The sequence below is a fragment of the Streptomyces vastus genome, assembly GCF_039532825.1.
Taxonomy (GTDB): Bacteria; Actinomycetota; Actinomycetes; order Streptomycetales; family Streptomycetaceae; genus Streptomyces; species Streptomyces vastus.
On record NZ_BAAASJ010000045.1, the window covers coordinates 1 to 57,671 of the forward strand.

Here is a 57,671-nt window from a genome sequence, read left to right on the forward strand (position 1 = left end):
GCACCCTCACGGAACTCGGCGTCAAACGTCCGCTTCTCAGTTCCCATGAACCTCAACTTCCCCTGCAATCACGGACTCCACGCTACGAGGGGAGGGACACTCGCAGGAATCCCCGAACGAACCTGCTGGCAGCGACTGGCCCGCCACAGGAAATCCCTCGTCAGGCCCGCGTCACGGCGAACGCCGCAGCATGCCCCGGTGTCGGGTGCCCTCGTCGGTGGGCAGGGCCAGGATCTTTTCCGCCGCGGCGATGAATTGTCTGCGCGCATCAGCGAAGGCACTGTCCGCCTGGGCGTTCTGCACGAGGCGGTCGTCCAGATCCAGCCGCATGCGCCAGACGCCCGCCTGCCGGGCCGCCGCCGCATGGACGGCGTCGGCCAGTTCGCCCATAGGAGCGGGGCCGGTGATGGCGACGTTCGTCGCCGCCCGGCGCAGCGCGCCCAGTGCAGCGTCGGTCGACTGCCACAGCTCCCAGTGGGCGTCCTCGCTGCGCCATTCGAGAGCCATGCGGGCCTCGATGGCGGCGTTGATGCTGTGCCGGAACGCCTCACACTGGTCGAGCACGGTCGCGAAGGCGGCGCGTCGCTCGTCGCGCAGGCGGTGCCGGACCTGGAAGGCCTCCTGGTCCCGGGCCTGCCGACGTGAGGCCCTGGCCTGGAGAAGCGGTCCGGTCAGCCCGGCAGCCAAGGTCCCTCCGATACCCAGGGCGGTCGCCCAGATGATCGCGTCGGCTTGGTCCATGCCGCACATCATGCCGCCGCCGCACCCGTCAATGGCCGAACTCGACCGATTGCTATCGGACTTGGATCGCCAATGCCTCGGCGACGCACGCCATGCCGTGGGAACTGGCGAGCCGACCGTCACGGGAAGAACCTGGTGACCCCCCTGTGGACGTCAAACAACGGAGCGCCACGGCACCGGGTGTGGCGCTTGACACAAGCAAGACCGGGTGTGGCTCCCCGTACAAGGAAGGCGGCCGAGTGTGACCGTCACGAACATCCTGCTGTCATCGCACGGCTCCACAGCGCGGTCCGACACCTCTGCAGCGGAGAGGGGCCTCCTGAACGGCAACGGACGGTGGTGAATGCCAGGTGAGGATCTCGATGTCGGTGCCGGCCCTGTCGGCGAGGCGGTCGTGGGTGAAGTCGGCCTGCCAGGTCTCGTTGGGCAATTCGGCCTGGAAGCGGATGTAGGAGGAGCGGGGCCGTTTCCTGGGCGCGGGGAGCACCAGGCCGTGGGCGGTGAGATGGCGGCTGATCGTCGCCCGTGACACGCGCAGGTGATGCTGCTGCAGATGCCAGGCGATGGTCTCCGGCCCGGCGTCCAGGCCTTGTTCGGTCAGCTCCTTGCTGATGCGGACGCCACGAAGAGCTTGCACGCGTTGCCGTCGTAGCGCTCGGTGAGGCGTGTGATGAGGAGCTTGAGCAGGTTGGACTTGCCGGACTCGCTCTCGCCGAAGACGAGGAAGAACGGGTCCTGGTCGAAGTCGACGAACACCGGCCCCAGGTTGTCCTCGTCGAAGGCGAAGGAGATACCGCGGTTCGGGAAACGGTCGCCGGGAGGAAGCTGCGCCGCCGCGAACTCCCTGGGCAGCAGGCGTACTTCGGGCGCGCCCGGCTGCTGCCAGTGGCGGGCGACCTCGGCCGCCAGGGCCGTCGTAGCCTCCGCGAGGTCCGTGTCGGAGGACAGGCCGTCGATGCGCGAGACCGCCGCCATGACGTGCTGCTTCTGCGGGGTCTGGCCGCGGCCGGGTACGCCCGTGGGCACGTTGGCGGCGACGTTGCGGTCGAACTCGGAGTCCATCGGGTCGCCGAGCCGCAGCTCCAGGCGGTTCAACAGGTGGCCCTTCATGTTCGCGCGGACTTCCATGGAGCGCGAAGCGGTGAGGATCACGTGGATGCCGTAACTGAGGCCGCGTGCCGCGATGTCCAGCACGATCGGTTCCAACGCCTCATAGTCCTTACGGAAGTTGGCCCAGCCGTCGATGACGAGGAAGACGTCGCCCCAGGGCTCGTCGGTCACCGAGTTGTCGCCGCGCGCGGCGAGTGCGGAACTCCGCGATCGAGGAGATTCCCGCCGTGCGGAAGTACTCCTCGCGGCGGGTCATCACGCCGTAGACCTATGCCGCCGTACGACGGACCTTCTCGGGGCCGAGACGGGAGGCCACCCCGCCCACGTGCGGCAGGCCGGCCACGGCCGACAGGCCGCCGCCACCGAAGTCCAGTCCGTAGAACTGGACTTCGTGCGGGGTGTGGGTGAGGGCGAAGAAGGAGATGAGGGAGCGCAGCAGGGTCGACTTGCCGGACTGGGGGCCGCCGAGGATCTGCATGTGGTCGGCCGCGCCGCACCGGGCTGCTGGGCCGTAAGTCGGGGCGCGGCTTCCACGAGTACGCGCCCGTCCTCGCCGCTCCCTGAGGACAGAGCTCCTCCGGCAAGGCTCCGAAAAGGCGACCGGACCCGGGATATTTGACTCTGTTGGCGGCGCTCCCAGCCCATGAGGCTGCTCCCAGAAAGCACACCTCGGGTCCAACGGCCCCATACGAGGGGGCATTTCGGATAGCCACAGCCAGATCCCGCCCCTGAATGCCAAGGACCTCTGTAGGTGACACGTGCCAACGCGGCTGTCCGCATCGCGGAGCCGGGAGGCGGATCCGTCCGCCCCCCTCATGCCTGGGGCAGCCGCACCCTCATCGTCACATTCCGCCCCAGCCAGACATATACGAGCCATCAACGTCCTTCCCCCCAACTCCACGGCACCACACGGTGCCCCGAAAGGAAGCCGAATGAGCGCACTTGCAGCCTCCCCTGCCCAGCCGGCCCCATCGCACCGCCGACGGCGCAACCGAACCCTCCTGCTGGTCACCATCGGCATCACCGCGTTATCGGTCCTCGCCTACGTGCTGATCAGGCCCGGCTCCGCGGACGCCGCCGGAGAGGACCTGGAGTACGTCGTGAACGCAGACGGCACGAGCGTCGCCTTCTTCGACCAACTCAACGACTTCGAGGTCCAGATGGACCTCACCGCCCTCAAGCAGGAGACCGGCACAGCGGAAAGGGCCGACGTCGAAGCGGCGTTCGCCGAAGCCAACAAGGTGTCCCAGGAGGTCACCGGCTGGAACCTGGAGAAGGACATCCCGAAGATGAAGACGGAGGCCAAGCGGTTCCGCGACGAGATCGCCGGCGCGGACTTCGGGAGCGTTGACGAGAACAACAGGGTCAAGGACATGACCGTCGCGCTGTTCGAGAACAGCAAGAGCAACCTCGGGGCGGAGTGCCGCGACCGCTGCCTTGCCTCCCCGATCGGCACCGTGGTGGCCCGAACCGTGTTCCTGGGCGCCATCGCGACAATCGGCGCCCTCACCCTGTCGGCTACCGGCGTCGTCGGACTCCCCGCCGCCGGGATCATGGTGGGCATCGTGATGGGCGTCAACCTGCTGATCCTGGGCACGGAGCTCTTCGACCGCCAGCGGGCCAACGCCGATGCCGCCCAGCAGGCCGCGGTGCGGCAGCAGGCCAACCACGCCCTGGTCCAGATGATGACCCTCGGCCGGACCGCCGTGGAGCAGGCCGTCGAGCAGGCCGGCGGCGACCGCAACCGAGTCAACGTCCAGGCAGAGCGCACCGCGAGGGCCGCGGCCGCCCGCCAGAACGGCGGTGACCCCCAGCCCGAGCCCGACCAGGCGTTCATCGACGAGATGGACATGATCCTCGACCAAGTCTGACAGGCCCGCGGATCAGTCCCGCCTCTGTGCCGGCGACCGGCACAGAGGCGGGGCCCTGGCCATTCATGAGTAAACGGGCACACACCCGTCGTCGAGCGGGCAACAGCCTCCCGCCCCGCGGAACCGTCCACCGCATCATCCAGAGGGCTCCGCACTCCGAAATACGGGCACATTCGGTCATGAACTGCATGACGACGAACCTGGCCAGTAGGGGCAATCCCTTTGTCTGGATCTCCTCCGCCCGTCCTGGCCGGGCCAGCGAGGTCACCGCCGCCCGCCACGACCACATCACCAGGCATCTGCGCGAGGCCGACCTCGGCGCCCTGGCCGACCTTGGCTTCGTCGGCCTCGACGACGACCCAGACGATACTCCGGTCATCATCACCGGCAGCCGCAGACGCAGTGACCGTGCTGCCCGAGGACGCGCTGACAGCCGAGGTGGACACGCCGCTGGACGCCGTGGTGCTGTTCAACATGATCATGCACTTCTCGCCGGAGCAGCGGGCTCGGCTCTGGGACAAGTGGGCCCGGCGCACTCCGCCCTGGAGGAGCGCTGATCATGGAGTCGCAACACCCCCAGACGGCGACCGCCATCCCGCCCTCGGTGGTCCCTGGCGGCACGCTGGGACGGTACCGCTACGACACCCTCGCGCGGGCAGACGCCGTGGATGAGGACTTGATCCGCTGGGTGATGACCTACCGGACCTGGCGCGGCGACGAACTGATCCGGGAAGAGGCCGCAGGGTTCGACTGCCATGTCGTCTCCGACGAGACGCTGGCCGCCGAGTTGTCGGCGGTGGGGCTCGAACGACACCCGGCCGCGCCCGAAGGTATCCAGGCATGGCGGCGTCCGCAGGCCCTGTGAGCCTCTTCCCCAGGGTCTCATGCGTCAGCTCTCCACCTGCCCCCGCACGCGGCGGGAGGGAGTGAAGCCGTACAGGTCGAGGATGCCGGGCGGGGTGGCGAGCCCGGGCCCGCCCTGCTCGACCCAGGCGGTGATGTCGACGGCGGCATCGGCGTCGTTGACCAAGCCGAGCCACACGGGCCGGCCGCCCGCCGCGCGGCCGGCGGACGAGGGCTGCACGACGACGACGTTGGCGTGCTCGCAGGCGTCCAGGCAGTCGGTGACGCGGACGGCCGCGGTGCCGTCGAGGGCCCGGCGCAGGCCGCGCAGCTGAGCCGCGTGGTCGAAGCCGGGGATCTTCGGCGTGCCGCAGCAGCACCCCCGGCACACGGTGACCGTGCACCGCGCCGCCCCCGCGGACGGGGCGGAGGCGGCAGCGGCAGTACGGCGGGAACGCTTGCTCACGCTGTGTCCTTTCCGGGACTGGTCCAGGTGGCCTCGCGCAGCACGCGCAGACCGTTGAGGCCGACGATGACGGTGGAGCCCTCGTGTCCGGCGACGCCGAGCTGCGCACACGGCTTCGGGGCTCACAGCAGGCCGAGGTCCCGGGCGCGGAGTGCCGCCTGGGTGCGGTCGCGCAGGGCGAGGCGGGTGAGGATGCGGGAGACGTGGTTTTTGACCGTTCCCTCGCTGAGGTACAGCCGCGTGGCGATCTCGCGGTTGGTGTGGCCCTGCGCCACGAGCCGCAGGATGTCCGTCTCGCGTGGGCTCAGGACGACACTGGGCGCCTCGGTGGGGCGTGGGGTCGGCAGAGCGGCGGTCAGGTGGCGGGCGACGGACGAGTCGAGCTGGGTGACGCCCGCGCGCGCCAGGCGGACCGCGTGTGCGAGTTCCTCGGCCGGCAGGTCCTTCAGCAGGTAGCCGTGGGCACCGGCCCGCAGCGCCTGCACGACGTACTCCTCGTCGTCGAACGTCGTCAGCATCACCACCCTGCACTCCGGCGCCCGCCCGCGCAGGACGGCCACCGCTTCGACCCCGTCCATCTCCGGCATCCGGACATCCATGAGCACGACGTCCGGGCCCAGTTCCAGCGTCTTCGCCACGGCGTCCCGGCCGTCCACGGCCGTGCCGACGACGGCGATGCCCGGCCGGATGGAGAGCAGGGAGGCGATGCCGTCCCGGATCAGCCTCTGGTCGTCCACCACCAGCACCCGTACCGGCGGCGCCGGTTCCTGCTCGTCCACGCTCATCTCTGCCCGCCCTTCCCGCGCGGAACGGTCACCATCAGCCGGGTGCCGGCATCCGGGCCGCTGTCGATGTCCACGCTCCCCGCCACCAGTTGCACCCGTTCCCTCATCCCCAGTAGCCCGAACCCGGTGACGGCCGTGTCCGGTGCGAAGCCCCGGCCGTCATCGGTCACCATCAGCCGCGCACTGTCCTCGGCCAGGCGGACCGCCACCGTCACACGCGTGGCCCGCGCATGGCGGCGCGCGTTGGTCACACCCTCCTGCGCGGCCCGGTACAGGGCGGTCAGTTCGGCCGCGCCATAGCCGTCCTCGTCGCCCGTCACCTCGACGGTGACCACGGGCCGTGCCCCGCCGCTGTGTGCCAGGCCGGCGAGCGCCGCCGAGAGCGTGGGGTGCACCGCCTCGCCGCGCAGTGCGCGGACCGACTGCCGTACGTCGCCGAGCGCGAGCTTCACCGAGTGCCTCGCCTCGTTCAGCGCCTGCTGGGCCGCGCCGGGGTCCAGGGCCCGGAAGTCCGAGGCCATCTCCAACTGCACGGACATCGCGGTGAGATGGTGGCCGAGGCTGTCGTGGATGTCCCGCGCCAGCCGGTTGCGTTCGGTGGTGGCCGACAGTTCGGCCACGCGCGCGGCGTGCTCTTCCAGTTCGCGCCGGGCGCGTTGTTCGCCGACGGCCACGGCGGCCATCGAGAGCGCCAGCACCAGGCCGACGGCGAGCATCAGCAGGTCGGAGACGTGCTCCAGGTCGCGGTACCAGCCGGGAGCGGTCAGCACGTACGAGGTGAGTAGCCCCGCCAGGCAGAGCGCGCCCAGCGCGAGCGCGCATCGGCGGCCGAAGGCGAAGTAGGCGGTGAACGGCAGCAGCACGACCAGCACTTGGGACAGGCCCGAGGCGTCGAGGAGCACCGCCGCGCCGGTCAGAGCGCAGCGAGCCAGCAGCAGCGGCACCCGGGCCGCGGGCCTGCGGCCTCCCGCCGCTTCCAGGGCGAACAGCGCCCCGATCGTGGCGACGAAGCCGACCGTTTGCCGGACAGACGGCCCGGGGCCGTCCCCCAGGCCGGCCGCCGCGTAGTACAGACCGCCCGCGAGCACCGCGCCGTACAGCAGTGGCGCCACCCACCGCACGGGCCCATACGCCGCCATGCGCACCCCCTCACCCGCTGTCGCCAGGCTAAGCCGAACACGACGGCTGTGGGACATCGGCGCGGAAACTCCGGGCGGCTCGAGCCGAACGACACGTGCCGAACGGCCGGAGCCGCACGGGAGATGGTGACTTCCGGCCTCGGATGTACCCGTACTTCACCTCCTGCCGCTGAGCGGCCGCTCTCTACGGTTACGGCCTTGACCCACTGTCAGATCAATCCCGGAGCAATCGGAGTGGCCTCATGTCCTCGCCCATCACCTCATCGACATCGACGTTTCGGGCCGGCGCCCTGTACGGAGCCCTGTGCGGCGCACTGTCCGGCCTGCTGATCGCTCTGCCCGCGATGGTCGAGGCGTTCACCGGGGAGACCGCTGCGACCAGCATCCCGCTCGCCCTCTCCCCGGCGTTCGCTCTGCCGCTGCTCACCGCGCTGCAGCGGTGGCAGAGCCCGGCCACCGGCCGCTTCGGAGAGATCGCGCACACCGTGAACCTCATCGGTCTCGGCCTGTTCGGCTGTGCCGCGTTCGCCTCGAACCTGGTGCTGTTCTACTTCGACGACGACGTCATCGACGACGCGCTGACCGGCCCGACGATCCCTGCCCTCATCGGTTCCGCGGCCGTCTTCGCCGTGGGCTGCGCTCTGTTCGGCACGGCGATGATCCGCGCGCGGGTGTTCCCGAGGATTCCGGTATGGGGCTACGCCGTTGTCGTGCCTCTGTTCGCCTTCCTCACGGCGCTGCCCGACTCCCTGTTCACGAGCGGGCTGCACGTCCTGGTCGGCGGCATCCTGATCTGGCTCTCGGCCGCGCTGTGGCGCATGGCTCAGGACGTAGAACACGCCACGGACCCCACCCGCGTATCCGTCTGAGGCGTCCATATCACTGCCCGGGGCTCCGGGGTGAGGCGGTCCGGGACGGTCACGAGCGCGTCGGGCCGGTAGTGATGGTTGAAGCCTTGCGCTCAGCAAGGCACTACAGGGGTGGCGGGTCGAGGTCCGGGTATGGTCCCGGATCTTGGCCCGATTGCTGCTGCAACTCTCCCCGTGGGTCGTAGTCGTCGTCACCGGCGAAGTGCCGCAGGAACGCGGCCGGGGCGGCCTCGGCCAGCTCGGCACCGCACGCGCTCCGGTCCGTCCGCCGCTTTGCCGAACCTGCGCGCGAGGCAGTCACACGACCTTGTCGATACGCGGACGGCCTCTACGGGTCAAGCCTTCTTTCCGAAGACAAGCACCTCAGTGGAGGCGACGCCCATGGGGGCCAGGAAGCTGGCCTCCAGGCTGCAGTCGAGGGTCGCGAAGAGGTCCACGCATGTCTGGCGAGGCATGGCGGCTGGGTAGGAGCCGTGCCCCGCGCCGCCCTGCGTTGCCCAGGTACGCACCGTGGCCGGATCCAGGCAGGTCTCTGTCATCACGTCAAAGACGATCCGGCCACCGGGTCGCGTCACACGTGCCATCTCGAAGAAGTAGCGGGAGGCGAAGAGGAAGGTCACGGTGTTGAAGACCTTATGGGCCTGAACGAGGTCGACGCTGCCGTCGGGTGTCGAGGCGAGACTGCTTCCTGCGGTCGGTCGGGCGACCACGCCGAAGGTGTCCACCAGGTAGTTGGACCAGGGCGCTGCCGTCTCGTAGATCTCGTAGCGGCCTGGTGAACACTCCTTCAGCGTCTTCTCCAGGTACCGTCCGGACCCGGGGCCGATCTCCAGCACCGTGTCCAGGTGGGCGGTGAAGACGCCGAGATCGCGTAGTTCATCGATGGTGAACTGGGTGGCGCCAGGCGTCCCGTTCATGACCTCGTCGATGTAGTCACCGACCGACAGATCGGCTGCCCGAGCAGCCCGCATCGTTGCCTCGAACGGGATGAAGTCGTCCACTCCACCCCGGTTGTTGTTGGTGCGCACGATGTCGAATCCCGCACGTCCCAAGAACCGCTTGACCCCCGACTTCAATACTGACGTTCCCTGCCTTGCTGGGCTCACCAGACATGCCCCCCCCGGCTCGTCTCCACCCTCAATACCCAAGAGCATATGACCGCGGATGCGGACGCGCAGTGGGACGGCGAACTTGGCACGCGGCAGTGGAGGCCGGTACACGGCGCCGGGGTCTCGCGCCCGATATGCGCCTTCCCAGTAAGGCTGCTTGTCGATCCTTGGTGGCCGGCACGGGAGTCTCGGCCGGCAAGCACCTCGGACTCCGTCGCCCGCGCCCCGGCCCACTGCGCCGGCGCGCTCTCCGCTGTGGCCGGCGCCGCCTGCACTGAGTGGTGACAGGCGGACTTTCCGACGGCGGCGTGCCGCGACCGCATGGTTGGTTAGGGTGGCAAGGAGCGACTGATTGGCTCCCGCGTGGGGCAAGTCAGACACGAAGGGGGGCTCGTTGGTGGGGAGTTGGCGTCGGCAGAAGCCGAAGGCCACGGCGACCGGCGTCAGTGGCGTTGGACCGCTTGGCCGGAGCGGGCCTGGAAGTCGGCCCAGCCCAGTTCGCGCTTGACGTGTTCGCCATCTGGCTCGGCCCAGCCGTACGCAGCCCAGCCCGTACATCTGACGGTCATGAGAGGGGTGTTCGGCTCGACCGCCACCAAGTAGAGGGTCGCGGCGCGGTCGAGTTCGGTGATGAAGTGCGGGCTTCCGCCGGGACCGCATGTCGACCGGACGCGGTGGGCGTGTGACCGGCCGGTCGGCGCCCGCGGTGCTGCCCCCATTGCTGCGCGTGTGGCTCTGGCTGATTGCGGCCCTCGCCGCGCTGGTGGTCGTCGTGCTCGGGGTCCTGTACGCCGGCCACAGCGAGCCCGGCAGACTGGACAGGTGGATCATCCAGCCGACGGCGGACAGTGTGCGGCCGCCGTGGCGGAACGTCGCTCTGGCCACGGACTTCCTGGGGGAGCCCGCAGGAGCGGCGGTGCTGGTCGTGGCCACCGTGACGGGCTGCCTGCTGCTTCGGTGGCCTCGCGCGGCGGTGCTCATCGTCGCCGGTGCCGGCATGACCGTGGCGACGACGACGCTGCTCAAGCCCCTGGTGGGACGCACCATCCACGGCGAGGGCAATCTGTCCTACCCGAGCGGGCACACCGCTTTCCTCACCGCGTTCGCCCTCGTGGTGGCGCTGCTCGCGACCGGCCGGCTCGGCCTCGGCAGGACGGCCGGCACGTCACTCGTGCTCGCCGCGGCGCTGGTCGCCGGCGCCGCCATGGGCTGGGCGCAGGTCGCCCTGAGCGCGCACTACCCGACCGACGTCCTCGGCGGCTGGTGCACCGCGCTGGCGGTGATACCGGCGACCGCGTGGCTGGTCGACCGGATGGCTGACCGGCTGGTTGATCGGATGGCCGATCGGATGGCCGACGCCGGTCGGCGGGAGCATCGCTGACGTTACGTCACGTCAGGTCACGCCAAGCGGCGGAATACGGGCTTCACCGGTCGCCCGGCCAGCCAGGGGGTGGGGTCAGCGGCGTCCAGTGCCTTCCGGTACACCGCACATGCCTGGGCCACAACGTCGACGGTGTGATCGATGTCAGCGTCGCTGAGCGCGCTGCTCACCACGAACGACGGGGCCAGCACTCCGCCCGCGAGGAGCCGGCGCAGGAACAGGGTGCGGTACTGCTGCGACGGCTGCCAGTTCTCGTCGAGGGTGGCGAAAACCAGGTTGCTGGCCCGGCCCCGGACGACGACGTGGTCGCCGACGCCCATGGCGGCCGCGGCGTCGCGGACACCGGCGGCCAGCCGCTCGCCGAGGGCGTGCAGCCGCGCGGTGACGCCCTCCTCGACGTAGGTGGTCTGCACGGCCATCGCGGCGGCCAGCGAGTGCGTTTCCGCGCCGTGCGTGGTGGACAGCAGGAAGACCCGGTCGCCGGAGTGACGCAGCCCGCCCCGCTCCATCAGATCGCGGCGCCCGGCCAGCGCGGAGACCGCGAACCCGTTGCCCAGCGCCTTGCCGAACGTGGAGAGGTCGGGGACGACGCCGTACAGGCCCTGGGCGCCCGCCTCGGACCAGCGAAGGCCGGTGATCATCTCATCGAAGATCAGTATGCAGCCGTGCCGGTCGGCCAGCTCCCGCAGGCGGGCGAGATATCCGGGCGGCGGCTCGGTGTGGGTGGCGGGTTCGAGGATCAGGCAGGCGACCTCGTCCTGGTAGCGGGTCAGCAGCTCCTCCGTGGCGGCCAGGTCCCCGTACGGGAACGCCACGGTGAGCTCGTTGGTCGCCGCCGGAATGCCCGCGGACATCGGCGTGGTGCCGATGAACCAGTCGTCGACGGAAAAGAACGGATGGTCGGCGCAGATGGCCACCCGCGGGCGCCCGGTGGCGGCGCGGGCGAGGCGCACCGCGGCGGTGGTGGCGTCGGAGCCGTTCTTCGCGAACTTCACCATCTCGGCGGTCGGCACCGTGGCCAGGAAGCGTTCCGCGGCTTCGACCTCCACGATGGACGGCCGGACGAAGTTGCTGCCGCGGTCGAGTTCCCGCCGCACCGCCTCGATCACGCGTGGGTGGGCGTGGCCGAGGCTGACCGACCGCAGGCCGGAGCCGTACTCGACGTAGCGGTTGCCGTCGATGTCCCACACATGAGCACCGCGGCCGTGGCTGATGACCGGGGCCAGGTTCTCCGGGTACTGGTCGTCGCCCTTGGCGTAGGTGTGCGCGCCCCCGGGGATCATGGCGTGCAGCCGCTCGTTCGCTGCCCGCGACCGGGGCAGGGGGAACTCCTCGGTCTCCTCGGTCTCTTCCGTGCGTTCGGTGTGCTCGGTGGCTTCGGTGTGTTCGGTGTCCACGCCCACCCTCACTTCTCTCTGTGCTTCAGGACTTCGGCGAGGCTCGGCGCCTCCTGGTCCCGCTTGGACATGGATGTGGCCGGCAGCGGCCAGGGAATGGCGAGCTCCGGGTCGTCGAAGGCGATCGTCACGTCCTCGGCCGGATCGTGCGGGCGGTCGATCCGGTACGAGGTGTCGGCGGTTTTGGTCAGCGCCTGGAAGCCGTGCGCGCACCCCGCCGGGATGTACAGGGTCGTCTGCGTCTCGCCGGACAGCTCGAAGAAGGCCCGGCCCAGGTAGGTCGGCGAGTCCGGCCGCAGGTCCACGACGACGTCGAAGATGCTCCCGTACGAGCACCGCACCAGCTTGGCCTCGCCGGCGCCGGAGCGCAGGTGCAGGCCGCGCAGCACACCCTGGACCGAGCGGGACAGGCTGTCCTGGACGAAGGCGTTCGGGTCGATGCCCACCGAGCGGACCACGTCGGCGTCGAAGGTGCGGCAGAAGAAGCCGCGCTCGTCGGCGTACGGCGTCGGCTCGAACAGGTACGCGCCGGCGATCTCCGGGACTTCGGTCGCTTTCATGGGGCCTCCCGCATGGCGTGGGCGTGGGTGTGGTCGGTCGCCGGGAACAGGGCCGCGGTCAAGGCGGTGAACTGGTGCTTGAGTTGCTGGGCGGTGGCCAGGTTCCGCTCGGCGAGGGTCTGCCGCAGCTGAGCCGATCGCTGCTCCAGCGCCCGGAACTGCTCGAGCAGCCGGTCGGCGTCGACCTCGCGAGCCGGGTGACAGTACGCGGCAAGCCCCATCCGGTCCATGAGTGCGTCGCTCTTCGCCGCATAGCTGAGAGCGAGCGTCGGTGTGCCGGCCTTCAGGGCGCAGACCAGGTTGTGGTAGCGGGTCGCCACCACGGTGTCGGCAGCCGCCGTCTCCTGCATCAGGTCGGCCAGCGAGGCCGCCTCGGCAGCGGTGACCAGCGGCGAGTCCACCGCGTCGAGGATCGCGGCGACCACCGGCGCGTCGCACGCGTCGCCGGTGAGCAGCCGGACCGGCCTGCCGTCCTCGACCAGCGCGCGGACGAAGCGGGTCGTCCCGTCGAGGTAGCGCCGGTGGATCTCCTCGGCCCGGGCGCGGTCGTCGTTGCCGCCGTGGAAGTCCATGACGCCGACGCAGACTTGGCCCGGCGGGCACGGCGGACCCGAGGGCGCGCTCGCCGGCGGCGCCGGCAGGGCGAAGGCGAGGTCCGGGTAGACCTCGTCGCTCGCGGTGTCCACGCCCATCGCCCGCATCGCGTCGCGGGACAGGGCGTCCCGGTACGACCGGTACGTGGCCAGACGTGCCGACCAGCGCACCAGGGTGCGGGTCGGCCGGTTGCCGATCGGGGCGGCGCCGACGCCGACCAGCGCGACCCGGCTCCGTAGCAGTCGGCCGCTCGCGCAGAGCAGGAACAGCGAGTACGGGAATCCCCACGGCCGCAGCGGCAGCGTGGCCTCCAGGACACCCATGCCCGGCACGATCACCACGTCGTGCCGGCGCACCCAGGCGGCGGTGCGGACGGTGTCGACGAGTTTGCCCAGACCCTTCGCCGCGACCGCGCCCGCGCGCGACGCGGTCCGGTACTCCCCGCGGTACCAGTGCAGCCGCGTCGCGGGGATCCCGTACCGGGCCGTGACGACCTCGGGTCCGCCGCACAGCGCGTCCACGACCGCCTCCGGGTGCTCGGCGCGGAGGTAGCCGAGCACGGCCTCGAGCGACCCGTCGTTGCCGAGGTTGCCGGAGCCGAGCAGGCCGAACACCCCGACGCGCACCGGGGTTTCACCCGCGGAGGTCATGTCTGCCTCCCTGCACGATCTGCACGTCCTGCACGACCCTCACGTCCGGCGACGAGGGCGTCGACGGAGACGGTGAGCTTGGCCGGGTCGACCGGGGCGCGGTCCTCGACCCGCTCGCCGGCGCCCGGCCGGGCCCGGCTGGTCATCCAGGCGGCCAGGTGGCGGTAGCACGCGCGCCGGTCGGCCGCGGACAACGGCGCCCGCCGGATCGCCGAGACGAAGCCCCAGACGTACTCGGCGAGCAGCCGGGGCGTCGGGTGCAGCGGGCCCGCCCGGCGCGGGTCCAGGTTGACGCACCGGGAGCGCTTGCCGGGATTCGCCCGCTCGGCGCGGGTGGGGTGGTCGCGGCGGAAGTAGAGCAGCTCCGGCACCTGGTGGAAGGGCCCGTGCAGGCCGATCTCGGCGACGAACGTGCGGTCCGCGTGGTGGTAGCTGTCGTGCGGCTTCACCCGGCGCAGCACCTCGGCCCGCATCACCCCGTAGAAGTCGTCGCCGCCGGGCTCGAACAGCATGCTGCGGAAGCGCTCCGGTGCATGCGGCGAGGCGGTGGCGAGCGTGTACTCGTACGGGACCTTCACCTGGCCGTCCTCGTCGATGACCGCCTGGTCGGCGTGCGCGAGGATCACCTCGGGCCGCTCATCCAGCGCCTCCACGCAGCGCCGCAGCAGGTCGCGGGCGTAAAGGTCGTCGTGCGAGGCCCACTTGAACAGTTCGCCGCGGCACTCGGTGAACACGTAGTTGTGGTTCGGTGCGGCGCCGATGTTCCGGGGCAGCCGGATGTACCGGATGCGGGAGTCCTGCGCGGCGTACTTGCGGCAGATGTCCTGGGTTCCGTCGGCCGAGGCGTTGTCGGAGATGACCAGCTCGAAGTCCTCGTAGGTCTGGCCGAGCAGGGCGTCGAGCGCCTCGGCGAGGTACTCCTCGCCGTTGTACACGGGCAGGCCGATGCTCAGCCGGGGATGGGCGGTCATGACGTCCTCACTTCGGGGATGGGGTTCTTGGGGCGCTCGCGCAGGGCGGAGCGCAGCTGCAGCCACCACGCGGCCGAGCCGCAGACGGTGGCGGCGGCGACGCCCCAGGCCGAGCCGGCCGTGCCGGCCGCGGCCGCGCCGCCGAGCCCGCCGATGACGTAACAGGCGGAGGCGATCAGCTGGCTGCGCAGGCTGCGCCGAGCCGCGCCGAGCGCGCGCAGCCCGGCCGCCGCGCCGGTGCCGAGGCCGGCACCCGCGACGCCGAGCGTGACCGGCACGACGAGGTCCGAGGCAGCGCTCCACACGCCGCCGAGTACGAACTCGCCGCCCCGGTCCGGCACCAGCAGCAGCGCCCCGCCCCAGAGCAGCGCGGCGACGGCCTGTCCGCCGCCAAGGAGGAGGCAGAACTTCCCCAGCCGCTGCGGGGCCCGCCGCAGTACCCGTGCCGCCTCCGCGACGGTGACCAGAGACAGCCCCATCAGCACTGCCGTGAACGGGCCGAGCAGGAGTTCGGCGCCCCGGACCACCCCCACCGCGCTGATGCCGACGATCGCGCCGAGCCCATACGCTCGCAGCTGGCCCGCGCCGCTGTTGCTGACGTTCTCGACCAGGTACCGGTAGCCGAGGTCGCGGTGCGCGCGAAGCCACTCGCGGGCTCCGGTCAGACGGGGCCGGACGCCGGACTGGAAGCAGCCGCACACGGCGGCCACCGCGGCGGATCCGCCCCAGGCGAGCACGAAAGCGGCCACGCTGCCCACGTGGGCCGCCACCACCAGGGCGGGGACGAGCGCGACGCCCCAGACGAGGTCGTTGACGAACGCCTTCCGCCCGGCGCCGGCGGCGAAGAACGCGAACCGCCACGCGTCCTGCAGCAGCAGCCCCGGCAGGACGACGCCGAGGCAGGCGAACGCGGGCCCCGCACGGCCGCCGAGAGCAAGGCCGACCACCAGAGACCCCGCGCCGAGGGCGGCGCCGACGCCGAGCGCAGCACCCGACGACCGGGCCACCGCCCCGCGCCAGGCCGCGTCCGACACGCCGCTGAAGCGCACCATGAGCGGGTCGGTGGCCAGTCCGCGGGAGACGTTGAGCACCACGCCGTAGGTCACCCAGGCAAGGCTGAACACGCCGAACGCGGTCACGCCCAGCGAGCGGGCCACGTAGATGCCCACCACGAAGTTGCCCATGCTGGAGGCCGCTTGGTCGGCCAGTCCCCAGGACAGCCGCCCGACGACGGCCCGCCTGGCGTTCGCCGCCTTCGGACTCGTCCCCTCCCCCTCGGTCGTCACTGCCGTCATGCCTTGATCAGCCCGGCGCCGTGCAGGGCTCCGGCCGCGGCGGCGACGGTGTCGAACGGCAGCCCGGACCGCTCGGCGACGTCCAGCAGACTGTGCTCGCCGTCGGAGAGGTTGAGCACCCAGAGCATGGCCATCTGGGCCTGCTTGGTGTCGCTGCGGCCGCCGAGCGCGTCGTACAACCCGCGTCGGCCCAGCTGTGGTTCGCCGTAGGGGCTGAGGTTGAGGTACCGCCGGTTGCGGTCGAGGACGGCGAATGCCTCGCGGCAGACGGCGAGGGTGTCCGCCATCGCTTCCGGGGAGACGAAGTCCAGGTTGTCCGCCGAGGTGTGGTACTCGGGATAGCCGGCGTACGGGGTCCGGGTGAGCGAGCCCACGCCGAGATCGAACCCGGGTGAGCAGAACTGCCGCTCGTCGTAGCCGTACGGAGTGAACTCGGTGACGTGGTGCGGGCGTTCGGAGGCGGCCAGCACGTGCCGCATTACCCGGTCGATCTCCGCGTCGCCGCGTCTGCTCTGCTTGTACGTCAGTTGGCCCGGGTCGCCGGCGCAGGCCAGCACCAGGCCGTGCTTGACCCTTCCCCGAGCTCTCGGCTCCGCTCGAGCAGGGGATACCCCAATCACCCGCTCCTTGTTGCGGGCCAGCCAGGTGATCGCCCCGATGGTGCCGGGCGCGAAGATGAACCGGTAGGTGTAGTACGGCGTTTGCCGGGCCAGCGCCCGGGCCAGGAACGTCGCCACCGCGATGCCGGCCAGGTTGTCGTTGGCCAGCGACGGGTGGCAGACGTGGCAGGAGACGATCACCTCGTCGGGGACCTGCCCGGGGACCACGTGCTCGGCGTAGGTGAGGTGTCCGTCGGCGAGGGCGGAGTCGATGCGCACCTCGTACTCGCCGTCCGGCATCGCGTCCAGCGTCTCCTGGGCCAGGCAGAACCCCCATTCCGGTTTGTAGTAACTGGTGCGGTACGGCACCCAGTTCGGGTGTTCCGGAAGGGTGTGCAGGTGTTCACGCAGCTCGGCGAGCGGCATGGTCGCGGACACCGGCACGCTGTAGCCGAGCACGTGCAGGCTGGAGTCGGCGAAGTCGACGACCCGGTTGCCGGCAGTGTCGGCGATGTACGCGTCCCGGATGTTCCACTCCTGCGGCACCGTCCAGTCGAGCACCTGGGTCCCGGTCGGTACCTCGTGCACCTGCAGCGGGATGTACTCGCCGACGATCTGCAGGGTGGCGCGCACACCGTCGCCGGTGATGCTCCGGCACAGCGGGTACAGCCGTTCCACCAGCGCGTACATCTCTTCGCCGGGCGTGGTCACCGGCTGGTCGCCGGCCGCGGTCATCGGCGCCACCGCAGGGTCTCGTCGACGGTGCCTGCGTCGGACGCCGCGCGCAGCACGGCGAGGCGGGTGAAGCGTCGCTCGAAGTCCTCACGGGTCAGGCCGAACTTCCCGTAGAGGTCGGCGAGTTCGAGCGCGCCCTGCTTCACCGTCCACTCGCAGTCGAAGCCGGGTATCGCGGCGCGGAACCGGGAGAAGTCCACCCGGTACGACCGTGGATCGGCACCGTGCTCCCCGGTGATCACCACCTTCGCGCCGGACACCGCCTCGGCGACCTGCTCGGCGATCTCGGCGACCGTGACGTTGTTGATCTCGCTGCCGATGTTGAACGCCCGGTCGTGCACCGCTTCGCGCGGCGCCACCAGCGCGGCCGCGAAGGCCCGGGCGATGTCGGCGGCGTGCACCAGCGGGCGCCAGGGGGTGCCGTCGGAGAGCACCAGCACCTCGCCGGACAGGAGCGCGTGGCCCACCAGGTTGTTCAGCACGATGTCGGCGCGCAGCCGGGGCGAGTAGCCGAAGGCGGTGGCGTTGCGCATGAACACGGGCGTGAAGTCGCCGTCGGCCAGCGCGTGCAGGTCGTCCTCCACCCGCACCTTGGACTCGGCGTACGGCGTCACCGGGCGCAGCGGTGCGTCCTCGCCCACCAGGTCGTCGCCGCCCGCGGCGCCGTACACCGAGCAGGTCGACGCGTACAGGAAGCGCCGCACTCCTGCGTCGCGGGCCAGCCGGGCAAGGCGTACGGACGCGTGGTGGTTGATGTCGTAGGTGAGGTCCGGCGCCAGCGATCCCAGCGGGTCGTTGGACAGCGCGGCCAGGTGGATCACGGCGTCCACCCCGGCCACGTGGTCGGCCGTGACGTCGCGCAGGTCCACCCGATGCCCCTGCGGGTCCGCGGGCGTCGGGCCGAGGACGCAGTCGGCGAACAGGCCGGCGTCAAGGCCGACGACTTCGTGTCCGGCGGCCGTGAGGACCGGGGCCATGACGGTGCCCAGGTAGCCCTGGTGTCCGGTCAGCAGTACGCGCAAGGTTCAATCCCCCAGGTTGAGCGTGAGTTTGGTGACTGCGAACGCCTCGGCGTAGCGCTCGTGGCATTCGATGCCGCGGATCCGCGCAAGGCCGAGGAAGGCCTCCCGGTCGTACCAGGGACGGTGCCGCTGCGAGGGGTAGTGCTCCTGCAGCAGGTGCACCTTCTGTTCGGCGATCTGAGGCGACAGCGGCTGGTACGCCGCCGGACGGCCGAGATCGCCGTCCCACTTGACGATCTCGTAGCCGAGGACCAGGTGGTCGCGGAACGCGGTCGGTATCAGTTGCGCCAGGCCGCGGTGGTCCTGGTGCGCGTCATCGGTACGCGGGGCGAGGACCAGATCCGGGTCGGTCCGCTCGCGCAGCTCCTCGACGGCGGACTTGGCCTCCTCCCAGTGCGCGGGCAGCCGCCCGTCCGGCAGCTTGTGCACGGTCAGCCGCAGGTCGGCGCCCGGGCAGAAGGCGGTGAGCGCGGCCGCCTCCTCCTGCTCGCGCTCGCTGCCGCCGCCGGAGAGCACCAGTGCGTCGACACGTACACCCGGCCGCGCGCGGCACAGCGTCAGCAGGGTGCCGCCGGCGCCGATGGCGATGTCGTCGCAGTGCGCGCCCACCGCCACGATCCGGTCCAGGCGCCCGGCCCCGAGCCGGATCACGCTCTCGCTCCGGAGCCGTTGCCGCTGCCGGTGGCACCCTGGAGAGCAGCCCCTGCGCCGTCGCGTTCCCACACGGCCCACGGGCGGTCGCCCCGGGCGTAGGCGGCGTCGAGCGCCGCCCGCTCCTTCACGGTGTCGGTCGGCTTCCAGAAGCCGCGGTGCTGGTGCGCCACCAACCGGCCGCGCTTGGCGAGTTGGGCGCATCCGTCGGCCACCAGGTCCCCGTTCTCCGGGATGTGGTCGAAGACCTCCTGGCGGAGCACGAAGTAGCCGCCGTTCTCCCACAGCGGCAGCTCGCTCACCGCGGTGATGCCCCCCACCAGGCCGTCCTCGCCCAGGTCCACGCAGTGGAACGAGGACTGCGGCGGCACCACCATCATCGACGCACCGGCGTCCCGCTGGGCGAACCGGTCGATCATCTCCGGCAGCGGGGCGTCGGTGAGCACGTCGGCGTAGTTGGCGAGGAACATCTCGTCGCCGTCCAGGTGGTCCCGCACCCGGCGCAGCCGCTCCCCGATCGGCGACTCGATGCCGGTCTGCGCGAACGTGATCGTCCAGTCGGCGATGTCGGCGGACAGCAGCTCGGTCCGCCCGCCCCGCAGCACGAAGTCGTTGGACACCGTCTCCTCGTAGTTGAGGAAGAAGTCCTTGATGTGGTGCGCCCCGTACCCGAGGCACAGGATGAACTCCGTGTGCCCGTAGTACGCGTAATAGCGCATGACGTGCCAGATCAGCGGCCGCGGGCCGACCATCGCCATCGGCTTGGGCATGTCGTCGGAGGTTCCGTTGCGCATGCGCAGCCCATAGCCGCCGCAGAACAGTACGACCTTCATGACTTGACCTCGACAATGCTCAGTTCCGGTATGGGAAAGACAAGTCGGCCGCCCCAGTCGTGGACGAAGGACAGCTGCTCGACCAGCTCGGCCCGCAGGTTCCACGGGAGGACGAGGACGTAGTCCGGTCTGTCGGCGGCTATCTGCTCGGGCGGCAGGATCGGGATGCGGGTGCCCGGGGTGAACCTGCCGTGCTTGTAGGGGTTGCGGTCGACCGTGTACGGGAGCAGGTCGGGCCGGATGCCGCAGTGGTTGAGCAGGGTGTTGCCCTTGCCCGGGGCGCCGTAGCCGACGACCGTCTCGCCGCGCTCGGCCGCCTCGATGAGGAACCGCAGCAGATCCCGGCGCACCTTGGCCACCCGGGCGGAGAACTCGGTGTACCCGGACAGCTCCTGCAGCCCGGCGGCCTTCTCCCGGGCCAGTACATCGGCCACCCGCTGCGTCGGCTCGCCGGCCACCTCGGCCGGCCGGGCCCACAGCCGGATGGAGCCGCCGTGCGTGGGCAGCAACTCGACGTCCACGAGCGTGAGTCCGCCGCTCGCAAGGGCCCGGATCGCGGACGCGACCGTGTAGTACTGGAAGTGCTCGTGGTAGATCGTGTCGTACTGGTTGTCCTCGATCAGGGTCAGCAGGTGCTGCACCTCGATGGAGACCCAGCCGTCGTCGGCGACCAGGGAGCGCAGCCCCCGGGTGAACCCGACCACGTCGGGGATGTGCGCGTACACGTTGTTGGCCACGACCAGGTCCGCCGGGCCGTGCTCGGCGCGGACGGCCGAGCCGGTGTCCGGGTCCAGGAACTCCGTGAGTGTGGGCACACCCGCATCCCGCGCCGCGGCGCCGACGTTCACCGACGGCTCGATGCCGAGGCAGCGGATCCCGCTGTCCACCACGTGCCTCAGCAGGTACCCGTCGTTGCTCGCGACCTCGACCACGAAGGCGTCGGGGCCGAGAGCAAGCCGCTGTACGGCGTCGGCGACGAACCTGCGCGCGTGCTCCACCCAGGAGGTCGAGTACGAGGAGAAGTACGCGTACTCCTTGAACGTCTCCTCCGGCGTGATCAGCGGCGGGATCTGCGCGAGCCAGCAGTTGGTGCAGACCCGCAGATGCAGCGGGTACGCCGGCTCTGGCTGGTCCAGTTGGTCCGCGGCGAGAAAGCTCTCACACGGCGGGGTCGCCCCCAGATCGACGACGCTCGCCAGCGTCGCCGAGCCGCAGAGTCGGCATCGTGTCATCTACTGCCCCCATCCCGCTCGCGCGGGTGCCCCCACCGCGAGCCAGTGTTTCCGTCCCCCAACGGCGGCGGGCTGTCCCCGCCGCCGGACCGACCCGCGATCGCGGTGCGGTACTCATCCACCAGGCGCTCCAGCCCGACATCCGGGCTGAAACTCTGCTCGTAGCGGCGCCGGGCCGCCTGTCCCATCTCCCGGTTGCGGGCCGGCTCGGCCGTGACCCGGCGCAGGCAGGACGCGAGCGAGGCGGGATCGCCCGGCCGGTGCAGCAGCCCGGTCACCCCGTCCTCGACGAGTTCGGTGAAGCCGCCGTGACCGGCGGCGACGGCCGGGACCCCCGCCGCCATCGCCTCCGCGACCACCAGGCCGAACGTCTCCAGGACCATCGAGGGAGCCACCACGGCGACCGACCGCGCGACGGCCTGCCGGCACTGAGCCGGGTCGAGCAGGCCGACGTGGCGCACGTCGTCCCGGCCCGCCGCCCAGGCGGTCACCTCTCGCTCCAGTGGCCCCGCGCCGGCGAGCACGAGAGGCACGCCCACACCGCCGTCCGCGGCGATGTCGTCCCACGCGGCCATGAGCAGCCGTATGCCTTTGGCCTCCGCGAGTCGGCCGAGGAAGAGCACATGCTCGCCGGCGCCCGTTCGGCAGGCGCCCGGCTCTGGTACGAAGTTGTGCTTCACCGTCAGCCGCTCGGCCGGCATGCCGGCCCGGACCAGGACGTCGCGTTGCGCCGCGGAGATGCACAGGAACCGCTCCACGCCGGACCACCACCGCCGCCGGTTGACCGTCAGGCTGATCGCGAGCGGCACCGTCGCGAGGCGGGAGTTCCGGTAACAGCCGTGCCGGACGGCGGGCAGCGACGCCTTCGACCCGACGCAGTCGGTGCACGGCCGGCCATCCCTGTGCAGCGTGCCGGGCGGGCAGACCTGGGTGTAGTTGTGCAGCGTGGCGACGGCGGGCACGCCGGCGTCGGCACAGGCGGCAAGGACCGCGGGCGACAGGAGCGGGAAGACGTTGTGGATGTGCACCACGTCAGGGCGTGAGGTGCGCAGCCGGGCGGCGAGCTCCGCGCGGACCGCCGGGTTCCACGGCACAAGGAGCGGCACCGCGGCCTTGCCGGGGAGGGACCGGCCGGCGATGTCGTCGCTGCGCCGTTCGAACACCTCGACCCGGTGGCCGGCCGCACGCAGCAGCCGCACTTCCTGGTCGACGACCCTGTTCTCCCCGCTCGGCTGCGCCGAGGAGTAGTGGTTGTGCACCACGAGGACATGCATGCTCAAGGTCACCTCCGGGCCCATCGCGGGATACGTCGTTGACGGGCTGCGGGCGCGGTGACGGGCGTGGCCGTCCTGAGGTGGCCGGGCGTCGCGAGGGGCGTGGCCGCGGCAGGTGTCGCGAGCAGCGAGGCGGCCAGGGCCAGATGCAGCAGATACGGCGAGGCGTCGCCGAGGCCGGCCTCGGTGTAGGACGAGATCGCGACATAGCTGATCAGGAAGATCGCGCAGGCCCTCGGCAGCGACGGTGGTCGCAGCAGGGCGACGCCGGCAAGGATGACGAGGATCGCCGCGACGAGGGTGACGCCGATCAGACCCTGCTCGTTGTAGACGGCCAGCCAACTGTTGTCGATCGGCAGCCCGCCGAACGACTTGTCGCCCAGGCCCATGCCGAACACCTGCTCCGCGGTCGACCGGGGCGCTGCCAGCAGGGCGTCCCAGACCTTGGCCCGGCCGGTGAGGCTGGTGAAGTACTCCTTGCTCTGTCCGCGCAGGAACCACGCCTGGAGCGCGGAGGCGAACCCCACCACTGCCACCGTGGACACCAGCACCGCCCAGGCGAAGAACCGGCGCGCGGCGGCGCTGGTCAGGACGAGCGAACCGATCGCCAGCACAAGGCCGATGAGCATGCCGACCGTGGCCGTGCGGGTGTGGGTCAGCGCGAGCAGGACGAGTGACGGCACGATGACCATGGCCGCGCTGCCCCCGGTGGTCCTGCGACCCAGCACGAGCAGCACAGTGAGCCCGATGATCACTGCGGCGTACTGTCCGATCTGCGGCGGGGTGAGCGGCCACAACGCGCCGACAAGCCGGCCCCCGTAGGTCTCGGGCAGGGCCGCGCCCGGTGAGATGACCAGGCCGGCGGCCGCCGTCATGAGCACCACGAAGTACATCCGGATGTGGTGCCGGACGAACGTCAGGCTGCCGTCCCACCATCGGCTGAGCAGCCACAGCGTGCCGACGAAGAGAGCAAGGCGGGCGCAGCGGAACAGCGCGCCGTACCCGACCTCCAGGTTCGCGCTGGAGATCATGCTCGGCACCAGCAGCAGGGTGAGCAGGAACAGGAAGGCGCCGGCCCGGATGCGCAGCCGGAGATTGAGCGCGAGCGCCAGTGAGAACGCGGCGACCAGCGCGCCCATGGTGACCATCTGGATGAGGGAGCGGGGCAGCGTGACGATGGTCTTGGCCCCGGCGGATCCGAGCGTGTTGAGGCCCAGTAGCGCCCAGACGATCCCGACGGCCTTCGGTGTGCCGGCAGGGCGCGGTTCGGCGCCGGGCTGTGTGCGCGCCGTTTCCGGTCCGACCGGCAGGACGCCGTGCTTCACGTTCCCGTCCACATCAACCACCGGCCCGTGGGGCGAAGGTGCTGCCCGCGTCCTGCCGGTACGGTGTGCCCTGCCACTGCCCGGAGTCGAGCTTCTGGTCCGTGTCGACCGGCGTGAAGTTCCACGGTCCGCGGTAGACGTTGTCGTGCCAGCGGTTGTGCTGCTTGTGGGTGATCGCCTCGGCCACCCGCTTGCCCTTGTACGGCGACCAGTCCGGATAGGTGCCGTAGTTGGAGAGGACCGCCATCCGGGCGCATGTGTCCGTGCACTTGACGACGGACGTGTCCAGCAGGAACTGGTTGTCGTGGATGTCCACCCGCTGGGTCTTCCACCGGCAGTCGGCGTAGAGCGGCGCGGTGGCGATCGCCGGCTTCGCACAGCGCTTGGTGTCCTTCACCAGCAATGTGCAGTAACCGGTCGAGGTGTTGGCCGGGCTGTTGCAGAACCGGTCGGCGTTCTCCCACAGGGTGATCCCGTTCCAGTTGTTCTCCAGCACGTTCCGGTAGATCTCGATCTTGTCCGTGCGCGCGCGGATCCGTGGTTCGCCGCCGGCCTCGGACACGTAGATGGTCGCGTACGGGAAGTTGTCGCCGCGCTCTGCGTACTTGCGGCCCTCGACCCAGTTGTTCCGCCGGATCGTGTTCTTCCGGATGACCGCGTTGTAGCTGGTCTCGTACATCAGCGCGGCACCGGCGTTGGCTTCGAGCAGGTTGTCCTCGATGAGGAAGTCGTTGTTGTTGTTGTCCGCCCACAACCCGGCCCCGCGGTTGTCGTGCACCCAGTTGCCGCGTATCTCGGCGCCGTTGACGGCCCAGAACTTGATGCCTCCGGTGCAGCCGCAGCCCGGCTTCTTCCGCTCCCAGTCGTCGGTGTTGTTGCCCACGATCTCGTTGTCCTCGACCACCAGGTCGCGGATGGAGTCGCCGGTCTTGTACGCGTTCATTCCGTACTGTCCGTTGTTGCGCAGACAGCTGGCGCGGACCTGCTGGCGGGCACCGCCCATCAGCCCGCCGCCGGAGTTGTACTGGATCTTCGCGTGCTCGATCACCCACCCGTCGGCCATGTCATGGTTGACCACCCCCTCATCGGGCGGCGCGACAAAACGCTGCACGGTCAGGTAGCGGATGGTGACGTCGGGGGCGGTACCGCTGAATGCGTAATTGTTCTTCTTCCCGCCGTCGAGCACCGCGCCCGGCGCGCCGAGGTAGCGGTTCCCCTTCTTGGTGATGACCTGGGCGTAGCGGTCCGGCTCGAGCCTGTGCTTGCCCGGTCGAAGCCAGAAGGTGGTGCCCGGGGGGCTGCTCTTGGTCTTCTCGGCCAGGTCACCGACCACCCCGGGGTCGACGGTCACCGCGCCCGCCGGCGCTTTCGCCGGCCCGGCCGCGGGCTTGGCGCACACCCGGGCCACGGACGCGGAGGGCGCCCTGGACGCGGAGGACGCATCGGTCGGCTCCGCCTCGGTGTCCGGCGTGCTCGTACAGCCGGTCGCCGCCAGCAGGACCACCGCCAGCGGCGCCGACGAGCTCGCCCAGTTCCGCCACTTCATCCCCACGCGTCCTCCCTAGCCCCGGAACCTGAGCACGGTGGTGAAGCCCTCCGCGCCGTCGGCGAATCCGGTGCCGACCAGCGTTGTCGAGGGTTCCTTGCGCCCGAATCCGGCGGAGTACCAGCCCAGCGGCGGATCGGTCCCGCCGCGATGGGCCTGCCAGTTCAACTGCCCGGGCAGGTCGAGCACTGCGGAGCGCTCCTCGCCGTCCCGCGTCCAAGTGAGCACGGCCCGGCTGTCCGCCAGGTCCGCGGCGATCGCGGGGCCGAGGTGGAACGCCAGCCGCACGGCCCGGCGCAGGCCGTGCCGGCCGCGGACCTCGTCGACGATCCTCAACTCCCGGCTCGCGGCCGTCAGTTCCACCCGGCGGCGGTGCACGGAGGGCTGGTAACCGTCGTGCTCGGCGCACCAGCGGACCGTCCCCCCCTCGGAGGCGCCGGATGCGTCCACGGCCAGGACGCGGCTGCGGGCATGCCGGGTCCACAGGAACGGGCCGCCGGAGACGGACTGGTCACCGCCCTCCAGTTGGAGGGTGTTGTGGCCGAGGGTCGAGCGGAAGTACCGCCGCCATTCGGGCTGCCCGTGGTAGCAGTACGTCCCCGGGTCGGCGAGCACGTCGACCCCGTCGTGCCGGACCTCCACGGACAGCGCGTCCGCGTGGGCGTGCGCGGCGATGGACAGGAAGCCGTGCGGTCCGCCGTCGCAGCGGCACCAGATCTCCTCCGGGCCGCGCAGGATGGTGAGCCCCGCGTCGGCGAAGTGGGCCGGTCGGCTGGCCGGGCGCGTGACGACCGGTGCGGTTCCGTTTTTCGCGTACGGCCTGATGAGCGCGGCCAGCAGCGGGGTGCGCACATCGGTGCCGGTCACCGCCGGCCACCAGGCGAGCCGGCCGAACACGGCGCCCCCGGTGGCCAGCAGCGAGCCCCAGCGGTCGGTGCCCGCGCCGTCCACGACCAGACCGTGCCCGTCGTCCGCGTCCCCCTGGCGCGGCGGCCGTAGCCGGCTGTCCACGACGGCCGCGAGCGCGTCGGTCATCCGCAGCAGCACCAGCCGGATCGACGCGGGGACCGGCCTGCCTGCGGCATCCGCCTCGGCCACCGCGGCCAGGCCCAACTCCAGTACGAGCCCGTGGTATTCGGTGGCCAGCTCGCGGTTGAGGCCGGAGTGGAAGGTGTTGCCGCGCAGGTGCCGCTCCAGCGACCGCAGCGCGTCGGCTCGCCAACGCGCCGATGAGGGGAACCACCCGAACGCGCAGGACGCTGCGAACTGCCCGGCGGCCTCGGCGATGACGTGGTTGTTCGCCGAGGACCCCCGGCTGGGGAAGGCGGCCAGCCAGCGCTGGTGGTGCCAGATCTGGTTCAGCGCCACCGGGTTGTCCTCGAACAGGCCGGCCGCGCCCGGCCAGCCGTCGAGCAGCCGGCGGACCCACACCCAGGACAGCAGCCGGATCCCCAGCTCGATGCCGCTGATCCAGTGCACGCCGCGCAGCGGTGGGTTGGCCGCCCACCACGACCGCAGGTGCTCGGCCACGCGCTCGGCGTACCGCTCGTTCCCGGTGATCGCGTAGGCGGCGGCGAGCTGGGTGAGGTACTGATGCCGGGACAGCTCCCAGATCTGCTTGATGTCCCCGACCGCGTCCTCGTTCCGGTACGGCACGTCGAAGGCGTAGCCCCACGGAGCCCGGCGCCCGGTCTTCGGATCGCACCACCAGTCCGGGTCGGCCAGGTCGTCGCGGACCACCCCGAAATACTCGACGTGCCCGTACATCAGCCGGTCCGCCTCGGCGATGAGACGTTTCGCGGCGTCCGGAGGTATCGCGGCGATCGTCCCGGCGGGCAGTACCGCGGTGAACCGGGCGCCGGTCACGCTCGGGCAGTTCGGCCGCGCCGACCGCCACCGCCGCCTGCGCACCGCGTCGCCCACCCGGCCGCCGACCTCCCGTGGTCCCATCCGGGACAGCCGCCGCAGGTACCAGCCCGGACTCCCCGAGCTCACAGTCATCGCGCCCCCGCCAACGTCACGGGCGCACCGCCGGACAGGCCGGCCTGCACGGCGAGAGTGGCCGCCGTGGTGGTGACCAGCGACTCCAGCGGCACCGGCATCGGCCCGCCGGTCCTCACGGCCTTGATGAACGCGGCCAGTTCGGCGTTCTGGCCCTTGTCCCGGGCCTTGGGAAGGCGCGAACTGACCCACCGCTTGCGCGCATACACCGAGGCCCGGACGAAGTCGTCGAGCCGCAGCACCTTGCCGTCCGCGACCAGATCCAGCGTCTCCTTGGGGAAGCCGGGCGCGCCGGTGGTGACGTAGCTGATGGTGGCGGTGGACCCGTCCGGGTAGCGCAGCACGACCTGCAGGTCCTCGTTGCCGGACGCGGCGACCGCGTACACCGATACCGGGTCGGCACCGAGCAGCCAGCTCGCCGTGTCGATGAAGTGTCCGCCCTCGCCGGCGAACCGCGAGCCCTCGCTGCCCTGTTGGAGGTACCAGCTGCCGTGCTGCAGCCGGCCCGCGTTGACCAGGTAGCGCAGGCTCGCTGGACCGGTCCGGGCGCCGAACCGCTGTCTGGCCTCCCGCAGCAGCGGCGCGAACCGGCGGTTGAAGCCCACCTGCAGCCGGTCGTTGCCGGACTCCTCCACCGCCGCGAGCACGCCGGCCAGCTCGTCCTCGGTGAGGGCCAGGGGCTTCTCCACGAACACGGTCTTGCCGGCCAGCAGTGCTTTTCGGGTCAGTTCGGCGTGCGAGCTGTGGCGGGTGACCACGAACACCGCGTCGATGTACTTGTCGCCGAGCACGGCGTCGAGATCGGTGGTCGCCTCGGCGAAGCCGAACTTCCGCTGCGCGTTGGCCGCGGACAGCGCCGTCGTGGTGACGACGGTCGACAACTCGACGCCGTCGCGCTGTGCCAGGTGCGGCAGCAGCATCGACGTCGCGTAGTTTCCCGCGCCGACGAACGCCAGCCGCACCGGCGCCTTGGCGGACCGGGCCGGGGCGGACACTCCGCCGTTGCGTCGCACCGCGGGCACGGCCATCGCCGGGGCCTCCGCTTCCCCCGCTTCCCCTGCGTGTTCCGGGTAACGGAACAGCACGGCCACGGCCTTGAGGTCGCCGTCCTTCAGGCGCTGGTACGTCTCGACGGCGTCATCGAAGTCGGCGATGTGGGAGACCAGGGGCTCCACGTCGACGCGACCGAGAGCGAGGAGATCGAGGAAGCACGCCAAATTGCGGCGCTCGGTCCAGCGCACGTAGCCGATCGGGTAGTCCCGGCCCTCGAGCTCGTACTCCGGGTCGTAGCGCCCGGGGCCGTACGAGCGGGAGAACCGGACGTCGAGTTCCTTCTCGTAGTACGCGTTCCACGGCAGGTCCAGGCGGCACTTGCCGATGTCGACGACCCGGCCGCGGTCCCGGCTCAGCTTGGCGGCCAGCTCGACGGGCTGGTTGCTGCCGCCGCCGGCGGCCAGGTACACCTGGTCCACGCCGTGCCCGCCGGTGAGCTCGGCGACGGTGGCTTCCACGGCCGCGGACGCCGGATCGCCGCAGGCCGCGGCGCCCAGGCGCTCGGCCAGCTCGCAGCGCACCGGGTCGGGGTCGACGCCGACGACGCGGACTCCCGAGGCGGCGAGGAGCTGTACGACCAGCTGCCCGATCAGCCCGAGGCCGATGACCAGTGCCACTTCGCCGAGCTGCGGTTCGCCTTGGCGGACGCCCTGCAGCGCGATCGACCCGACGGTGCCGAAGGCCGCGTGCCGCGGTGCGAGGCCGTCCGGCACCCGGGCGTAGAGGTTCTTCGGCACCCAGTTCAGCTCGGCGTGCAACGCGTGCTCGTTGCCGGCGCAGGCCACGAGGTCACCGACCGCCACGTCGTCGATCCCGGCGCCGACCTGCTCGACCACCCCGCACAGCGAGTAGCCAAGCGGCGTGTAGGAGTCCAGCTTGCCCATCACCTTGCGGTAGGTGGCGGGCACCCCGTTGGTGGCCACGCTCTGCATGACTTTGGCCACCTGGTCCGGCCGGGAGCGGGCCTTGCCCACCATCGACATGCCGGCCTCGGACACCTTCATGAGCTCGGTCCCGGTGGATATCAGCGAGAAGGCGCTGCGGACGAGCACACCGCCCGGCTTGCACCCCGGCACCGGCACGTCGAGCACCGCCAGCTCGCCGCTCTTGTAGTTCTGCACAACCTGCTTCACGCGAACTCCTCTGAATTTCCTAAGCCGTTAACCGAGTGCTCTGGCCGGACCCAGAGGTCGCGCCGCGGTACCAGTACTCGAGGGTCAGCACATGCCACAGATGCTTGGAGAAGTCCCGCTGCCCCGCGGCGTCCTCGGCGACCATCCGCGCCAGCGCGTCGCGGCGCAGGAGCCCGGAGCGGACGAGCTCGCCGTCGTTGACCACCTCGCGCACCAGCGGTGCCAGATCCCGGCTCATCCAGGCGCGCAGCGGGGCGCTGAACAGGCCCTTGGGCCGGTACACGATCTCCCGGGGGAGGACCGAGGTGGCCGCCTCCTTGAGGACGGCCTTGCCCTGCCGTCCGACGATCTTGCGATCGCCGGGCACGGCGAACGCCGCCTTGACCACCTCGACGTCCACATACGGCACCCGCACCTCGGTCGACGCGGCCATGCTCGACCGGTCCGTGTAGGCGAGGTTCAGGCCCGGCAGGAACATCCGGGCGTCGCCCAGGCACATGCGGTTGACGAAGTCGTCGAGGTCGTTGTCCTGGTAGATGTCCGCATGCTCGGTCAGCACGTCCTCGACCGTCCCGGCCAGGTCCGGATCGACCAGGGCGAGCAGCTCGTCCTGGTCGTACATGGTGTAGCTGCGCCGGAACGCGGTCTCCTCCGGCAGATCGGCGAAGGACAGGAATCGCTTCGCGAAGCGCACCGACCGGTACCCCCGACGGGCAGTGGCGACCGGCAGCCGGTCCACGGCCCTGGACAGCCCGCGCCGCAGGGGCCGCGGGACGCGCTGATAGCGCAGCGCGATCAAGTTGGCCAGGTGCTTGCGGTAACCGGCGAACAACTCGTCGGCGCCCATCCCCGAGAGCATCACCTTGACCCCGGCCTCTCGGGCGGCCGAGCAGATCAGGAACGTGTTGATCGCGGCGGGGTCGCCGATCGGCTCGTCCAGGTGGTACGTCATCTGCAGCAGCAGGTCGAGCACATTCGGAGCGATCTCGATCTCATGCAGGTCGACGCCGAACCGCTCGGCCACCTGCCGGGCATAGCGCAGGTCGTCCGGCATCGCCTCGAATTTGGCGTCCTCGGCGCGGAACCCGATCGTGTAAGCGGAGATCCCGGGTCGGTCGCGGGCCGCCAGCGCGGTCAGGTAGCTGGAGTCGAGGCCGCCGGAGAGGAAGGTCGCCACGGGTACGTCGGAGAGCAGGTGGCGCCGAGTCGACTCCTCGACGATGGCGGCTATGTCCGGCTGCTCGCCGGCCTGCGCCCGCTCCCGGCCCTCCGCGGCGACATCCTTGAGATTCCAGAACCGGCCGCGCTCCACCCGGCCGTCGGGCCGGAACCTCATCCAGCTCCCCGGCGGCAGCTTCTCCGCTTCGCGGAACGCGCAGCGCGAGTCCGGCACCCAGTAGTACAGCAGCGAGGCCACCAGTGCTGCGTGGTCCACCTCCAGCTTCCCGCCGGTCGCGGTGGCGAGCGCCTTGAGCTCGGAGGCGAACACCAGGCCCGCACCGCGCCGGAGCAGGAACAGCGGCTTGATGCCCAACTGGTCGCGGGCCAGCACCAGTTCACCTGTGCGCTCGTCGAAGATCCCGAACGCGAACATGCCGCGCAGCCGGGGCAGGCAGTCCGTGCCCCAGCGCCGCCAGGCCTCGAGGACCACCTCGGTGTCGGAGGTACCGCGGAAGCGCACCCCGGCGGCCGCCAGTTCGGCACGCAGCTCGGGCGCGTTGTACAGCTCGCCGTTGTACGTCAGGGCGAGGCCGCCAGAGACCATCGGCTGGGCGCCGGTCTCGGACAGGTCGATGATGGCCAGCCGCCGGTGCCCGAGCTGTACTTCGCCGTCACCGACGGGGTGGCCGTACCGGCCCGCCCCGTCCGGACCGCGGTGGGCGAGGGTATCGGTGAGCCGGTCGGTCACGACCTTGCCGTCCGGCCATCGGTAAGTGCCTGCGATGCCACACATGTCCTACCGAGCCTCCTGGTCGCCGTCCGGGCCCTGCGCGGCCCTCACCGGCAGCCGCTCCGTCCGCAGCCGGCCCTCCCCCACTGCCTGAACGGCGTGGGAGGTACCCCCACCGTTCTGCCGGGCCGGCCGCTCGTTCTGGCCGCGCAGCGCGGTGCCCAGCCCGTCCCACAGCGTGCCGTCGGTCCGGTCACGCGGATCGGGGTCGATCAGCACCACACCGATCACCGGAATGCGCTGGTCCGCGAGCTGCCGCGCCACGGTGTGCAGCCATGCGGCGCTGCCGTGCCCGACACGCACGACGAGCACGGTCTGAGTGCCGAGGCACTGGAGGTCGGTCCACGCAGTGCCGGGCGCGACCGAGCCGACACCGATCCGGCGCTCCTGATGCGACACGGCCGCGGCACGCTCGCCGCTGACCACGGTCGGGTCTCCCGGCTTCGGGCGGCGGCCTGCGAGCTGCAGGCCGGGCAGACCATCGATGATGACCACTGGCCCGTCCGCCGCCAGTGCCCTGGCGAGGTCCAGAGCGATCACGCTCGTGCCGCGCGCACAGCCCAGTTCCAGCAGCGACACCGGTTCGGCGGAGCCGCGCACGGTGCGGGCCAGGTGCGTGGTGAGCCGTTCGCGTGCCGCCCGGGTCCGTCGGCGCTGCCACAGCCTGCCCGACCGGCGGGGCAGCTCGGCGATGACCGAGGCGCCCAGGTTCGCCGCGATGTCCCGGCGCAGCACGGGGCGGTCCGCCACCACCGTGCGGACCGCGGCAAGGGCGAGCCCGACGACGAGCCCTAGGACGAGCCCGATCGCGGCATTGGTGACAGCGGCCTTGGGCAGGGAGTGCTGCACCGCGCGCGGCGCGTCCACGATCTGCGTGTTGGCGATGACCTTGGGCGTGCCGACGCGCGCCTCCTCGGCGCGTTGGTTGAAGTCCGCGATACGCGAAGTGAGTTCGGCCCGGCGGGCGAAGAGCGACTCGATGCTCGCCGACGCTTTCGGGTCGCTCTCCGTCTCCGGCGATCGGTCTTCGATGTCCTTGTTGACCTGTGCGAGTTCGTCCTGCATGCGGTCACGCTGGTCGAGCAGGGCCTTGGCCTCGGCCTCCGCGGTTTGCCGCATCCGCCTCACGTGGTCCGCGACGAACGCATCGGCCAGCGCCTTGGCCCGGGCCACCGCATCCGCGTCGCTTTCACCTGTCACATCGATCTGCAGCAGGTTGTTGGTCAAGCCGGTACCCCGGTAGTCCCGTATGAAGTCCTCAGGGTTTTCCGAGGACTTGAGGGACTGCAGGGCCTTGCCGGCGATCCGCGTGGTCCCCAGCAGTGCGACATCGGTGCGGATCAGCGTTCCGGTGTCGTTCGGCTGGTCCTCCCGGTGCGCGACCAGCACCTTGGTCACCGCGCTCGGCGGCGGCGGCAGCAGGACCGCCACCGCCGCGCCGGCCAGCAGCCCGAGGAGTGCCATGGAGCACCAGAGGCGGCGGCGCCTGCGCACCGCCACCACCAGCGCCTGCAGGTCGAAGAGCGGAGCGGCTGCCGACGACTCCGAAGTCGTGCTCGTCGTCACACCGAACCTCCCGTCGCGTGGCCGCGAACCGCGAGCGCCGGGGTGGCGTCGTCCGGAGGATGGCCGGCGGAACGCGTCGGACGGGCCAGCACCGTGCCGGCGACGACAATGCCGACTACCTCGTGCCCGCCGTCCGCACACGCCTCGGCGATGCCGGCGAGCTCCTCCGCGGTCCAGTTGCCCGGGCTGAGGACGACCAGGGCACCGGACTCGGTGCCGCGGTCCGGCACCGTCGGCCGGTCCACCGAAACCTCCACCACCCGCAGCAGCAGATCGCTCTCGGCCTCGGCGACGAGCTGCTCGGCGGCCCGGCGGGCGATCTCGTCGCCGTCCGGTACGACAACCAGCAGCCGCCGGGGGGCCGGCAGCTGGTTTCGGAGGCGAGCGCACACCCGCCGGTAGCGGATACGCCTGCCGGCCTCGTCACCGGACCTGAGCGGGGTCGGTATGTCCCACCGGGTGTCCACGCCGAGGAATCGGCGGATCCGGGCTCGTGGGCCCCCGCCTTCCCGCCGGTGCGCGCCCCGTTCACCGAGCACGTCGACGGTGGCGAGGACGGCCGAGCCCAGCGCCGCGGCGATCTCCGGTTCGGTGCGCGGCCGGCGACTCATCCGTGCGGCGGCGAGATGGCCGATGACCGCGACCAGGAAGAACAGCAGCGCCCCGGCGACGATGAGCTGCATCCTCGTCGGCGGCGCCTCGCCCGTCGGCCGGACCGCCGGCCCCATGACGACCATGCCGGCCTGGTTGGTCGCCGGGTCGGCCTCGTCCAGCTTCTTCATGGCCTCCTCCAGCGAGGTGCGCAGCTTCTCGAGCGTGGTGCGGGCCTGCACGCTCTCCACGGACTGCCCCGGATCGGACGCCCTGGCAAGGTCGGTGATGCGGCGGTTGGTCTCCTCCACCTTCTGCCGCAGCGCCTCGGGCGCCGTAGCCGCTTCGGAGTCGGTGCTGCCGCCCGCGATCCGCGCGGCGAAACCGACGAATTCCTTGGCCACCTGGTCGGAGAGCTGTTGCGCGCGCTCCGGGGTGTCGGCCGTACCCGAGATCTTGATGATGTTCCCGTCCGCGGCCTTGGCGCTCACTCGATCCCGCAGCTCGGTGCCGCTGACGCCGCTCCAGTCGAGAGCGGCGGCCACGCGGTCGACCACCGTCGAACTGGTCGCGATGTCCACCTGGGTCAGCAGCTCGCGCTCCTCCCACTGCCCCGGCAGCAGGACCGATGCCGACGCCGCGTAACGCGGCGGGAACACCACCGAGGCGCCGTAGCCGACGAGCGCGCCCACCACGGCGAGGACGGCGAGAAGCCGCCGGCGCCGCCGGAGAATCCGCCCGATCGTGGCCAGGCGGATCGTGTCATCGTTCAACGGCGCTGCCTCTTTCTTGTGCGGACCGGGTCGCCCGCCGACACCGGAATCTGGTCACGGCACGCAGCGGCATAGGCGGCGAGCAGCGATGCTTGCGAGTTCCGCCAGGAAAGCTGTCCGCTGATCCGCTCCTGGCCGATCTTGCCCATCCGGGCCCGCTTCTCCGGATCGTCAAGGAGCAGCGCGATGAGCCCCGCGAATTCGGCCTCGTCGTTGGCGGGCGCGTAGACGGCGGCGTCACCGGCGGAGACTCGCGCCTCCCGGAGGTCGAACGAGACGATCGGCCGGCCCATCGCCATGTACTCCAGGACCTTGTTCATGGTCGACACGTCGTTGAGCGGATTGCGCGGGTCCGGGGAAAGGCACACGTCCGCAGTGGACAGGTAGCGCACCAGTTCGGCGTCCGGAATGCGCCCGGTGAACTGCACCTGCTCGGAGAGCCCGAGCCGCCGGGACAGCTCCACCATCGCGTCGAAGGCGTCGCCGGCGCCGACGAACACCGCATGCCAGTCGGTCCGCCCCATCTCGTCGCGCAGCTTCGCGAGGGCCCGCAGGGCGTAGTCGACGCCGTCCTGAGGGCCCATGACGCCGAGGTAACACAGCAGATGAGGCTTGCCGCGCTTCAACTCGGGCTCGGGCGGCACCGGTTGGAACCGGTCGGTCTGGGGCGCGCTGCGCACCACGAACACGTCCTCAGGCCGCCGGCCGCCACGGCGCATCGCGACGTCCCGGTAGCTCTCGTTCGTGGCGAGGACGACGTCCGCGGCCCGGTAGGTCCGCCGTTCCAGCGCGCACACGGCGCGGTAGAGCAGATCTTCGCCGCGGTCGAACCGGGAGAGGTACAGCTCGGGTACCAGGTCGTGCTGGTCGAAGACGAACCGCGCACCGCGCCGCTTCAGCCACAGTGCCGGCAGGAACAGCAGGTCGGGCGGGTTGCAGGCGTGGACCACGTCGACCGGGCCGATCTTGCGGGCCAGCCGGGCCGTGTGCCACAACGCCGTTCCGTACTCCCGCAGGTAGCCGGCCGGCCCTCCGGTGGCCGCGCGCAACGGGTAGCGGTGGATCCGCACCCCGTCGATCACGGCCTCCGGCTCCGTGTCCCGCTTCTCCCCGCGGGGACAGATGACGTGCACTTCCCAGCCCGCGTCGCGCAGCGTCGTGCACTCCTGCCACACTCGCCGGTCGAACGGCACCGACAGGTTCTCCACCAGGATCAGCGCGCGTCGGTCCGGCCGGTCGCCGCCGGCTGTGTCATCAAACGATGTGTCACCAAGCAAGGCCCACGTACCCCGGTTCGGTCCGACGCGCCTCGGCGTCGGGAAGGCGGATGAGGTCGATGAGTACCGGGCCGTCGTCGCCATGGGGCAACGCCGACAGCACGGCCGGATCCCTGGTCCCGACCAGGCACACCTCGGCGTGCTCGAGCACCTCGTCGACGGAGTCCGCGAGCAGCTGCGCGAGGTGCGGCAGCCGGGTCTCGATGTACTCGCGGTTCGCGCCGATCAGCCGGGAGAGGCTCACGTTGGCGTCGTGGATCCGCAGGTCGTACCCCTTGCCGAAGAGTCTCTCCGCCAGCTCGACGAGCGGGCTCTCGCGGAGGTCGTCGGTGCCGGGTTTGAAGGACAGCCCGAACAGACCCACCCGGCGCTTGCCGGTGCGCTCGACCAGCTCCACCGCGCGCTGCAGATGGTCGGAGTTGGAGGGCAGTACGTGGGCGAGGATGGGCACCGAGACATCGGCCCGCTGCGCCGCGTAGACCAGGCTGCGCAGGTCCTTGGGCAGGCAGGAGCCGCCGAAGGCGAAGCCGGGCCGCAGGTAGGCGGGGCTGATGTTCAGCTTGCGGTCGGCCAGGAACACATCCATCACCTGGTGCGAGTCCACCCCGAGCGCCTGGCACACCGCGCCCAGCTCGTTCGCGAAGCCGATCTTGAGGCCGTGGAACGCGTTGTCCGCGTACTTGATCGCCTCGGCCGTCGGGACCGGCACCCGGAACACCTCGCCGGGCAGGCCGTCGTACAGCGCCGCCACCGCGTCGCCGCTTGCCGGGTCGAGCTCGCCGATGACGGTCTTGGGCGGGTCGAAGAAGTCCCGCACGCTCGTGCCCTCGCGCAGGAACTCCGGGTTGACCGCGACCCCGACGTCCACCCCGGCCGTGCCCCCGACGTACTTCTCCAGGATCGGTACCAGCAGGTTCAGGCAGGTGCCCGGGAGCATGGTGCTGCGGAACACGACGGTGTGCCGGCCCCCCTGCTTGGCCCCCTCGGCCAGCGCGGCGCCGATCTGCTCGGTGACCCGCTCCAAGTAGGTGGTGCACAGGCTGCCGTTGGGCTCCGACGGCGTGCCCACGCAGACCAGCGACACCTCGCTGTCCATGATCGCCTCGCGGACGTCGTCGGTGGCGCGGAGCGCTCCGGTCCGCACGACCTCGGCGATGAGCTCGCCGATCCGCTCCTCGACCACCGGGGCCTTGCCGTCGTTGACCAGGTCGACCTTCACCTGGTTCACGTCCACCCCGACGACCTCGTGACCCATGCTGGCCAGGCACGCGGCCGACACACAGCCCACGTAACCGAGCCCGAAAACGCTGACCCTCATGACGCGTCCCTCCCCCCAGGCAGGCCCTTGCGGCCTGCGGTCCGCGCGCGGGCGGGACCGTTGAGTTGCAGCCCCCCGCGCATCAGTAGGCCCCCTGGCCGTAGAACACCGCACGCAGCGTCTTCCACAAGATCACCGCGTCCAGGGCGAGCGACCAGTCCTCCACGTACCGCAGGTCGAGCCGGACCGCCTCCTCCCATGGCAGGTCGCTGCGTCCGCTGATCTGCCACAGGCCGGTGAGCCCGGGCTTGACCAGCAGCCGCCGCCGGATGTCCGGGCCGTAGGCAGCGGTCTCCTCCGGTAGCGGAGGCCGCGGACCGACTAGCGACATCGATCCGGTGAGCACGTTGAAAAGCTGCGGGAGTTCGTCGATCGAGTACCGGCGCAGCACTGCTCCCACCCGGGTCACCCGCGGATCCCGGCGGAGCTTGAACAGCAGGCCTGCGCCCTCGTTGTGGTCGGCCAGCTGGGCACGTGCCCCGTGAGCTCCGGCGACCATGGTGCGGAACTTGAAAATGGTGAACTCGCGGCCGTCCTTGCCGACCCTGCGCTGGCGGTAGAGCGCCCCACCACGACTGTCCACCATCACGAGCAGCGCGACGAACACCATCAGCGGCGCGAGCAGCATCAGCAGGATCGCCGCGCCCGTCCGGTCGACGACCCCCTTGATCGCCCGGCGGCCCCCGGTGAAGGTCGGCATGCTGACTCGCAGCAGCGGGATCCCGAGCACCGCGTCGACGTGCAGCCGCGGGCCGGCCACCTCCATCAGCACGGGGGCCACGACCATCTCGGCGTCGCTGCCTTCGAGGTTCCAGGCCAGCCGCTGCAGCCGGTCCGGTGACCAGTGCGGGTCCGGTGTGACCGCGACGACACGGTAGCCGTCGTGTCGGACGTGCTTGGCGACGTCCCCCAGCCGGCCGACGACCGGCACTCCGTCCAGTTGGTCACCGTCGAGCCCGCGACCGTCCGTCGTGCACACCGCGTCCACCCGCCAGCCGAGGTGCGGGAACTTGCGGGTTCGGCCGATGAGGTCGCGCACGGTGTCCGGGCTCCCGGCAGCGAGCACCGGTCTCAGGCACCGTCCTTCCTTCCGCTGTTTGTGCAGCCGGAGGCGGAGCAGATATCGCGCGGTCATGGTGACGAGCGCGATCGCGGGGATCGCGACGAAGATCCAGAGCTTGATGTTGCGCGAGGTGAGGGCGATCCCGCCGAGCGCGAGTACGACGGTCGCCGTGAACAGTGAGCGTCCGAGCCGGCGGAATTCCTCGGCGCCCTGGCCGAGCACGGCCGGAGCCCACGACCGGCTCACCGCAAGCGCTCCCAGCACCAGCAGCTCGGTGCCGAATGCGAGAATTACCCACTTCTCGTGCCAGTTGGCCGCGTCCCGGGCGCCGAAGAAGTTGCCGATCGCCGCCGCCACGAAGGCGGTTGCCACGGTATCGCTGATGATCACGGTACGGCGGTACCGCTGCTCCCAGTCGTTCGCGGGCCGGCTGATCGCCCCGTTCGCCAGACGCCCGCGCGCCGACGGAAACGGGCTGACTATTTCCCCTTGCGGCACAGAACCCCCCCAGGTCCCCAGTGGTTCGACGTGTACGCCTAACACTGTTCCTCTGCCGGGAGGCGCCCGCCCCCCGCACTGTTCCCCCCTCGGGAGGCCCCCGCCCCCCGCGTCGCGCATGACATCGCGGCTATTTCAGAGCTACTTGAACAACCCACCCGGGCGGCAGAGACTCGGCTGTCCTGCCGGACTCTCGAGGTGCGCGGGCACCCGCCGAAACCTCGGGTGCTCCCCACACCCAAAGCCCCCTCTGCGGCTCCAAGAATTGACTACCCCCACGTCTGGCGCCGGGGACGCGACTGCTGGCTTTCCGTAGCGCCGGACCTATAGATCATTGTTGGTCGCCTCGTGTCCGATCAGCTGAAGCATGGTCAATCTAGACCATCCGTGCCGGTTTTGGAGAGGGGGTGTGTGTAATTCGTGTTCAAGCTTTGAGAGTTGATCCACCGATCGGTGACCACCCACCGCGCGCGAGCAGCTCGCCCGGCCCCAGGCGCGGCTTCTGCGCGGTAGTGATCGGCGAGCTGCAGCGCCCGTTCCGTGGCGCCCAGTTCGGCAACACCTTCCCGCTGTTCGTGCACTACGGCGTGCCGCTGTGGGTGCCCGAGGCGGGCGGGACGATCGACCCTGGGCGACGAGGCGCACGACTTGATCGTGTCGGTGTTCGGCGGCATGTCCAAGGTCGAGCGCAACAACTCAAGGTCCCGCCCAGGCGGAGAGTTCAGCCCGTACCGTCTGCTCCGGCTCCCTCAGGGGGCCGTATCCGGGTCGCGCGGCGTGTAGTGGTCCAGGAACATCTCCACTCGGTCGGGGCCGTGGAAGAGGGCCCGACCTCGCGGGCGCGCTCACCCTCACCGCCGCACCCGGCCTGCTCGTCTACGGGCTGGTGCAGGCCCGCGACCTCGGCTTCGACGCACCGGGCGCCTGGATGCCACTGATCGGTGCCGTGCTGTCGGCGGTCGCCTTCGTGGCGGTCGAGCGCCGGGTGCGTGAACCGCTCATACGTCTCGTGATCTTCGCAAGGCGGTCGCTCGTCGGCGGCAGTGTGGTCATGCTGGCCGCCTCCGGACTGCTCATCGCGAGTTTCTTCCTGAGCTCCTTCTACGTACAGCACGTCCTGCGTTTCAGCGCGTTGAAGACGGGGCTCGTCTTCCTGCCGGTGGCCGTGGCCATCACACTCGGGGCGCATGCCGCCTCCCACCTCGTGGCCCGGCTGGGCTGGCGCCCCGTCGGGGCCGTCGCCTTCGCCCTGACCGCAGTCGGCGCCGCCCTGCTGACCCGCCTGGAGGCGGACAGCGGCGTCTGGACCGAGCTCGTCCCCGGCTTCGCGCTGTTGTCGCTCGCTCTCGGTACCGCCTTCGTCTGCGCCACCACGGCCGCGATGAACGGGCTGCCGCACCAGGACATGGGACTTGCCTCCGGCCTGGTGAGTACGTCGCACGAGCTGGGCGCGGCGCTCGGCGTCGCCGTGATCTCGACGATCGCCGGGGCGAGCCTGGAGGGCGGTGGCCAGGGTGCAGCAGTGGGAACCGGCGGCTTCGACAACGCCTTCGCCGCGTGTGCGATCGCTGCCGCCGTGGTCGCCGCCCTCGGCGCGCTGCTGTTGCCGGCGGGTCGCCCGGACCCGGCGCAGGGGCCGGTCATGGCGCACTGAGGAAGTCTTCTGGGCTGTGCGGGAGCTTTCGAAGGCGGCAGGAGCGATCTGGCCGCCTTCCATGTCAGCGGTTGATCGGTCCTGCCAACGCATCGAGTACTGGCCCCCCGGCCAGACCGAGTCCGAGCGAGACCACCGTGGCGGCGTACGCGACGAAGCGAGCCGCCTGATCACCCACGGCAGGCTGCGAGGGCCCGCTCCGGGATACCGCGGGCACGATCCAGCGCAGGTAGTAGAAGAGCGACGCCACGGTGTTGACGGCAGCCAGAACGGCCAGCCAGGCGTAGCCGCCGTCGAAGGCGGCGCTGAAGGCTTCGAGCTTGCCGAGGAAAACAGAGGTCGGTGGCGTACCGACAAGCCCCAGCAGGCAGATGACGAGGCTCGCGGCAAGCAGCGGACGTTCCTTGGCGAGCCCTCGGTAGTCGTCCAGCGAATGGGCGCGGGGGAGGGCGCAGACCACGGCGAAGGCACCGAGGTTGGTCACCGCGTAGGCCGCCAGGTAGTACAGCAGCGCCTGCTGGGCGAGGTCCGCGCGTCCGGCGACGGCGACCGGCATGAGGAGGTAGCCGACTTGGCTGATCGTCGAGTAGGCGAGCAGCCGCTTGACGTCCTGTTGGAAGAACGCGCCGAGATTGCCGAGGGTCATGGAGGCGGCGGCGAGTACGGCGACGAGTGCGGGCCATGGCAGGGTGCTGTCCGCGAAGACGACCTCGCCGAGGCGGAAGAGTGCGGCGAGCGCGCCGATCTTGGGGATCGTGGTGAGGAGCGCCGCCACCGGCGGGCTGCTGCCCTGCACGGCGTCGGGCACCCAGAAGTGCGCGGGCACACCTCCGGCCTTGAACAGCACGCCTGCCAGAAGCCCAATCGTGCCGGTGGCGATCAGTGCCTTGGGCGCGTCGCGGAACGCCTCGGCGAGCATGGGATACGCGGTACCGCGTCCGGTCGCGTACAGGACCGTGATGCCGGTGAGCATCAGTACGCCCAACAGGGCGCCGATCACGTAGTACTTGAGGGCTGCCTCGGTGCCCGGTCCGTCCTTGCGGAACCCGGCGAGGGTGTAGGCGGGGATGCTCGCCAGCAGATACCCGGCGGCGAGCAGCAGCAGGTCCTGTGCCCCGGCCATCATCAGTGCGCCGAGGGCCGCCAGCTGCACCAGGACGTAGAACTCCGTTTCCCTGGGATCCGCGCGCAAGGCACGGAAGGAGACGCCGAGGACGAGGAGCGTGCCGCCGAGGACAACGATCCGGGACGTGCTCGTCACCGGGTCGACGGCGAAGGCCTCTCCGAAGGCGGTCAGGGCGGGCTCCGCGGCGGCCACGGCCGCGGCCACGATCCCGGCCACGCACGCGAGGGCGGCCAGCAGCCCCACGATCCACTGCCGGGCACGGGGCAGCCAGGAGCCGAGCAGCAGCCCGAGGACGGCCGAGGCGGCGAGCAGTACCTCGGGGAGGAGGTCGAGGGGGTTCTCGTTCATCTCGGTCATCGGGCGAGCAGCTCCAGGACGGACCGGGAGGCCGGTTCGATGACGTCGAGCAGGAAGCGGGGTGCCACACCGAGGACGACGGCCAGGGCGAGGAGCGGGACGATGGCGAGGCTCTCGTGCGCGCGGATGTCGGGGAACGCGCGCGGTGTGCCGGGTGTGTCGGGCAGGCGCAGCGGGCCCGTGAAGACCTGTCGCAGCGCGCGCAGGAACAGCCCGGCGGTGAGGAGGATGCCGAGTACCGAGAGTGCTGTGGCCAGCGGGCGTGGCCCGAGGCTTCCGGTGAAGATCTGGAACTCGGCGATGAAGCCGGAGAATCCGGGCAGACCGAGCGAGGCGAAGGCCGCGATGCCGGTCATGGCCGCGAAGAGGGGGGCCACCGCGGCGACTCCGGAGTAAGCCGCCATGTCGTACGTCCGCCCACGCTCGTACAGGACACCGGCGAGGAGGAACAGCGCGCCCGTGAGCAGCCCGTGGCTGACCATCTGTGTCACCGCACCGGTGACGGCGAGGGAGCGGGCCTGCTCGGAGCTGTCCGCGGTCGCTGCGGCGGCGCCGACGGCGAGCACGATGTAGCCCATGTGGTTGACGGAGGTGTAGGCGACCATCCGTTTGAAGTCGGTCTGGGCGAGCGCGACCAGAGCGCCGTGGAGGACCGAGAGGACGCCGATGACGACCAGGACGAGGGCGTAGCGGCGCCAGACCTCGGGGAGCATGGGCATGGCGATGCGGACGAAACCGTATGTGCCCATCTTCAGCAGCACTCCGGCGAGGATGGCCGAACCGGCGGCGGGCGCCTCGACGTGGGCCGGCGGCAGCCACGTGTGGAACGGCACTGTCGGGGTCTTCACCGCCAGCCCGACGACCACCGCGAGCAACACAAGGGCGCCGTAGACGGAGCGTCCGGCGAGCGGGTTCTGCTCGGTCAGTTCGACCATGTCGAAGGTGTGCGGGGACGCCGCCAGGTACAGGCCGATGAAGCCGAGCAGCAGGGCGAGCGAACCGATGAAGGTGTAGAGGAAGAACTTCAGCGCGGCGCGGGCCGCCTGGCGATGACCCCAGCCGGCGATGACGAAGTACATCGCCACGATGGACAGGTCGAAGAAGACGAAGAACAGGATCAGGTCGAGGGCCGCGAAGAGCCCCAGGCAGGTGGTCTCCAGGAAGAGGAACAGCGCGGCGAACTCCCGGATGCGGCGGTTCTCCCGGAGGGAGTACAGCGCGCAGGCCAGGAACAGCAGGCAGGTGAGGGCGAGCAGCGGCAGCGACAGCCCGTCCACGCCGACGTGGTAGCCGACCCCCGCGCTGGGGATCCAGCGGGCCCGCTCCTCGTACTGCATGCCGCCGTCGGCCTCGTACCCGATCCACATCGCGATGACGAGGGCGAGCTCGGCAGCCGACGCCGCCACCCAGACGGTGCGGAACACCGTCGGCGTCGTACGGCGGGGGAGTGCGAACAGCAGCAGGGCGACGGCCGTGGGCGCGAAGACGAGGGCGGTCAGCAAGTGGGTCACCTCACGAGGACGATCACGACGGCGAGGACGGTGAAGGCGGCGACGGCCTGGGCGAGGTACTGGTGCAGCTGGCCCGTTTGCGGGCGGCGGGCCCACTGGCCGAGCGCACGCGTACCGGCGGCGACCGAGGCCACCGTGCCGTCGACGGCGCGCTCCAGGACGCCGTCCGTCCAGCGGGCGAACCGCATGGCAGCCGCGGCCGAACCGTCGACGGCCCGATCCACGACACGATCGTCGAAGGTCGCGGCGGCGCGTGCGAGCCGCATCACGGGACCGACGAGGAGGACATGAGCGGCACGCTCGAAGAGCAGCCAGTCCGCGAAGCCCGACTTCGCCCGTGCGGGCAGGGGCAGCGGGCGCGTGCCCCAGGTCCAGGTGACCGCGGCCGCCAGCAGAGCGAGAACCCCGGACAGCACGAACTCCCAGACGTGCGGGTCAGGTTGACCGGCGGACGCGAGCGCGCGCCCGACATTGTCACGCAGCGGCGGGAAGGCCACCGGTGTCAGCGCGAGGCAGGCCAGGGCCAGCAGCACCAAGGGCCCCACGGCGCCGCCCGGGATACGGCGCGCTTCCGGTCGTGGGACCGCTGGCTGCCACAGGTACCAGGCGGCCTTGGTGCTGTAGACCGCCGACAAGAGGGCAGCCGCCAGCGCGACGCCGTACAACCAAGGGCTGGTCTCCAGGGCTCCCGCGAGCAGGACGTCCTTGGCGGCCCACAGCGCCAGCGGAGGAATCCCGGCCAAGGAGAGGGCGCCCATGGTGAAGGCCAGGCCGACGGTCCGGTGGTGGCGGGCGGCGCCGAGCAGCTCGCGGAGCCGTTGGGTGCCCAGTGCGGTCAGCCAGGCCCCGGCGGCAAGGAAGAGCAGGCTCTTCGCCGCAGCGTGGGCGATGAGTTGCAGCGTGCCGCCGGAGGTCGCGTCGGTTCCCGCAGCCAGCACCATGAAGCCGATCTGGGCGCAGGTCGACGCGGCGAGCAGCTGTTTGAGGTCGGTCTGCGCCACCGCGACCAGTCCGAGGCAGAGCGCGGTGGCGGCGCCCGTCCACGCGACCACGTCGTCCCCCCAGCCGGATGCGTCCAGCAGCGGCCCGGTCCGCAGCAGCAGGTACGCGCCCGCGACGACCATGGTCGCGGAGTGCAGCAGCGCGGAGACCGGGCTCGGGCCCTGCATGGCCTTCGAGAGCCAGAAGCTGAAGGGCAGTTGAGCGGACTTGCCGAAGGCGGAGGCGATGACGCCCGCAGTGATGACGGACAGCCAGGGGTCGTCGGCGCGAGCAAGTCCCTCGAGCGACAGTGTCGTATCCCGGCCGCTCGCGAGTGCGGCACCTGCCGCCAGATACAGACCGAGGTCGGCGGTGCGGGTGGTGAGGAACGCGGTGTCTGCCGCGCTCGTACGGTTCGGGTCCCGCCACCAGTAGCCGATCAGCGCCCACGAGGTGGCGCCCATGATCTCCCACGCCATCAGCAGGACCGGGAGAGTCGCGGCGGTCACCGTGACGAGCATGCTCCCGGCGAACAGCAGCATCAGGCCGAAGAAGCGTGCCCGCGCCTCGCCGGTACCGAACTCGGCGGCGCTGAAGAGGAGTACGGCCAGCGTGACCGCGGTGACCGTGACCGCCAGCAGACCGGACAGGCCGTCCACCGTGAGTCGCACCGGAAGCCCGTCGAGGAGCGGCGCCCCGACAGCTGGGTGCCGAAAGGCGGCGGCGATGGCGAGGCCCAGAGCAGCGGCCGCCACGGCGACGGCCACAGGTGGTGCCGCGCGATCGGCCCGGCGCCCCACCACGAGCAGCACCACACCGGCGCCGAGCGGCAGGGCGACCAGCGCCCACAACAGGGCGCTCACTCCTTCAACTCCGCCGCCATGTCGGTCATGTCGACCTCCCGTGACCGGAACAGTGCGGTGACGACGGCAAAGCCGATCGCCATCTCCAGGGCCATCGCCGTCACGGCCAGGACGATCAGGACCTGTCCGTCTGTGGCCGCCGGGGCGATGTAGTGCCAGGCGGCCGCGGCGGCCAGGATCATCCCGCCCAGCATCAGTTCCAGGCCCATCATCAGCATCACGATCGACTGCTGGGTGAGCGCCCCGAACAGCCCGATGCAGAACAGGGCGGCGGCCAGCAGCAGGAACAGTTCCAGCGTCACCGGCCGACACCGCCCCGTACGGGATCGTCCGCGCGTTGTGCCCGCAGATCGTCGCCGAGCCGGTCGTAGCGTCCCCGGCGGGTGGCCAGCACCACGGTGGCGACGATCGTCGCGAACAGCGCCATACCCAGCGTCATCATGGTGAGCATCTGCGGGCCCATGAGGGACATGCCGAGTTCCATGGTGGGATCGGCGGAGGCTTTCCCTCGTCGGGCGGGCCATGGGGCGAACAGGATCCCGGCGGCGAGGAGCAGGAAGACGAGGCCGCAGACGACGGCCGCACCCCGCTTGTTGTGCATCATCGTCATCGGCATGAGCCCGGCCGGGTTCATCATGTACATCACCATGAAGACAGCCATGATGGCCATTTCGATGGTCATCATCAGCACGATGACGATCCCCAGGTAGTCGAGCCCCAGCAGCACGACGAGCCCGCCGACGCACAGCAGCGAGGTCAGCAGGGAGAACGTCGCACGGGCCATGGAGTCGAAGCGGAACACCATCGCGCCGCTGATCACCGCCAGGACGGCCAGGATCCAGAAGACCGCGACATCCATTTACCTACGACACCTCGCTCTCGTCATGGGCTTCGTGCACGTTGAGGACGTCACCGATTGAGCACCACCACGGCCACCACCAGCGCCTGCACGATGGAGAGCGGAGTCAGCACGACCCAGGCCAGCTCCACATAGCGCTCCATCCGCACGGTCGGGACCCTGTGCCGAACCCAGACCAGGAACGCCAGTACGGCAGCGGTCTTGAGCACGGTCCACGCCCAGCCGGGCAGCCACGGCCCGTATCCGCCGCCCAGGAAGAGCGGCACGCTGAACGCCGCGGCCACGACCAGCAGCAGCCACCGGCCACCGAGGAAGAGCACCCGGTCCGCGCCGGACAACTCGGCGGCCGCGCCGCCGGCCACGTCGCGCCCGGTGGGCTGGTCGAACGGCCCCCAGAACGCCATCGCCATCGCACTCAGCAGATAGATCCCGAAAGCGGCCGGCATCCACACGGCGAACCACAACCCCGTCTGTGCGCCCACGACTTCACCGACCCGAAGCGACTCGGCCCCGAGCGCCGCGGTGGTGATCGCGAGCATGTGCGGCAGCTCGTAGGCCAGCCCCTGCGCGAGGAAGCGATAACCGCCGATGAGCGAGAGCGTCGAGTTCGGCCCCCAGCCCGCCAGCCACACCGCAGCCCAGGCCAACGCCTCCATCGCGTTGAACCAGACGATCCCCTCCGGCAGATCGCTCACCGACCGGAAGCCGAGCGGCAGCACGACGGCAGCGAGCATCGCGGCGACGGGGAGGAGGGCCGCCCCGATCCGGGCCAGCGGCACATCGGAGGCCCGAGTGCGCCGTGGCTGCTGCACGAGCTGCCGCAGCACCTCCCGGCCGGGAACTGCCGCGCGGACGGCCGCCTCACCCAGGGACCCTGCTCGCCCGCCCCGGGCACCGGCCGCGAGCACGGCATCGAATCCAGCCGTCACAAGGGCGACCGAGAGCAGGAGAACAGGCAGGACGAAGACCGCCCACAGCGGCGCGCTGTCAGTCATGGGCCATCCCCACCGCCGGCACGTGCGCCAGTTCGTCGAGGTCCGGGTCGAGGCTCGCGACGATGATCCGGGCACCGGCGAACTCCGCGCCCTCCAGCAAGCCGGGCAGAGCATCCAGCAGCGCCCGTGACGGAGGCACCGGTCCGTCGACCCGCCCGCGCGGCCCGATGGCCCGGGCCGTGTCCAGCGCCTCGGTGTCGTCGCACTCGGCCGCGCTGCGCCAGGCGGCATCGAGCCACGCGCGCATCCGGTCGTACGCATCTCCGCCGGCGAGCAGGGGAGGGCCGGTGACCCCAAGGTGCCGCGCGTGCTCAGCGGTGAGGGGCCCCAGCCCGGTGGTCAGCCACCGCAGGGTCCGCGAGCGCTCCGCCCGACGGATCAAGGGACGTAGAAGACCGCGGAGTTCCGCGGCGTCGGCTCCGGCCAGGGCGCGATCCCGGACGCGCCGGAAGCGGGCGGCCATGTCGGCCCACCCCGTCACGGCGAAGAACCTGCCCAGACTGTCCAGATGCGCGGCACACAGCCGCCTCGCAGCCTCCCCCTGGGACACCCGTTCGCCGCTGAGCGCCCGCAGCCACGGCTCGCTCCAGAAAGGCGGATGCGGCGATGCGGACCCCTCCGCCTCCACGGTGACCTGCTGGACGATGTCGCCCTGCAGAGCCACACGCAGGACGAGCCCAGCGGGCCAGTCGACGAGGGCCGGCCCGAGCGGCACGTGGAGCCGGTCGAGCCTCAGCCCGTCGCGGTCGTCGGCGCGATCGGCCATGGGCAGACCGTCCACGACGCCCATGGCGTGGCCGGCATGACCGTGGTGGCCGCCGTGCATGTCGTGGCCGCCGTGCGTGTCGTGGCCGCTGTGCATGTCGTCACTGTCGTGGCCGCTGTGCATGTCGTCACTGCCGTGTCCGCCGGCGTGCCCCTCGTGGCCGCCGTGCTCCCCGTGATGATCCACGTGACCACCGTGACTGTCGTGGCCCTCGGGTGCTCCTGGGTTCTCATGCGTGTCATGCGCGGTGTGCTCGGCCTTGCCCTGCCCGTCGTGATGGGCGTGCGCGTCGTCCTCGTGGTGATGGTGACGTGGCGCTTCCCCGCGCCGAAGCTCGGCGAGTCCGCGATCGAGAGCCTCGGCGACCTGCCCGGCGTCCGTGACCGGTACGAGGGCCTTGGGCGCCGGGATGGCGCGCCACAGATTCGCTGCCCACGCGTTCTCCTCGTCGCTCTTCTCGGCGTGGTGACCACCCAGGACCACGAGCAGATCAGCCTCCGCGGGCGCGCTCACACACGGCCACCCCCGACGTACCAGCTCCGTCTCGACGGCGAGCCGCTCGCGCGTGCTTCCGGGGGACACCGCCAGCAGAACTCCCGGCCGGGAAACGGCCGTCCGCAAGAACCTGCGCCTCAACTCCACCGGAAGGCCCCCTCCCGCCAGGCGTAACCGACACCGGCGAGCAGGATGCCCAGGAAGAGGAACATCTCGACGACCGCGGTCGTACCGACGGCCGAGACGACCTTCGTCCACGGATACATGAACAACATCTCCATGTCGAAGGCCAGGAAGACCATCGTGACCGGATACCAGCGCACGTGGAACCGGGAGAGGGGATGCTCTTGTGGTTCGAGCCCTCCGCTGAACGGTCCGGTGTGCAGCGGCGCGCGGATCGCCCGCAGCGCGATGGACACGGCGTGGAGCAGCACGACGGCCGCGACGACCAGCACGAGGAGGAGCAGGACCGGTTGCCAGTCGGATGTCTGCACACGGACTCCCTGTCGAGGATTGCCCCAGCCGGTTACCCCGGCGGCGGCATGTCAGCCGGCCGTGACGTGCGGAACGTACGACACCGGGGCTGACGAGGTATCTCGTCCCGGCGTCAACTGCCTCCAGCGGTCGTGTCCGTCAACGACTTGGCGTAGGCCGCGCCGGCCCTCCAGAGCCAGCGCCCACCGGCCAGCAGCGCCAGGTGAGTAACGGTGACACGACGAGATGGCACTATACCCCCTTGGGGTAATGCCGGGGTGGCCGACAGTCGACCGCGCAGGCGGACAGCACTCCCGCGCCGAGGGCGCGAGCGGTTCGGGGACGCTCGAGCGGCGCGGCTTCGGAGGGTTGGACCGTGACCGCGAACGGTTGCGGCCACCGCTCGGTCCCTCGAAGGGTGCTGCCCTTCTGAAGGGTCGGTGCGGTGGCCGTCGAGTCGCCCGTTTCCACGACGAGATCACACAGTTTCAACGGCCTCCTAGGTGGTCACGGATTCGTTCTGCGGCCGGGCAGTGGGTTCGTGGGCCTTGCCGTGCGTGGACCTGCTGCCGCGCATGAGCAGTGCGGTCAGCAGGCCGCCGGTGGCCGCGATGGCGGCGGCGGCCAGGAACGCGGCGCTGAATCCGTCGGTGAGGGCGGAAAGGTCGCCGAGTTCACCCGCACCCTGCGACGTGGCGAGCGCGGTGAGCGCGGCCAGGCCGAGGGCGGAGCCCACCTGGTAGGTGGTGTTGACGATGCCGGAGGCCAGACCCGCCTGCTCCTGGGGTACGCCCGACATGGCGGCCATCATCGCCGGGATGTACGCCAGTGACATGCCGAGCGCTGCCACCAGCGAGGCCGGCAGGGCGTCCACCACGAACGTGCCCGTCGGCTCGACGGCGGCCAGCCACAGCAGGCCCGCGGCGAGGACGAACAGACCTCCCACGATCAGCGGCTTCGGGCCGAAGCGGCCGAGCAGTCGTGCGGTGACCACCGTCATGAAGAGCATCAGCAGACCGGTCATCGGCAGCAGCGCGGCGCCGCTGGCGAAGGCCCCGTAGCCGAGCACCTGCTGGAGGTAGAGGTTGAGGAAGTACCACATCGGGATCCAGGCCGCGCCCAGCAGCGTCATCGCCAGGTTTGACGGGGCGAGGCCAGGGGTGCGCCATACACCGAGAGGCATGAGCGGCGCCTTGATCGAGCGCTGGATGACGAGGAACAGCCCGAGGAGTACGGCGGCGCCGATAAGCTCCAGGACGGTCTGACCCGTGCCCCAGCCGACCTCGGGGGCGCGGACGACGGCGAACACCGCGAGCGCCAGACCGGCCGTGACGGACGCTGCACCGAGAACGTCGATGGCGCCGCGCCGGCTCGCGACCGACGGCAACAGTCCGGTGGCCAGCAGTGTGGCGACGCCGATCGGGATGTAGATGATGAACACCCAGGGCCAGCTGGCCCATTCGGTGAAGACGCCGCCGAGGAAGACGCCCGCCGTGCCGCCGGCCGGGGCGGCGGCGCCGTAGAGCGCGAGGGCCTTGCCGAGTTCCCTCGGGTCGTGGCTGAAGAGCATCATCAGCAGCGTCATGGAGGCGGGTGCGATGAGCGCGCCGCCCACGCCCTGGACGGCGCGGCCCAGGACTTCCACCCATGCGGTCGTCGCGGCGGCGGCCACTACGGAGCCTGCGATCAGTACGGTCCAGCCGCTCACGAAGATCCGCCGGGCGCCGAGCAGGTCGGAGAGCCGGCCGCCGAGGAGCAGTAGGCCGCCGAAGGCGATGACGTACGCGTTGAACACCCACTGGAGATCGCCCTGAGAGAAGCCGAGATCGCGCTGCATCTCGGGCAGGGCCACGCCGATGATCGAGGTGTCCATGATCACCATGAACTGGGCGGTGGCGAGCACGAGTAATGCCCACCAGCGCCGGGGGTTGACGGTTGACATGAGGTTTTCCTTTCTCTCTGAATATACCCCCAGGGGGTATGAAGGGAAGGCAAGTTAGCATACGGCTGGGGGGTATGGAAGGGGGTTGGTGCCGCTGAGTCGACGACTCGGGAGGCCAATGCGAGCGACGGGCTCGGCACCGAGGCGCCCGGCCTGATCGGGCCGGGCGCCAGGGGGAGACCGGGACGTACGGCGTCCGTATCGGCGGAGCGGTGTGTCCCGGCCCGGGGAGCAGTTCGCGAGTTCGGGACCGTGAGGCCCCGGAGGGGGGCTGTCAGCCGCGGCCCACAAGCTCGTAACCGGCCTCGTCGACGGCGGCGCGGACGGCGTCTTCGTCGAGCGGGGCGGCGGAGGTGACGGTGACCTCGCCGGTCTTGGCGACGGCCTTGACCGCGGTGACGCCGTCCAGGGCGGAGATCTCCTGGGAGACCGAGCTTTCGCAGTGGCCGCAGGTCATGCCGGTCACCTTGTAGGTGGTGGTGAGGCCGACGCCCTGGACGTCGACCGCGTCGCCGGAGCCGCAAGAGCCGCAGCAGGAGCCGGAGTTGGAGTTCGTCTGGGTGGTCATTGGCTGCATCCTCGGAGTGTGGGTGGTGGGTTGGTTTCCGGGTGGGGCGTTGTTCCCCGGCCCGTCCATGACGCCCACACTATACCCCCTAGGGGTATGAAGGAACCCGTGGTGCTGCCCGCGCGGTCGGTTCAGCCGGCTTCCGTCTCGCCAACCGATTAGTGGGTGTCGCGGCCTGCGATGACACACGCACCTGCCACTCATGCGCGCTCAGCAGGCGAGCCCGCGAAGCTCCTTGGCCTCCTCCTCTTCTGCCCGGGCGACCCCGAGCGTTCTCAAGAAGTACTAAGCTAGTTCGTGCTTCCGCGTCCGCCTCGACGGCACGGAGGCCCCCGGCCGTGCTCGCACGCGACCGGACGATGAGCGTGGTCGTGGACGGTGCGACAGGAAGTGGCACGCAAGTGCTGGCACCGCCCACGGCCGCGCCTCGGGAGACCTGTGAACTCGGTGGGCGACGCCCGCGGACTCGTCTGGCGGAGGCTGTCGGGCCGATGGAGATCACATCGGGCCGTGAAGCCGTTATTACCCCCAGGGGGTAACATGCGACTCCGGTGACCAGTCAGCACGGCACAGGTGGAACTCATGGTGATAGGGGCGGCTCACAGCGGCGGCGGCACGGCCGTCCGCTGGGCGTACGGGGTGTTCCTCACCCTTTGCGTCGCGCTGGCCGTGCTCGTCCACCACGAGACGTCCATGACGTCCATGACGACCGCCTCGCCCATGCCGGGCTCTGTCCGCATGCCGGTTCCCGCCCACGCGGCTCATGCGATGGCGCATACGGGTCATGTGATGGCGGGCGAGGCGACGCCCTCCGCCTCGGAATCGTCCACGCACGGCGTCGATTCCGGCGCCTGCGACATGCCCGGTATGCAGCACTGCACCACGGCGAGCGTCGGTTCCGTGCACCTGGCCGCGCCAGCCCGGAGCGCGTTCGACTCGCCCGCAGACCTGGAGCGTGCCGCGGCAGGTCGTGCCCCCGCCAGTACGGTCGGCCGTGCCCCGCCCGATCTGTCCGTCCTCTCGCAACTGCGCATATAGGCCGCGCCGGACGGCGCGCGATGTGCCGTCCCTCCGCGACCGCATCGGCAGTTTCGAAACAGAGGACACAACACAATGAACAGCATCAACCGCCGCTCCGTCCTGCTCGCCGGGCTGGGAGCCGCAGGCGCCGGAGCACTCGCTGCCTGCACCAATGCGAGTGGCTCCGGTAGCGGCAACGCCCTGGTCAACCCTTCCGGTTCGGCGGTCGCCGCCGCGGAGAAGAAGCGCAAGAGCACAGGACGCCTGCAGAAGGCAACCCTGACCGCCGCGCCCGCCACCGTCGACCTGGGCGGCGGCGTCATGCCCAGGACCTGGGCCTTCGACGGCCGCGCCCCGGGCAAGGAGATCCGGCTGTCGGTCGGAGACACCCTGGTCGCCGAGCTGTCGAACCAGCTTCCGAACAAGACGCCCACGTCGATCCATTGGCACGGCATCGCGCTGCGCAACGACATGGACGGCGTGCCGCCCGCCACACAGAGTGCCGTCCGGGCCGGCTCCACCTTCACCTACCGCTTCATCGCCGACGCACCCGGCACGTACTTCTTCCACCCCCACGTCGGCGTCCAGCTCGACCGCGGCCTGTACGCCCCGCTGATCGTCGAGGACCCCAACGAGCCCCTCGCGTACGACGACGAATGGGTCGTCCTCCTCGACGACTGGGTCGACGGGGTCACCGGCACCCCTGACGAGGTCTTCGCCGAGCTCAAGCAGGGCATGGGCGGCATGGAGGGCCACGACATGGGGGACATGGGCGAGATGGACATGGGGGACTCCGAGTCCCCCTCGGCCTCCGCCTCCTCGGATGGCATGTCGATGGGCAAGTTCATGCTCATGGGCGCCGAGAGCGACCTGCTCGGCGGCGATGCCGGCGACGTGAAGTACCCGCACCACCTGATCAACGGCCGCGTGGCGGCCGACCCGGACGTGTACACCGGCAGGCCCGGCAAGAAGGTACGGCTGAGGATCATCAACGCGGGCGGTGACACCGCCTACCGTGTCGCCCTCGGCGACCACAAGTTCACCATCACCCACACCGACGGCTTTCCGGTCCAGCACCAGAAAGTGGATGCCCTGCTGGTCGGCATGGGCGAGCGCTACGACGTCCTCGTCACCCTCGGAGACGGAGTCTTCCCGCTCGTCGCCGTGGCCGAGGGCAAGAACGCGAACGGCTTCGCCCTGGTGCGCACGGGCTCGGGGAACGCCCCGAAGCCGACCGTCCGCCCGAAGGAACTCGACGGCCTCATCATGACGGCCTCCCAGCTGCGCGCCGCCGACGACGTACGCCTGAAGTCCGCCGGGACCGACGTGACGCACCAGCTCAAGCTGACCGGCGGCATGGCCAAGTACAACTGGGCCATCAACGGCAAGCCCTTCGACATGGGCAACCCCGAAGCGAAGCCCATCATGATCGAGGAGGGGCAGCGTGTACGGCTCGACTTCTTCAATGACACGGACATGTGGCATCCGATGCACCTGCACGGCCACACGTACCAGATCGGTATCTCCGGTCCCCGCAAGGACACCGCGATCGTGCTGCCGAAGAAGAAGTTGTCCGTCTTCTTCGACGCCGACAACCCGGGCCAGTGGATGCTGCACTGCCACAACGCGTACCACGGTGAGGCCGGGATGATGGCGAACGTGGCCTATCCGGCCTGACGTTCACGTGCCCCATCCTCAATTCGCGGACCAGGGGCGGGCGCTGATCCTTCGGCGCCCGCCCTGCCATTCAGGCACCGAACGGCGGCCCATCCATCCGCATCCCCTTCGCGACGTCGGCGAGGGGCGTGACCGTGGAACGCCTCTCCCTGCTCCTAGCCGAGCCAGGCCTGGACCTTGTCGGGGTTCGCTTCGACCCACTTCTTCGCCGCCGCCTCCGGAGACATCTTGTCCAGCGCGATGTACTTCGCCACGGTGTTCTGGTCCTCGTTCGTCCACTTGAAGTTCTTCACCAGGTCATAGGCCGGGCTGCCGGACTTCGCGAACCGGGTGCTGACGATCTTGTCGAGGTCGAAGACGGGATAGTCGCATGCGACCTTTGCGGGATCGGCGTCACAGCCCGCCGTGTGCTCGGGCAGGGCGACGTGGACCAGTGGTATCTCCGAGAGGAACCACTGCGGTTCGTAGAAGTAGCCGATCACCCACTTCTTGTTCTGCTCGGCGTCCCGGAAGGCCTGGATGAGCGCGGTCTCGCTGCCCGCGTACACCACCTTGAAGTCCAGCTTCAGGTTCTTCACAAGGGCTTCGTCGTTGGTCTGGTACGACGGATCGCCGTCCAGCAGCTGCCCCTTGCCGCCCGACTCGGATGTCTTGAAGTTGGACGCGTACTTGTTGAGGTTCTTCCAGTTGGTGATGTCCGGGTACTTCTTCGCGAGCCACGGGGGGATGTACCAGCCGATGATGCCCTTGAGGCCGGTCTGGCCGAGGCTGACGGCGGTCTTCTGCTGGGTGATGTACTTCTTCTTCAGGTCCTCGTGGCCCCAGTTCTCGAGGATGGCGTCGACCTCGCCGGTTTCGAAGCCCTGCCAGCCGATCTCCGCCTTCAGGTCCTTGTCGGTGACCTTGCAGCCGAGCTTCGTCTCCGCGACATAGCCGATGACCGCCGCATTCGCTTCATAGCCCACCCAGGGGTTGACCGCGAGGTTGAAGGTGCCGCACTTGCCCGAGCTGCTGTCCGACCCGGTGGTGCTTTCACCGACCTTCGCGCCGCCGCAGGCGGTGAGGGTGAGACTGAGGACCGCCAGGCCCGCCGAGGCGACGCGCCACTGTCTTGCTTGCTCTGCCATGGTCTTGCTCCTTATGCGCCGGCGCGTCACGCCGTCGCCTGAGTGATCGAGTTGAACACGAGCCACGTAGGGATCAAGCCATGTCCACGGCACACCGGAACCCCACGTTGCCGGTTGTCGAGTCCGGGGGCAGGCCCTGTCTTGCGGCGACCCTGTAGCGGCGGCAGTACGACGCGTGGCACAGGTAGGAGCCGCCTTTGGCGACGCGCTCCTGCCCGTCGCCCGCCGGGGAGAACGGGGCGTCACACCACTCCCAGACGTTGCCGGTGGCGTTGTACAGGCCGAAGCCGTTGGGCTCGTATGCCTCGACCGGACAGGTGCCGTACCAGCCGTCGGCCGTCGGGTGCCGGTTGGGGAAGTCGCCCTGCCACACGTTCATCCGGGGGCGACCGCCCGGCTCGAGCTCGTCGCCCCAGGGGAACACCTTGCCGTGCAGTCCCCCTCGGGCGGCGCGTTCCCACTCCGCCTCGGTGGGCAGGCGCTTGCCGGCCCAGGAGCAGTAGGCGCGGGCGTCGTGGAAGTCGACGTGGACGACCGGGTGATCCGCGCGGTCCTCCCAGGTGGAGTGCGGTCCGTCGGGATGACGCCAGTCGGCGCCCTCGACCTGACGCCACCAGGGCGCGCCCACCACTGAGCGGGTCGGCGGGAAGTCGTCCGGGAGCAGACCGGCGAAGACGAACGACCAGCCGGTCCGCTCGGCCAAGGAGCGGTGCCCGGTGTCTGCGGCGAAGCGGGCGAACTGTGCGTTCGTCACCGTGCAGGCGTCGATCGAGAAGGCGTCGACGTGCACCGTGCGCACCGGACCTTCCCCGTCGGCGGGGTAGGCGAGCGCGTCCTGGCTGCCCATGAGGAACTCGCCGGTGGGAACGGTCACCATGCCGTCGGTGTTTGCCCTGAGGACGGCGGCGGTCCGCCGTGCCGGTGGCCGGTCCGCCCCCCGGCCGCCGGAGGGCGCGCAGCAGCTCACTGGGCCCCCATGACGCGCCGGTGCAGCCCACCGTCGAACTCGGACGATCCGCCGGTCTGGACGTCCAGATCGATGCGGACCGTGTGAATGGTCCCGGTGAACTCGTTGTCCAGGGCGGCGTAGTCGTCGGTCACCGGTGTACTGAGGTCCACTCCTACGTCGAGTGTCTCGTCGAAGGAGAAGTAGTAGGGGATCGTCCGGTCGACCCGGCCGGTCGCGTGCTTCTCGCCGTCCACCAGGAGCACGGCGGCTCCGCCCTTGCCGAGTCCGCCTCCGTCATAGTCGAATTCGAGCCGGACCTCGTGCCGTCCCGGTGTCAGGGCCCGGTCACCGCGCACGGTGTACAGGCTCATTCCGAAGTAGTTGTAGGTGTAGGCCGGCCTTCCACCGGTGATGTAGAGGGTCCAGCCGCCGAATCGGCCGCCCTGTGCGATGAGTACGCCCTCGGCCGCCGTGTCCGGCACGTCGATGTCCGCGGTGATGCTGTGCGAGCGGTTCTTGATGTTGGGTGTGGTCTCTTCGGTGAACCGGCGCATTCCTCCGCGGTAGGTCACGGACTTCCGGTTTCCGAGCAGATCGATACGGCCGGCCACGGCGGGGTTCTCCCGTTCGGTGACCCGGTCGTCCAGGGGGAAGACCTGGTACTTCGCGGCTTCGATCAGGAACAGATCCTGCAGGCTGCGCAGCTTCTCGGGGAACTCGGCGGCGAGGTCGTGTGCCTGACTCCAGTCGTGGTCGAGATCGTAGAGTTCCCACACGTCGTCGGCGAACCGCCGGTTCTTGTCCGGGATCATCTCCCAGGGGATGCCGTGCCGGGTGACTGCCATCCAGCCGTCGTGGTAGACGCCGCGGTTGCCGCACATCTCGAAGTACTGCGTGCGGCGGTGCTCGGGCGCCTGGGGATCGTTGAGCGTCTGCCGCATGCTCGTGCCCTCGATGGGTTGCTGCGTCACCCCGTCGACGCTGAAGGGCGCCGGGACGCCCACGCAGTCCAGGATCGTCGGCAGCACGTCGATGACGTGGGAGAACTGGTGACGAAGGCCGCCTCGTTCGGGGACCCCACGCGGCCAGTGCAGGATCATGCCGTCCCGGGTGCCGCCGAAGTGTGACGCCACCTGCTTGGTCCACTGGTAGGGGGTGTTGAGCGCGAGTGCCCAGCCCGCGGGGGCGATCGGGTAGCTGTACGGGCCGCCGATCTCGTCGATGTGGTCGATCATCTCGTCCGGGTCGTCGACGATGCCGTGGCCGAGGCGGTGCTCGACAATCGTTCCCTCGATGCCGCCTTCGCCGGAAGCGCCGTTGTCGCCGAGGATGTAGAGGACGATCGTGTTGTCCAGCTCGCCCAGTTCCTCCAGCGCGTCGAGGAACCTGCCGACCTGTACGTCGGCGTGTTCGGTGAAGGCGGCGAAGGTCTCCATGAACCGGGTCGACAGCCGACGCTGGTTGCCGGTGAGTTCGTCCCAGTGCGGAACGCCTTCCGCCCAGCTCGCGAGTTCCGCGTCCTCGGGTACGACGCCGAGGTCCTTCTGCCGCTGCAGGGTCACCTCGCGCTGCCGGTCCCAGCCGTGGTCGAAGCGTCCGCGGTACTTCTCCTGCCACTCCGGGCCGACGTGCAAAGGCGCGTGCGCGGCACCCAGCGCGAGATAGGTGAAGAACGGCCGGTCCGGGGTCAGCGTGCGCTGCGTACGAACCCAGTCGATGGCGTGGTCGACGAGGTCCTCGGACAGGTGGTAGCCGTCCTCGGGCCGGCGATCCGGCTCGACCGGTGTGGTGCCCTGGTACAGCAACGGGTACCAGTGGTTCATCTCGGCGCCCATGAACCCGTAGAAGGTGTCGAAGCCCTCCCCGGTCGGCCAGCGGTCGAACGGCCCGACCGCGCTGATCTCCCGCGGTGGCGTCTGGTGCCACTTGCCGAAGGCCGCCGTGCTGTAGCCGTTGCCCTGCAGGATCTGCGCCATGGTCGCCGCGCTGCGCGGCCGGAATCCGTTGTACCCGGGGGCCGCGGTGGCCATCTCGGTGGTGCCGCCCATGCCCACCGAGTGATGGTTACGGCCGGTCAGCAGGGAC

48 protein-coding genes and 2 pseudogenes (1 of these 50 running past the window's edge) are annotated in these 57,671 nt (G+C 70.5%); 7 read left to right on the plus strand and 43 right to left on the minus strand.

What is annotated here, in order from left to right:
• Nucleotides 1–171: 171 nt before the first annotated feature.
• The 3 genes and pseudogenes from ABD357_RS23410 to eccCb all read right to left on the minus strand — a co-directional run.
• Nucleotides 172–741 (minus strand): hypothetical protein, encoded by a 570-nt coding sequence (locus ABD357_RS23410; protein ID WP_344392643.1) that lies wholly within the window; start codon nucleotides 739–741, stop codon nucleotides 172–174.
• Between the two features lie 265 nt (nucleotides 742–1,006).
• The gene (locus tag ABD357_RS23415; RefSeq protein ID WP_344392645.1) at nucleotides 1,007–1,378 is read right to left on the minus strand and encodes a hypothetical protein; all 372 of its coding nucleotides are present in this window, start codon (nucleotides 1,376–1,378) and stop codon (nucleotides 1,007–1,009) included.
• A pseudogene (eccCb, locus tag ABD357_RS23420) lies at nucleotides 1,363–2,344 on the minus strand (type VII secretion protein EccCb); the annotation flags it as partial. The pseudogene eccCb and the gene ABD357_RS23415, both read right to left, overlap by 16 nt.
• Before the next feature lie 439 nt (nucleotides 2,345–2,783).
• Here eccCb and ABD357_RS23425 point away from each other — a divergent pair.
• A complete protein-coding gene (locus ABD357_RS23425; RefSeq protein WP_344392647.1) occupies nucleotides 2,784–3,722 on the plus strand; it encodes a hypothetical protein in 939 nt (312 codons plus the stop codon).
• Nucleotides 3,723–4,281: 559 nt separating this feature from the next.
• Entirely contained in the window at nucleotides 4,282–4,587 is a 306-nt protein-coding gene (locus ABD357_RS23430) for a hypothetical protein (protein ID WP_344392649.1), read from the plus strand.
• A 24-nt stretch (nucleotides 4,588–4,611) separates the two neighbouring features.
• Here the strand turns inward: ABD357_RS23430 and ABD357_RS23435 are convergent, their stop codons facing one another.
• The 4 genes and pseudogenes from ABD357_RS23435 to ABD357_RS23450 all read right to left on the minus strand — a co-directional run bounded on the left by ABD357_RS23435 (nucleotide 4,612) and on the right by ABD357_RS23450 (nucleotide 6,955).
• Nucleotides 4,612–5,031, minus strand: a complete 420-nt coding sequence (locus ABD357_RS23435; RefSeq protein ID WP_344392650.1) for a (2Fe-2S) ferredoxin domain-containing protein — start codon at nucleotides 5,029–5,031, stop codon at nucleotides 4,612–4,614.
• Nucleotides 5,028–5,132, minus strand: a pseudogene (locus ABD357_RS23440) (cation transporter P-type ATPase D); the annotation flags it as partial. The pseudogene ABD357_RS23440 and the gene ABD357_RS23435, both read right to left, overlap by 4 nt.
• A 21-nt stretch (nucleotides 5,133–5,153) precedes the next feature.
• On the minus strand, nucleotides 5,154–5,816 hold the full coding sequence (locus tag ABD357_RS23445; RefSeq protein WP_344392653.1) for a response regulator: 663 nt from the start codon (nucleotides 5,814–5,816) through the stop codon (nucleotides 5,154–5,156).
• Nucleotides 5,813–6,955, minus strand: a complete 1,143-nt coding sequence (locus tag ABD357_RS23450; protein WP_344392655.1) for a sensor histidine kinase — start codon at nucleotides 6,953–6,955, stop codon at nucleotides 5,813–5,815. The genes ABD357_RS23445 and ABD357_RS23450 overlap by 4 nt, the downstream gene beginning before the upstream one ends.
• Nucleotides 6,956–7,197: 242 nt before the next feature.
• Here ABD357_RS23450 and ABD357_RS23455 point away from each other — a divergent pair, with 242 nt between their 5' ends.
• Nucleotides 7,198–7,824, plus strand: a complete 627-nt coding sequence (locus tag ABD357_RS23455; RefSeq protein ID WP_344392657.1) for a hypothetical protein — start codon at nucleotides 7,198–7,200, stop codon at nucleotides 7,822–7,824.
• 335 nt (nucleotides 7,825–8,159) lie between these two features.
• On the opposite strand, the gene ABD357_RS23460 is transcribed toward ABD357_RS23455, so the two are convergent.
• Both ABD357_RS23460 and ABD357_RS23465 read right to left on the minus strand, forming a co-directional pair.
• Nucleotides 8,160–8,876 (minus strand): methyltransferase domain-containing protein, encoded by a 717-nt coding sequence (locus ABD357_RS23460; protein ID WP_344392659.1) that lies wholly within the window; start codon nucleotides 8,874–8,876, stop codon nucleotides 8,160–8,162.
• A gap of 500 nt (nucleotides 8,877–9,376) precedes the next feature.
• The gene (locus ABD357_RS23465; RefSeq protein WP_344392661.1) at nucleotides 9,377–9,502 is read right to left on the minus strand and encodes a hypothetical protein; all 126 of its coding nucleotides are present in this window, start codon (nucleotides 9,500–9,502) and stop codon (nucleotides 9,377–9,379) included.
• 113 nt (nucleotides 9,503–9,615) lie between these two features.
• Here ABD357_RS23465 and ABD357_RS23470 point away from each other — a divergent pair, with 113 nt between their 5' ends.
• On the plus strand, nucleotides 9,616–10,314 hold the full coding sequence (locus ABD357_RS23470) for a phosphatase PAP2 family protein (RefSeq protein ID WP_344392732.1): 699 nt from the start codon (nucleotides 9,616–9,618) through the stop codon (nucleotides 10,312–10,314).
• A gap of 17 nt (nucleotides 10,315–10,331) precedes the next feature.
• On the opposite strand, the gene ABD357_RS23475 is transcribed toward ABD357_RS23470, so the two are convergent.
• The 21 genes from ABD357_RS23475 to ABD357_RS23575 form a co-directional block, all read right to left on the minus strand.
• Nucleotides 10,332–11,636 carry a glutamate-1-semialdehyde 2,1-aminomutase gene (locus ABD357_RS23475; protein WP_344392733.1) on the minus strand — a complete coding sequence of 435 codons (1,305 nt, stop codon included), beginning with the start codon at nucleotides 11,634–11,636 and terminating at the stop codon, nucleotides 10,332–10,334.
• Nucleotides 11,637–11,719: 83 nt separating this feature from the next.
• Complete coding sequence (locus ABD357_RS23480; RefSeq protein ID WP_344392662.1) at nucleotides 11,720–12,271, minus strand: dTDP-4-dehydrorhamnose 3,5-epimerase family protein; 552 nt, start codon at nucleotides 12,269–12,271, stop codon at nucleotides 11,720–11,722.
• Complete coding sequence (locus tag ABD357_RS23485; RefSeq protein ID WP_344392663.1) at nucleotides 12,268–13,515, minus strand: polysaccharide pyruvyl transferase family protein; 1,248 nt, start codon at nucleotides 13,513–13,515, stop codon at nucleotides 12,268–12,270. The genes ABD357_RS23480 and ABD357_RS23485 overlap by 4 nt, the downstream gene beginning before the upstream one ends.
• Nucleotides 13,512–14,486, minus strand: a complete 975-nt coding sequence (locus tag ABD357_RS23490; RefSeq protein WP_344392666.1) for a glycosyltransferase family 2 protein — start codon at nucleotides 14,484–14,486, stop codon at nucleotides 13,512–13,514. The genes ABD357_RS23485 and ABD357_RS23490 overlap by 4 nt, the downstream gene beginning before the upstream one ends.
• Complete coding sequence (locus ABD357_RS23495) at nucleotides 14,483–15,772, minus strand: MATE family efflux transporter (protein ID WP_425584970.1); 1,290 nt, start codon at nucleotides 15,770–15,772, stop codon at nucleotides 14,483–14,485. The genes ABD357_RS23490 and ABD357_RS23495 overlap by 4 nt, the downstream gene beginning before the upstream one ends.
• A gap of 5 nt (nucleotides 15,773–15,777) precedes the next feature.
• On the minus strand, nucleotides 15,778–17,115 hold the full coding sequence (locus tag ABD357_RS23500) for a DUF4910 domain-containing protein (protein WP_344392668.1): 1,338 nt from the start codon (nucleotides 17,113–17,115) through the stop codon (nucleotides 15,778–15,780).
• Nucleotides 17,112–18,137 (minus strand): NAD-dependent epimerase/dehydratase family protein, encoded by a 1,026-nt coding sequence (locus ABD357_RS23505; RefSeq protein WP_344392669.1) that lies wholly within the window; start codon nucleotides 18,135–18,137, stop codon nucleotides 17,112–17,114. Before ABD357_RS23505 ends, ABD357_RS23500 begins: the two co-directional genes overlap by 4 nt.
• Nucleotides 18,138–18,140: 3 nt before the next feature.
• Nucleotides 18,141–18,788 carry a PIG-L deacetylase family protein gene (locus ABD357_RS23510; protein ID WP_344392671.1) on the minus strand — a complete coding sequence of 216 codons (648 nt, stop codon included), beginning with the start codon at nucleotides 18,786–18,788 and terminating at the stop codon, nucleotides 18,141–18,143.
• Nucleotides 18,785–19,621: a sugar phosphate nucleotidyltransferase gene (locus ABD357_RS23515; RefSeq protein WP_344392673.1), complete on the minus strand. Its 837-nt coding sequence runs from the start codon at nucleotides 19,619–19,621 to the stop codon at nucleotides 18,785–18,787. Before ABD357_RS23515 ends, ABD357_RS23510 begins: the two co-directional genes overlap by 4 nt.
• Complete coding sequence (locus ABD357_RS23520; RefSeq protein ID WP_344392674.1) at nucleotides 19,618–20,853, minus strand: class I SAM-dependent methyltransferase; 1,236 nt, start codon at nucleotides 20,851–20,853, stop codon at nucleotides 19,618–19,620. Before ABD357_RS23520 ends, ABD357_RS23515 begins: the two co-directional genes overlap by 4 nt.
• The gene (locus ABD357_RS23525) at nucleotides 20,850–22,127 is read right to left on the minus strand and encodes a glycosyltransferase (RefSeq protein ID WP_344392675.1); all 1,278 of its coding nucleotides are present in this window, start codon (nucleotides 22,125–22,127) and stop codon (nucleotides 20,850–20,852) included. The genes ABD357_RS23520 and ABD357_RS23525 overlap by 4 nt, the downstream gene beginning before the upstream one ends.
• A gap of 8 nt (nucleotides 22,128–22,135) precedes the next feature.
• Nucleotides 22,136–23,452 carry an O-antigen ligase domain-containing protein gene (locus ABD357_RS23530; protein ID WP_425584969.1) on the minus strand — a complete coding sequence of 439 codons (1,317 nt, stop codon included), beginning with the start codon at nucleotides 23,450–23,452 and terminating at the stop codon, nucleotides 22,136–22,138.
• A 13-nt stretch (nucleotides 23,453–23,465) separates the two neighbouring features.
• A complete protein-coding gene (locus tag ABD357_RS23535) occupies nucleotides 23,466–25,004 on the minus strand; it encodes a right-handed parallel beta-helix repeat-containing protein (RefSeq protein WP_344392678.1) in 1,539 nt (512 codons plus the stop codon).
• 9 nt (nucleotides 25,005–25,013) lie between these two features.
• The gene (locus ABD357_RS23540) at nucleotides 25,014–26,999 is read right to left on the minus strand and encodes a heparinase II/III family protein (protein ID WP_344392681.1); all 1,986 of its coding nucleotides are present in this window, start codon (nucleotides 26,997–26,999) and stop codon (nucleotides 25,014–25,016) included.
• Nucleotides 26,996–29,185: a bi-domain-containing oxidoreductase gene (locus ABD357_RS23545; RefSeq protein ID WP_344392682.1), complete on the minus strand. Its 2,190-nt coding sequence runs from the start codon at nucleotides 29,183–29,185 to the stop codon at nucleotides 26,996–26,998. Before ABD357_RS23545 ends, ABD357_RS23540 begins: the two co-directional genes overlap by 4 nt.
• Before the next feature lie 19 nt (nucleotides 29,186–29,204).
• Nucleotides 29,205–31,139, minus strand: a complete 1,935-nt coding sequence (gene asnB / locus ABD357_RS23550; protein ID WP_344392685.1) for an asparagine synthase (glutamine-hydrolyzing) — start codon at nucleotides 31,137–31,139, stop codon at nucleotides 29,205–29,207.
• Nucleotides 31,140–31,142: 3 nt separating this feature from the next.
• Nucleotides 31,143–32,702, minus strand: a complete 1,560-nt coding sequence (locus ABD357_RS23555) for a Wzz/FepE/Etk N-terminal domain-containing protein (RefSeq protein WP_344392687.1) — start codon at nucleotides 32,700–32,702, stop codon at nucleotides 31,143–31,145.
• Nucleotides 32,699–34,066 carry a Wzz/FepE/Etk N-terminal domain-containing protein gene (locus ABD357_RS23560; protein WP_344392690.1) on the minus strand — a complete coding sequence of 456 codons (1,368 nt, stop codon included), beginning with the start codon at nucleotides 34,064–34,066 and terminating at the stop codon, nucleotides 32,699–32,701. The genes ABD357_RS23555 and ABD357_RS23560 overlap by 4 nt, the downstream gene beginning before the upstream one ends.
• Nucleotides 34,063–35,343 carry a glycosyltransferase family 4 protein gene (locus ABD357_RS23565; protein ID WP_344392691.1) on the minus strand — a complete coding sequence of 427 codons (1,281 nt, stop codon included), beginning with the start codon at nucleotides 35,341–35,343 and terminating at the stop codon, nucleotides 34,063–34,065. Before ABD357_RS23565 ends, ABD357_RS23560 begins: the two co-directional genes overlap by 4 nt.
• Entirely contained in the window at nucleotides 35,333–36,661 is a 1,329-nt protein-coding gene (locus ABD357_RS23570) for a nucleotide sugar dehydrogenase (protein ID WP_344392693.1), read from the minus strand. The genes ABD357_RS23565 and ABD357_RS23570 overlap by 11 nt, the downstream gene beginning before the upstream one ends.
• An 82-nt stretch (nucleotides 36,662–36,743) precedes the next feature.
• Complete coding sequence (locus ABD357_RS23575; RefSeq protein WP_344392694.1) at nucleotides 36,744–38,222, minus strand: sugar transferase; 1,479 nt, start codon at nucleotides 38,220–38,222, stop codon at nucleotides 36,744–36,746.
• Between the two features lie 886 nt (nucleotides 38,223–39,108).
• Between ABD357_RS23575 and ABD357_RS23580 the strand changes: the two genes are divergently transcribed.
• Entirely contained in the window at nucleotides 39,109–39,876 is a 768-nt protein-coding gene (locus ABD357_RS23580; RefSeq protein WP_344392696.1) for an MFS transporter, read from the plus strand.
• Between the two features lie 64 nt (nucleotides 39,877–39,940).
• Here ABD357_RS23580 and ABD357_RS23585 read toward each other — a convergent pair whose 3' ends face one another.
• The 10 genes from ABD357_RS23585 to ABD357_RS23630 all read right to left on the minus strand — a co-directional run bounded on the left by ABD357_RS23585 (nucleotide 39,941) and on the right by ABD357_RS23630 (nucleotide 50,813).
• A complete protein-coding gene (locus ABD357_RS23585; protein ID WP_344392697.1) occupies nucleotides 39,941–41,359 on the minus strand; it encodes an NADH-quinone oxidoreductase subunit N in 1,419 nt (472 codons plus the stop codon).
• Nucleotides 41,356–42,861 carry a complex I subunit 4 family protein gene (locus ABD357_RS23590; protein ID WP_344392734.1) on the minus strand — a complete coding sequence of 502 codons (1,506 nt, stop codon included), beginning with the start codon at nucleotides 42,859–42,861 and terminating at the stop codon, nucleotides 41,356–41,358. Before ABD357_RS23590 ends, ABD357_RS23585 begins: the two co-directional genes overlap by 4 nt.
• Before the next feature lie 5 nt (nucleotides 42,862–42,866).
• On the minus strand, nucleotides 42,867–44,714 hold the full coding sequence (locus tag ABD357_RS23595; protein WP_344392699.1) for an NADH-quinone oxidoreductase subunit 5 family protein: 1,848 nt from the start codon (nucleotides 44,712–44,714) through the stop codon (nucleotides 42,867–42,869).
• Nucleotides 44,711–45,016 (minus strand): NADH-quinone oxidoreductase subunit NuoK, encoded by a 306-nt coding sequence (nuoK, locus tag ABD357_RS23600; protein WP_344392701.1) that lies wholly within the window; start codon nucleotides 45,014–45,016, stop codon nucleotides 44,711–44,713. Before nuoK ends, ABD357_RS23595 begins: the two co-directional genes overlap by 4 nt.
• Entirely contained in the window at nucleotides 45,013–45,573 is a 561-nt protein-coding gene (locus tag ABD357_RS23605; RefSeq protein WP_344392704.1) for an NADH-quinone oxidoreductase subunit J, read from the minus strand. The genes nuoK and ABD357_RS23605 overlap by 4 nt, the downstream gene beginning before the upstream one ends.
• Nucleotides 45,574–45,623: 50 nt before the next feature.
• A complete protein-coding gene (locus ABD357_RS23610) occupies nucleotides 45,624–46,568 on the minus strand; it encodes a complex I subunit 1 family protein (protein ID WP_344392706.1) in 945 nt (314 codons plus the stop codon).
• Nucleotides 46,561–47,847 carry a hypothetical protein gene (locus tag ABD357_RS23615; protein ID WP_344392707.1) on the minus strand — a complete coding sequence of 429 codons (1,287 nt, stop codon included), beginning with the start codon at nucleotides 47,845–47,847 and terminating at the stop codon, nucleotides 46,561–46,563. The genes ABD357_RS23610 and ABD357_RS23615 overlap by 8 nt, the downstream gene beginning before the upstream one ends.
• 119 nt (nucleotides 47,848–47,966) lie before the next feature.
• On the minus strand, nucleotides 47,967–48,323 hold the full coding sequence (locus tag ABD357_RS23620) for an NADH-quinone oxidoreductase subunit A (protein ID WP_344392708.1): 357 nt from the start codon (nucleotides 48,321–48,323) through the stop codon (nucleotides 47,967–47,969).
• A gap of 479 nt (nucleotides 48,324–48,802) precedes the next feature.
• On the minus strand, nucleotides 48,803–50,245 hold the full coding sequence (locus ABD357_RS23625; RefSeq protein WP_344392709.1) for an MFS transporter: 1,443 nt from the start codon (nucleotides 50,243–50,245) through the stop codon (nucleotides 48,803–48,805).
• A 274-nt stretch (nucleotides 50,246–50,519) separates the two neighbouring features.
• A complete protein-coding gene (locus ABD357_RS23630) occupies nucleotides 50,520–50,813 on the minus strand; it encodes a heavy-metal-associated domain-containing protein (RefSeq protein WP_344392711.1) in 294 nt (97 codons plus the stop codon).
• Between the two features lie 582 nt (nucleotides 50,814–51,395).
• On the opposite strand from ABD357_RS23630, the gene ABD357_RS23635 reads away from it, so the two are divergent.
• Nucleotides 51,396–51,851: a DUF6153 family protein gene (locus tag ABD357_RS23635; protein WP_344392712.1), complete on the plus strand. Its 456-nt coding sequence runs from the start codon at nucleotides 51,396–51,398 to the stop codon at nucleotides 51,849–51,851.
• 75 nt (nucleotides 51,852–51,926) lie between these two features.
• On the plus strand, nucleotides 51,927–53,510 hold the full coding sequence (locus ABD357_RS23640) for a multicopper oxidase family protein (protein ID WP_344392714.1): 1,584 nt from the start codon (nucleotides 51,927–51,929) through the stop codon (nucleotides 53,508–53,510).
• 155 nt (nucleotides 53,511–53,665) lie between these two features.
• Here the strand turns inward: ABD357_RS23640 and ABD357_RS23645 are convergent, their stop codons facing one another.
• From ABD357_RS23645 to ABD357_RS23655, 3 genes are all read right to left on the minus strand, one after another.
• Entirely contained in the window at nucleotides 53,666–54,637 is a 972-nt protein-coding gene (locus tag ABD357_RS23645; RefSeq protein WP_344392717.1) for an ABC transporter substrate-binding protein, read from the minus strand.
• Between the two features lie 73 nt (nucleotides 54,638–54,710).
• Nucleotides 54,711–55,514 carry a formylglycine-generating enzyme family protein gene (locus ABD357_RS23650; RefSeq protein WP_344392718.1) on the minus strand — a complete coding sequence of 268 codons (804 nt, stop codon included), beginning with the start codon at nucleotides 55,512–55,514 and terminating at the stop codon, nucleotides 54,711–54,713.
• An 86-nt stretch (nucleotides 55,515–55,600) separates the two neighbouring features.
• A protein-coding gene (locus tag ABD357_RS23655) for an arylsulfatase (RefSeq protein WP_344392719.1) crosses the window boundary here: on the minus strand, nucleotides 55,601–57,671 show its 3' portion. 290 nt of this gene lie beyond the right edge of the window; the window shows 2,071 of its 2,361 coding nt (coding positions 291–2,361); its start codon lies beyond the right edge, outside the window; its stop codon occupies nucleotides 55,601–55,603.

Bases quoted from the DNA above. Each gene is read 5' to 3' on its own strand.
- ABD357_RS23425 (WP_344392647.1), top strand. From the start codon at position 2,784: ATGAGCGCACTTGCAGCCTCCCCTGCCCAGCCGGCCCCATCGCACCGC.
- ABD357_RS23630 (WP_344392711.1), bottom strand. From the start codon at position 50,813: ATGACCACCCAGACGAACTCCAACTCCGGCTCCTGCTGCGGCTCTTGC.
- ABD357_RS23525 (WP_344392675.1), bottom strand. From the start codon at position 22,127: ATGCATGTCCTCGTGGTGCACAACCACTACTCCTCGGCGCAGCCGAGC.
- ABD357_RS23500 (WP_344392668.1), bottom strand. From the start codon at position 17,115: ATGACCGCGGCCGGCGACCAGCCGGTGACCACGCCCGGCGAAGAGATG.
- asnB (WP_344392685.1), bottom strand. From the start codon at position 31,139: ATGTGTGGCATCGCAGGCACTTACCGATGGCCGGACGGCAAGGTCGTG.
- ABD357_RS23485 (WP_344392663.1), bottom strand. From the start codon at position 13,515: ATGACCTCCGCGGGTGAAACCCCGGTGCGCGTCGGGGTGTTCGGCCTG.
- ABD357_RS23645 (WP_344392717.1), bottom strand. From the start codon at position 54,637: ATGGCAGAGCAAGCAAGACAGTGGCGCGTCGCCTCGGCGGGCCTGGCG.
- ABD357_RS23450 (WP_344392655.1), bottom strand. From the start codon at position 6,955: ATGGCGGCGTATGGGCCCGTGCGGTGGGTGGCGCCACTGCTGTACGGC.
- ABD357_RS23625 (WP_344392709.1), bottom strand. From the start codon at position 50,245: ATGTCAACCGTCAACCCCCGGCGCTGGTGGGCATTACTCGTGCTCGCC.
- ABD357_RS23410 (WP_344392643.1), bottom strand. From the start codon at position 741: ATGGACCAAGCCGACGCGATCATCTGGGCGACCGCCCTGGGTATCGGA.
- ABD357_RS23520 (WP_344392674.1), bottom strand. From the start codon at position 20,853: ATGACACGATGCCGACTCTGCGGCTCGGCGACGCTGGCGAGCGTCGTC.
- ABD357_RS23515 (WP_344392673.1), bottom strand. From the start codon at position 19,621: ATGAAGGTCGTACTGTTCTGCGGCGGCTATGGGCTGCGCATGCGCAAC.
- ABD357_RS23445 (WP_344392653.1), bottom strand. From the start codon at position 5,816: ATGAGCGTGGACGAGCAGGAACCGGCGCCGCCGGTACGGGTGCTGGTG.
- ABD357_RS23640 (WP_344392714.1), top strand. From the start codon at position 51,927: ATGAACAGCATCAACCGCCGCTCCGTCCTGCTCGCCGGGCTGGGAGCC.
- ABD357_RS23430 (WP_344392649.1), top strand. From the start codon at position 4,282: ATGGAGTCGCAACACCCCCAGACGGCGACCGCCATCCCGCCCTCGGTG.
- ABD357_RS23610 (WP_344392706.1), bottom strand. From the start codon at position 46,568: ATGACTGACAGCGCGCCGCTGTGGGCGGTCTTCGTCCTGCCTGTTCTC.
- ABD357_RS23540 (WP_344392681.1), bottom strand. From the start codon at position 26,999: ATGACTGTGAGCTCGGGGAGTCCGGGCTGGTACCTGCGGCGGCTGTCC.
- ABD357_RS23465 (WP_344392661.1), bottom strand. From the start codon at position 9,502: ATGACCGTCAGATGTACGGGCTGGGCTGCGTACGGCTGGGCCGAGCCA.
- ABD357_RS23585 (WP_344392697.1), bottom strand. From the start codon at position 41,359: ATGACCGAGATGAACGAGAACCCCCTCGACCTCCTCCCCGAGGTACTG.
- ABD357_RS23605 (WP_344392704.1), bottom strand. From the start codon at position 45,573: ATGGATGTCGCGGTCTTCTGGATCCTGGCCGTCCTGGCGGTGATCAGC.
- ABD357_RS23570 (WP_344392693.1), bottom strand. From the start codon at position 36,661: ATGAGGGTCAGCGTTTTCGGGCTCGGTTACGTGGGCTGTGTGTCGGCC.
- ABD357_RS23650 (WP_344392718.1), bottom strand. From the start codon at position 55,514: ATGGTGACCGTTCCCACCGGCGAGTTCCTCATGGGCAGCCAGGACGCG.
- ABD357_RS23490 (WP_344392666.1), bottom strand. From the start codon at position 14,486: ATGACCGCCCATCCCCGGCTGAGCATCGGCCTGCCCGTGTACAACGGC.
- ABD357_RS23455 (WP_344392657.1), top strand. From the start codon at position 7,198: ATGTCCTCGCCCATCACCTCATCGACATCGACGTTTCGGGCCGGCGCC.
- ABD357_RS23480 (WP_344392662.1), bottom strand. From the start codon at position 12,271: ATGAAAGCGACCGAAGTCCCGGAGATCGCCGGCGCGTACCTGTTCGAG.
- ABD357_RS23635 (WP_344392712.1), top strand. From the start codon at position 51,396: ATGGTGATAGGGGCGGCTCACAGCGGCGGCGGCACGGCCGTCCGCTGG.